Source organism: Paenibacillus psychroresistens, assembly GCF_009728935.1.
Taxonomy (GTDB): Bacteria; Bacillota; Bacilli; order Paenibacillales; family NBRC-103111; genus Paenibacillus_AC; species Paenibacillus_AC psychroresistens.
Genome location: NZ_CP034235.1, coordinates 6,618,601 through 6,676,271, shown reverse-complemented (window position 1 = coordinate 6,676,271; position 57,671 = coordinate 6,618,601). Strand labels below are relative to the sequence as shown.

Annotated in this window: 39 protein-coding genes (1 of these 39 running past the window's edge); 33 read left to right on the top strand and 6 right to left on the bottom strand. The window is 39.1% G+C overall.

From position 1 onward, the window contains the following. Positions 1 to 800 precede the first annotated feature (800 nt). From EHS13_RS30110 to EHS13_RS30095, 4 genes are all read left to right on the top strand, one after another. Entirely contained in the window at positions 801 to 1,979 is a 1,179-nt protein-coding gene (locus EHS13_RS30110) for a copper amine oxidase N-terminal domain-containing protein (RefSeq protein ID WP_155703916.1), read from the top strand. After that, positions 1,976 to 8,413 (top strand): glycine rich domain-containing protein, encoded by a 6,438-nt coding sequence (locus EHS13_RS30105; RefSeq protein WP_155703915.1) that lies wholly within the window; start codon positions 1,976 to 1,978, stop codon positions 8,411 to 8,413. Before EHS13_RS30110 ends, EHS13_RS30105 begins: the two co-directional genes overlap by 4 nt. A gap of 208 nt (positions 8,414 to 8,621) precedes the next feature. After that, positions 8,622 to 11,126 (top strand): C40 family peptidase, encoded by a 2,505-nt coding sequence (locus EHS13_RS30100; protein ID WP_155703914.1) that lies wholly within the window; start codon positions 8,622 to 8,624, stop codon positions 11,124 to 11,126. Positions 11,127 to 11,165: 39 nt separating this feature from the next. Beyond that, positions 11,166 to 12,113, top strand: a complete 948-nt coding sequence (locus EHS13_RS30095; protein WP_155703913.1) for a TcaA NTF2-like domain-containing protein — start codon at positions 11,166 to 11,168, stop codon at positions 12,111 to 12,113. A 456-nt stretch (positions 12,114 to 12,569) separates the two neighbouring features. On the opposite strand, the gene tnpC is transcribed toward EHS13_RS30095, so the two are convergent. The 3 genes from tnpC to tnpA all read right to left on the bottom strand — a co-directional run bounded on the left by tnpC (position 12,570) and on the right by tnpA (position 14,904). Further along, positions 12,570 to 14,153 (bottom strand): IS66 family transposase, encoded by a 1,584-nt coding sequence (gene tnpC, locus EHS13_RS30090; RefSeq protein ID WP_155703912.1) that lies wholly within the window; start codon positions 14,151 to 14,153, stop codon positions 12,570 to 12,572. A 77-nt stretch (positions 14,154 to 14,230) separates the two neighbouring features. After that, complete coding sequence (gene tnpB, locus EHS13_RS30085; protein ID WP_155698875.1) at positions 14,231 to 14,584, bottom strand: IS66 family insertion sequence element accessory protein TnpB; 354 nt, start codon at positions 14,582 to 14,584, stop codon at positions 14,231 to 14,233. Continuing rightward, positions 14,578 to 14,904, bottom strand: coding sequence for an IS66 family insertion sequence element accessory protein TnpA (tnpA, locus tag EHS13_RS30080; RefSeq protein ID WP_155698876.1), 327 nt, complete (start codon positions 14,902 to 14,904; stop codon positions 14,578 to 14,580). The genes tnpB and tnpA overlap by 7 nt, the downstream gene beginning before the upstream one ends. A 130-nt stretch (positions 14,905 to 15,034) precedes the next feature. Between tnpA and EHS13_RS30075 the strand changes: the two genes are divergently transcribed. From EHS13_RS30075 to EHS13_RS29980, 20 genes are all read left to right on the top strand, one after another. Continuing rightward, positions 15,035 to 16,201, top strand: coding sequence for a stalk domain-containing protein (locus tag EHS13_RS30075; protein WP_162463321.1), 1,167 nt, complete (start codon positions 15,035 to 15,037; stop codon positions 16,199 to 16,201). Positions 16,202 to 16,584: 383 nt separating this feature from the next. Then, positions 16,585 to 18,546, top strand: a complete 1,962-nt coding sequence (locus EHS13_RS30070; protein ID WP_155703910.1) for a hypothetical protein — start codon at positions 16,585 to 16,587, stop codon at positions 18,544 to 18,546. A 38-nt stretch (positions 18,547 to 18,584) separates the two neighbouring features. Next, positions 18,585 to 18,950 carry a hypothetical protein gene (locus tag EHS13_RS30065; protein WP_155703909.1) on the top strand — a complete coding sequence of 122 codons (366 nt, stop codon included), beginning with the start codon at positions 18,585 to 18,587 and terminating at the stop codon, positions 18,948 to 18,950. Then, complete coding sequence (locus tag EHS13_RS30060; protein WP_155703908.1) at positions 18,943 to 19,521, top strand: hypothetical protein; 579 nt, start codon at positions 18,943 to 18,945, stop codon at positions 19,519 to 19,521. The genes EHS13_RS30065 and EHS13_RS30060 overlap by 8 nt, the downstream gene beginning before the upstream one ends. A gap of 220 nt (positions 19,522 to 19,741) precedes the next feature. Continuing rightward, positions 19,742 to 20,806, top strand: coding sequence for an SAF domain-containing protein (locus tag EHS13_RS30055; protein ID WP_162463320.1), 1,065 nt, complete (start codon positions 19,742 to 19,744; stop codon positions 20,804 to 20,806). Beyond that, entirely contained in the window at positions 20,806 to 21,378 is a 573-nt protein-coding gene (locus EHS13_RS30050) for a hypothetical protein (RefSeq protein ID WP_155703906.1), read from the top strand. The genes EHS13_RS30055 and EHS13_RS30050 overlap by 1 nt, the downstream gene beginning before the upstream one ends. Beyond that, positions 21,375 to 22,163 carry a CpaE/TadZ family protein gene (locus tag EHS13_RS30045; RefSeq protein ID WP_155703905.1) on the top strand — a complete coding sequence of 263 codons (789 nt, stop codon included), beginning with the start codon at positions 21,375 to 21,377 and terminating at the stop codon, positions 22,161 to 22,163. Before EHS13_RS30050 ends, EHS13_RS30045 begins: the two co-directional genes overlap by 4 nt. Before the next feature lie 51 nt (positions 22,164 to 22,214). Beyond that, entirely contained in the window at positions 22,215 to 24,044 is a 1,830-nt protein-coding gene (locus EHS13_RS30040) for a hypothetical protein (protein WP_155703904.1), read from the top strand. 18 nt (positions 24,045 to 24,062) lie between these two features. Next, positions 24,063 to 26,057 carry a hypothetical protein gene (locus EHS13_RS30035; RefSeq protein ID WP_155703903.1) on the top strand — a complete coding sequence of 665 codons (1,995 nt, stop codon included), beginning with the start codon at positions 24,063 to 24,065 and terminating at the stop codon, positions 26,055 to 26,057. 180 nt (positions 26,058 to 26,237) lie between these two features. Then, on the top strand, positions 26,238 to 26,804 hold the full coding sequence (locus EHS13_RS30030) for a hypothetical protein (protein WP_155703902.1): 567 nt from the start codon (positions 26,238 to 26,240) through the stop codon (positions 26,802 to 26,804). Between the two features lie 56 nt (positions 26,805 to 26,860). Next, complete coding sequence (locus tag EHS13_RS30025; RefSeq protein ID WP_155703901.1) at positions 26,861 to 27,442, top strand: hypothetical protein; 582 nt, start codon at positions 26,861 to 26,863, stop codon at positions 27,440 to 27,442. Positions 27,443 to 27,516: 74 nt separating this feature from the next. Further along, positions 27,517 to 27,948 (top strand): hypothetical protein, encoded by a 432-nt coding sequence (locus tag EHS13_RS30020; protein WP_155703900.1) that lies wholly within the window; start codon positions 27,517 to 27,519, stop codon positions 27,946 to 27,948. A 1-nt stretch (position 27,949) separates the two neighbouring features. After that, entirely contained in the window at positions 27,950 to 28,324 is a 375-nt protein-coding gene (locus EHS13_RS30015) for a hypothetical protein (protein ID WP_155703899.1), read from the top strand. 2 nt (positions 28,325 to 28,326) lie between these two features. Then, positions 28,327 to 28,785, top strand: coding sequence for a hypothetical protein (locus EHS13_RS30010; protein WP_155703898.1), 459 nt, complete (start codon positions 28,327 to 28,329; stop codon positions 28,783 to 28,785). A gap of 33 nt (positions 28,786 to 28,818) precedes the next feature. Further along, complete coding sequence (locus tag EHS13_RS30005; protein WP_155703897.1) at positions 28,819 to 29,106, top strand: hypothetical protein; 288 nt, start codon at positions 28,819 to 28,821, stop codon at positions 29,104 to 29,106. A gap of 16 nt (positions 29,107 to 29,122) precedes the next feature. Continuing rightward, positions 29,123 to 29,572: a hypothetical protein gene (locus EHS13_RS30000; RefSeq protein WP_155703896.1), complete on the top strand. Its 450-nt coding sequence runs from the start codon at positions 29,123 to 29,125 to the stop codon at positions 29,570 to 29,572. A 7-nt stretch (positions 29,573 to 29,579) separates the two neighbouring features. Beyond that, positions 29,580 to 30,575, top strand: a complete 996-nt coding sequence (locus EHS13_RS29995; RefSeq protein WP_155703895.1) for a hypothetical protein — start codon at positions 29,580 to 29,582, stop codon at positions 30,573 to 30,575. A gap of 342 nt (positions 30,576 to 30,917) precedes the next feature. Continuing rightward, positions 30,918 to 32,252 carry an ABC transporter substrate-binding protein gene (locus EHS13_RS29990; RefSeq protein ID WP_155703894.1) on the top strand — a complete coding sequence of 445 codons (1,335 nt, stop codon included), beginning with the start codon at positions 30,918 to 30,920 and terminating at the stop codon, positions 32,250 to 32,252. Positions 32,253 to 32,341: 89 nt separating this feature from the next. After that, positions 32,342 to 33,283, top strand: coding sequence for a carbohydrate ABC transporter permease (locus EHS13_RS29985; protein ID WP_227013598.1), 942 nt, complete (start codon positions 32,342 to 32,344; stop codon positions 33,281 to 33,283). An 11-nt stretch (positions 33,284 to 33,294) separates the two neighbouring features. Then, positions 33,295 to 34,134 carry a carbohydrate ABC transporter permease gene (locus EHS13_RS29980; RefSeq protein WP_227013597.1) on the top strand — a complete coding sequence of 280 codons (840 nt, stop codon included), beginning with the start codon at positions 33,295 to 33,297 and terminating at the stop codon, positions 34,132 to 34,134. 68 nt (positions 34,135 to 34,202) lie between these two features. Here the strand turns inward: EHS13_RS29980 and EHS13_RS29975 are convergent, their stop codons facing one another. Then, positions 34,203 to 35,213, bottom strand: coding sequence for a LacI family DNA-binding transcriptional regulator (locus tag EHS13_RS29975; RefSeq protein ID WP_162463319.1), 1,011 nt, complete (start codon positions 35,211 to 35,213; stop codon positions 34,203 to 34,205). 244 nt (positions 35,214 to 35,457) lie between these two features. Here EHS13_RS29975 and EHS13_RS29970 point away from each other — a divergent pair, with 244 nt between their 5' ends. The 5 genes from EHS13_RS29970 to EHS13_RS29950 all read left to right on the top strand — a co-directional run bounded on the left by EHS13_RS29970 (position 35,458) and on the right by EHS13_RS29950 (position 49,674). After that, positions 35,458 to 37,011, top strand: a complete 1,554-nt coding sequence (locus tag EHS13_RS29970) for a glycoside hydrolase family 31 protein (RefSeq protein ID WP_155703892.1) — start codon at positions 35,458 to 35,460, stop codon at positions 37,009 to 37,011. Between the two features lie 425 nt (positions 37,012 to 37,436). Continuing rightward, positions 37,437 to 44,978, top strand: a complete 7,542-nt coding sequence (locus EHS13_RS29965) for an Ig-like domain-containing protein (protein ID WP_155703891.1) — start codon at positions 37,437 to 37,439, stop codon at positions 44,976 to 44,978. A gap of 329 nt (positions 44,979 to 45,307) precedes the next feature. Beyond that, on the top strand, positions 45,308 to 47,755 hold the full coding sequence (locus tag EHS13_RS29960) for a DUF4832 domain-containing protein (RefSeq protein WP_155703890.1): 2,448 nt from the start codon (positions 45,308 to 45,310) through the stop codon (positions 47,753 to 47,755). Between the two features lie 83 nt (positions 47,756 to 47,838). Beyond that, a complete protein-coding gene (locus tag EHS13_RS29955; protein ID WP_155703889.1) occupies positions 47,839 to 49,134 on the top strand; it encodes a Gfo/Idh/MocA family protein in 1,296 nt (431 codons plus the stop codon). A 339-nt stretch (positions 49,135 to 49,473) separates the two neighbouring features. After that, positions 49,474 to 49,674, top strand: a complete 201-nt coding sequence (locus EHS13_RS29950; RefSeq protein ID WP_155703888.1) for a hypothetical protein — start codon at positions 49,474 to 49,476, stop codon at positions 49,672 to 49,674. Positions 49,675 to 49,832: 158 nt separating this feature from the next. Here the strand turns inward: EHS13_RS29950 and EHS13_RS29945 are convergent, their stop codons facing one another. Next, the gene (locus EHS13_RS29945; protein WP_155703887.1) at positions 49,833 to 51,473 is read right to left on the bottom strand and encodes a response regulator; all 1,641 of its coding nucleotides are present in this window, start codon (positions 51,471 to 51,473) and stop codon (positions 49,833 to 49,835) included. Positions 51,474 to 51,475: 2 nt separating this feature from the next. Then, on the bottom strand, positions 51,476 to 53,131 hold the full coding sequence (locus EHS13_RS29940; protein WP_155703886.1) for a sensor histidine kinase: 1,656 nt from the start codon (positions 53,129 to 53,131) through the stop codon (positions 51,476 to 51,478). A 358-nt stretch (positions 53,132 to 53,489) separates the two neighbouring features. Here EHS13_RS29940 and EHS13_RS29935 point away from each other — a divergent pair, with 358 nt between their 5' ends. From EHS13_RS29935 to EHS13_RS29920, 4 genes are all read left to right on the top strand, one after another. Beyond that, positions 53,490 to 54,845, top strand: a complete 1,356-nt coding sequence (locus EHS13_RS29935) for an ABC transporter substrate-binding protein (protein ID WP_155703885.1) — start codon at positions 53,490 to 53,492, stop codon at positions 54,843 to 54,845. Positions 54,846 to 54,936: 91 nt separating this feature from the next. After that, positions 54,937 to 55,821 (top strand): carbohydrate ABC transporter permease, encoded by an 885-nt coding sequence (locus EHS13_RS29930; protein ID WP_155703884.1) that lies wholly within the window; start codon positions 54,937 to 54,939, stop codon positions 55,819 to 55,821. After that, complete coding sequence (locus EHS13_RS29925) at positions 55,818 to 56,669, top strand: carbohydrate ABC transporter permease (protein ID WP_155703883.1); 852 nt, start codon at positions 55,818 to 55,820, stop codon at positions 56,667 to 56,669. The genes EHS13_RS29930 and EHS13_RS29925 overlap by 4 nt, the downstream gene beginning before the upstream one ends. Positions 56,670 to 56,814: 145 nt before the next feature. Beyond that, positions 56,815 to 57,671: the start of a helix-turn-helix domain-containing protein gene (locus EHS13_RS29920; protein ID WP_155703882.1), read on the top strand. It continues 1,423 nt past the right edge of the window; only the first 857 of its 2,280 coding nucleotides appear in the window; it begins with the start codon at positions 56,815 to 56,817; its stop codon lies beyond the right edge, outside the window.

The window sequence follows — 57,671 nt, the reverse complement described above, 5'->3', positions numbered from 1 at the left end:
TATTGAGCAAATTGTAATAGATATCGAACGATTTAAAGAAAAAAGTGTAGATATCTAAGAGTGTATAACTAGGGGCTACCCAGTGCCGAATGAATCTATTATTCAACCAATAACAGACTCAACCCATGTATTACCATTACAAAGATTTCTTAATTTCGCTTGTACGTATAGTAATGCTTGAAAAGTATAACTTGAATGACGCTAAAGCGTTACATGAAACAGGTCAATTATGGTCAGATACCACCATAATTAACCTGTTTTTTGTTATCTTCTTTTCTCACATCTTTTTAAAATGGAACGCAACTAGATGCGAAGGCTACTATATTATCAGGACTTATCTGACTATAACATCTCCCACTGAAATTTAGTCGGGGCGGCTTTTTTACATGTGATATCGAAAATTCACCTTTAACTTCTAAATTGCTTGGCTTATCTATGGTGTTTGCAATATTAGGCCTTGGGGACTATTTACGTTTGTTGACAAAAGTGAAAAGTAATATTTTGGTGAATTATATCGCTTTATGGAGTATACTGATGTAAAATTGTGGATTCCAAATAAAAGAGTAGTTTCTAAATATGGTAACTAACGGGAGGTGTTTATGAGCGAGGATTCCATGCTAAGGTTATTCAAAAACTTAACGGCCATCAAGAACAGGTTTGTCAGTTGGAATTTGCTGAAAACCTCTTCATTATATAATGATGATTTATGAAGCTAGGGAACATTGGGAAAATACCGGGGCTACCGAATGAACAGGTAGTGTCAACCAAATTGCAATAACTACAGAGGAGAAGTGAAACATATGTTAAAGAAAACAATAGCAACAGCAGTGGTATTAGCAGTGATTTCATCAACAACATCATTAGCGGCTACTGAATTACCAGCACCTATAAAAGGTCAGATGATGATTCCAGTCATCGTAAATGGTCTTAAAGTTTTATTCCCAGATACGGAACCCTTTATTGATGACAATGGAAGAACGATGGTTCCTGTGCGCTTCGTATCAGAGAAGCTAGGAGGAGAAGTTAAATGGGATGCAGCATCTAAAGTCGTTACAATAACTTACAAATCAAAAGTTATTACTATGCCACTTAATTCGAATGAAGTGTCTATTGATGGAGCGCCTATTACTCTTGATACGTCAGCCGTATTAACAGAAGGACGTACTATGGTGCCTTTACGTTTTGTAAGCGAAGCGATGGAAGCTACAGTCGTATGGGACGAGCCGGCTCATGCTGTGCAGGTGAATGACGCAGCTTTTACTGCTAAAGCTGAAGCTGGAGAAGTGAAGCTTGATCCTTGGGGGCGACAGTTGGCTACTAATTCAGATCCAGCTATAGCGAAGGATTGGAAGACATTGACCGATCTTCCTGATATGGCTTATGAAACTATAGTTGAAACTGTTGGTTTAGCAGATAGAAATAATAAAAAATATTTCGATGTCAATAGAAATAATATCTTTACTTCTAGAGAAAGTTTGGATAGATGGTCTAATATGATACGTCAATATTATGTAACCGTACTAAATGTAGATTATAGAACAATAAATGAAAAAACGTTCCATGACGCTATTACACCACTGATTCTAGACATTAATTACTCTGACAATCTAGTATACTATGTAAACTTAGCCATTATTGACTATGTTAAATTTGTTAAAAATAACCATATTATTACAAGGGGTTATGCTGATCCAGAACCTTATCTCACGAGGCAGGAGAATTCGTTACCAATAATAAGAACTCATTTTAAATTCGAGATTATTCAATCGGATGATCGGACACAGTCCATATTAGACTCTTACCATGTATCAGATAAATCAGATAAAATAGAATTTAAGAGAAATACATGGTATACCGGATATTCGGATGTAAAGCTTATAACTACTGCTGGGAATTATCAAGAAGAGCATATGTTTATTAACGTTAATCTAGAGAATATGTTTTTGACGGATCAATATAAATATGAGGTGTTGAAGTGAGAAAACATTTAAGTCGTTTATTAATAGTGCTAATTCTCATCTCTATGTGCTATCCCTATGCTGGCGATATAAATGTAGCTTCAGGAGATGAAATAATTGTAGATGACAGTGTAAAGGATCTATTTAAAGTAAGTAATGATACGGGTGATTGGACGAGTAAAGTAAAAAGTAAGGAGGGATCTGGAGTAGTATATAGAACAGTATCTTGGATAGTAAGAAGAGAGGCTAAGAGCTGTGATAGGTCTAAGGATAGTACACCAAGGACTCAGACATCCGGAGAGTGTACGGCTTTAAAAGTAGCACCTGATGAAAGTAAAGATGATTATGTGGAATTTAAAATGTGTAAAACTGGAGAATCGGTACCTACTGCAACACCTAAACCGACAGATACTATAGACGACATAACAGGTTGTGATGGTAATCAGAAGGAAATTAAAAGAGAAAAAGGAAATGACGGAGCGTGGTACGTTACTAATGAATTTACAATAAAGGCTGATAGAGCCAGTTCTAAGATTGAAAGAACTAAAAATCTTAAAAATATTAAGGAAGGCGCGCGTGTATATTTATCTGCTATTTTCCAAGTTGTAGACAAGCCAAATTCTTATCGGACTACAAGGTATTACACTTTACAAGCAATAAGAGATGCAGTAGGAGGATTACCCAATGGTTTCTCTAAGCAAGCCAGAATAGATTTGCGAGATTATTACGATAGACCCGTAACCTTTTATTCTGAGAAAACCATAACTTTAACTCCAAGCTTTAAACTGGAAGTAGAGTACAGACATATAGGTGACGGGGCTATATTAGCCAGTCCGTCTCCAAAGCAGATACCAGATGCAAATACCTTTTACAATCCAGCATTAATAACCATGAAAATGAAAAGCGATTTAATAAAGCCGACCTTAGACTACGGAGGCAAGCATTATGTATTAGCTTGTTCATACCAATATCAAAATATAGACAAACCAAAAGCTCCTGAAGCATACGACTGCAAAAATCTACCTGGGGATTACCCTAACTTCTTGCGCGATAAGAATACGATTGAACGTAATCCGCCAATGGCACTAGGTGGAGAAGTGGTAACGCTTATCTATAAAGATCCAGGCTGTGACTGCATTGCCTCCCCAAGAATAGATGATCAACCCAATATCAACGGTGAGATATTTCAGTCTAAGATTGGTAAGTCCGTTTCAATATCTCCAAACTTTACCGACTCTGCTCCACAATTAGATGATTGGAAGGACTATCTAGGAGGATATACTGATTTTCGGATTAAGATTACTCCTACTAGAGCAGATATACCTGGAGGCAATAACACAGGAGCTGTACCGATATGGAAGCCGACTAAATATACTGCTGGGCAATGGGTAGCTACAACAAAAGCTGAAATATTAGCGTGGATGGGTGGAGCTACTGGGCCACTCTATACAGATGATCTATCTAATTATCCTATTCCAGCTCCAGGTAAGGTCGGATTCAAGTATGGTATAAAAGTAGAGCTAGAGAGCTCTAAAGCTGGATTACCTACTGCCATTAAGACATGCTTCGACAATAATGGAAGTGCAGGAGGCTCTACGTTAATACCTATAAATTTCTTTAGAAAAGATCCTTCCACTATTACTTATACATCTACGCCTTCTTATTGGTCAGAGATTAAAGATACCAGTCCAGGTAATGAGACATTCGAGGCGATGGCTGGAATACCTAGTACTAGAAGCCTTTACTTTGCATCTGGTGGATCGGAATATATAGTAGATGTTGAGCTGAAGTATACTCCAGGGGTTACTTCTACTAGAAAATACCAGTCCATATTCCCGGCAATTGAAAGTGAGTTTATAGATGGAGATAAAGCTAAAGACTACACAGTACCCACTGCACCGGGAGCTAATGGTGGAAGCAATTATACTATAAATGCACATAACGGAGGAACGGTATACGCAACATGGACAGGTACTACCTCTATGAAAACCTCGCGGACTTGGAGTGATCATCAAGCTAATGGAGCAGATAGCTGGGATGATAAGGCTTACGATGATGCAAAGAAGCAAGCAGATGATTATGTGACTGCTCTTAACAAGCATACTATCTCTCATAAAGCTGCTAGTGATAGTGTAGATAGAACATTCAAGAACTGGGGCGCTTCGATAACGGCTAACAGTAATACTCATCCAGAAAGTACTGTAAGCATTGGGCACAAAGAAGAGGCTGAAGTAAAAGGTTCGTGTGGAACAGCCCCTCCTGCTATAGATCCTAACAATTGCATTATCAAGAATAAGATCGATTATCAGGCTACAACGGGTAGCTCTGCTACTAATGGTCAATACACAATAACGGTCACAGGGCATATACCGGCTCAAGTAATAGACGGTCCTTCGAGCGTCTATACTATGCCTGCAGTTCAAGATACATGGACTCAGACTGTAAAATATGATTATATGAAAATAAAGATGGCAAAAGTATGGAAGCTAGATCAAGCCTCTGTTACCGGTATGACGGAGATAACAGGGCAGAAGGAGTTTAAAGCTACAGTAGTTGCAGGAGATCCGAATATATTCCAAAACATAGCCGCAACGGATACGAGCCAAGCTGGTAGATTGCGCTACTCAAGAGATACTATTCAGCACGATTCGGTTGTTTATAATGAGACAGGTAGGACTAACAAAGATGATGGACATGGGTGTAATGATTACGGAACTTGTGCTCCAGGTCAAATGAACGCTAGTTGGGCTAAAGGAATTAGATACACCAACACTTCATATTCTAATGTAGAAGACTATGAAGTTATTCATTCTTCCTCTACGGATAAGACAACAACGGAGTATGCTCAATTCAAAGCTAGAAGAGAAGCTCTAGGCAATGTGACAGTAGTATCGGACATGCTTATATTGCAGACTTCTTCCGGAGATCAGAGTATTATGTACTTCCAAAAACCGTCTGCAACTAAAGAGGCGCAGCAAAACTATCCTGATGTTAATTCTACTGAAGCAGAAATGTGGGATACGAATATCAAGTCTTTTGCAAACCAATCAAAAGATGCTATTAACATTGGCTCCTATAATGGAAGGTATTATGATACATCAAATAAGTATAGCAAAAGAACTTATTCCGATGTAGCTACCATATTTGATACAATGCCCGCTGGACTTAATAGACCAGCGAGAGTCGGTTCAGCAATGCTTCTGGACAAGACATCAATAGATATGATAGACACCCTGCCTAATGGAGAATACAATACAGGAACTTCTAAGGTATTCTACAAGAATGTTCTTGACTATGATTTAGACGGGACTGGTATAGATAGATATCCGATTACCCAGAATAGTAATTTCGATGATGCTGTAGGAGTAGAGTTTGCTTCCAGTTATTCACCCTCGCATTCTAAAGTGAATAATATTGTCATACACGATCCAGTTTCTTCCGAGAAAGCAATGGTCATGTCACTTGACGATAGTTTCGATCAGAGAACAGCAGCATCCGCAAATCTAGGTGGGAATGTAATTGCGGATGTAGTTGAATATGAGAAAGTGTTAAATCCAGCATGGAGACCTAATCTATTGGCAAACGGGGATGCAGAATCCATAGGGAGCAATGGAGCTATTAATGGCTGGAGCACTTGGACGGCTACTCCGGGAAGTAAGGTCACATTTACCAAGCGACAAGGAGATGAATGGGTTCAATCAGGGTTGACAACCTTTGAGATTAATACAGACCCAAGAACGTCAGGTGTAGATTATTCAGGCTCTTATTACAAGTCTGTAACTGCAATCCCTAATACGCATTACACCTTTACGGGACTGTTAAGCTGCCATAGATGTGAAGGTTTTTTTAGGGTAGAGGATATGGATGCTGGAGGTAATGTAATTACAACTCATGATAGCTCTCTATCGGTCAATACGGGAACATTTGTGTCAAAAACAGTAACTATAACCACAGCCAGCAACGCAGTTAAGATCAGAGTGCAAATGGTGAAGAGTATTAGTTCAGGAACGGCGAGTGGTAGAGATTACTTGTTTGCAGATAATTTAGTTCTTAACAATACAGGATCAGCTTCCCAAATGCCAGACCCAAGCTATAGTACGGTCAGTATTCCTAATCCAAACAACGTAGCTCCGGTGAATTATAGCCATACAGGATCTGCTCAAACTTTTACAGCACTTGTTGATGGGAAATATACGTTAGAAGTGTGGGGAGCTCAGGGAGGGGGATCTTATGGTGGTCAAGGTGGATACAGTAAAGGAGATTTGAATTTAGCCCAAGGTGAGGTGCTGCATATTTACGTGGGGGGTAAAGGATCTGTAGGATCAACGGGCGTGTATTCTACTGCTACAGGAGGCTGGAACGGTGGAGGCGATTCTTATGGTGACCTTAATGCGAGTAGTGGCGGTGGCGGTACCGATATTAGGAAGGGCGGGACTAGCCTAGCTTCGAGGATTATCGTGGCAGGTGGAGGAGGAGGTCAAGCGGATAACGACTCTGCACACATGGGTGGTAAGGGCGGAGGTCTAACCGGTGGGAATGGATATACAAATGATATGGGAGCACAAGGTGGAACTCAGACTATTGGTGGAAGCATTAATGGAGCTTTAGGAATAGGCGGGGACGGTGATTCCGTAATTGATTCTCCAGATAATGGTGGAGGCGGTGGAGGCTATTATGGTGGAGGCGGAGGTAAAGCAGATGAGGGTTCAGGCGGCGGTGGTTCTGGATATATTGGTGGATTATCTAATGCTTCAACAACAATAGGAGGCAGGGGGGGGGATGGCTATGCGACCATCTCAATGTCGAATATAGATATCGAGCAATTAAGCGATCCTGGATTATTAGGAATACCTGCTGAGGCTTATTCATTAGTAAAGAAAACCACACTAGCAAATGCTCCTGTTATTATAGGAGGGACATCATTTACTCCAGGTAATTTTGTCAATCTAGATCATGAGTTCGATGTTTATTTTCCCAATAAAGGTGACTTTGCGGGGACAAATGAATACGGAATTGCAAGTACAACGGATTCTCGAGGTAAAGGCTTTATAGATGATATGGACACCACGAAATGGACAAAGTCTAAACTTATTAAATTCGAGTTCGATGTTATTCTAAACCAAGTTATGTACAGAGCAGACACGTGGATAGACTTGCCTATTTCTAGTCCTAATGACAAGTATACTTTCTATGTGCCATTATCTAATTCAGAGCGAAAAAGCTCAGTAGTAGAGTTTAAATCTATAGCGATTAATGGAGAAGAAGATAATGATAATCCAACTAATAAAGCTAGATACAATGAACCTAGACCTCATGCAGCTAGACATAGTTCACTAATGAGAAAGTCAATTGATGTTGTAGGGAAGATAGGCAACTTTGTTATTCAAGACACTGGGGATTATAGATTTTCTAATCTATTCAAAACACCAGTTGCACCTACTACGTGGTTTGTAGATAATGTGATCAAGAAAGTAGATCCTGATAATCAGAATGAAATTATGGGCGATCTAATTAATATTAGAGGCGAATTAGCTACTCCTGCTAATCATTATTTGGACACCTATGGATTTGTACCCGATTATAATAGTGAGCCTATACCATTGCCATTATCTCCAGAAAAGAATAATATACCAGTTTTACGAAATCAGCCTATGCGAATTGGTTATAATATTCTAGCTAGTATCCAGACTATTGGAAACTATTATGACAGCTTGCAAATTATCCCATATTATTACACCTTGGATACAGTAAGCAAAGTAATTACTCCAGTAGATGTATATATGACTAATAAAGGAGATCAAGTTCCTATTAATAAGAATGGGGTAGTTGTCCCTGGGTGGGATCCCACTAAAATATTCCAGAATATATTCGCCATAAATTGGGAGATTGAAGCAAGTAGGCGAAGTGTTACTCCAGCGGAAATGGATAATACGGATGGAGCAACTATGGCTGCTAGTCTTAACACTCCAGAAGTCGCTGGGGGTAAAACAGATTCTCCGTACGGAGGGTATTATCCTTATGGAACAGCTCAAATTCTCTACCCTACGGGTAGAAATAGAACGTATATTGGAAGCTCTACTACTAATAGAAATACGGGAGCTTTTGATGCCAATCCAAATGGAACTGTGCCTTATGAATCTTATGCCCAACAAGCTCAACGCTGGCAATTCACTTTAGGGTTACCCTCATCAGCAACTTGGGTAAAAGCAGGTTTACCTTATACTCAAAAAAATGTAGATGATATGAAGAGTAATACTTTGGTTCTAGTAATGGCAGTAGATATAAAGGCAGCGGGAGATACTTATGCACTTCAATACACGGTTCCGGGAGGCAACAAACCTGTGAATATAAATGGTACTTCTGTTCCTACTACTTCTATAGCACAGTCGGTAATAGCAGTTTACTCTACGATGAAGTCTTCTGCAGATGATTTGCATGTTTCTGGAACACACTGATGATTTATAAGATTAGCTAACAGCTTGCCAAAGCAAGCGTTGAATAGTCCCCATCCTAGTAACTAGGTGGGGGCTATTTACGTTCGCTGACATAATTGAAAAGTAATATTTTGGTGAATTATATCGCTTTATGGAGTATACTGATGTAAAATTGTGGATTCCAAATAAAAGAGTAGTTTCTAAATATGGTAACTAACGGGAGGCATTTATGAGCACGAACAAAGCTGTATTCCAAGAAGAATCGATGCAAAGGTTATTGAATGGCTTAACGGACATAACCGATGATGCCAATTATCTACGTAATGGAATGAACGGATTTGCAAATCAGCTGGATGGTCAATTATTAGCTCAAATCTCGGGACAAACCTCAGCTGCGCAAGCACTGATTAGTCAATTAACGACCCGCGCGGAAGACATGGCTGGTTTTATTAAATTTGCAATCGGACAATTACAGGAAGCAGAGCTAAAGAATAAGGCTGCTGTTACCGCATTAACGAAAGTATCTGTAAAAGAGGGCTTTTGGGATAAATTAGTGCATGGAGCAGGGGCAAAGCTAGGTGCAGTGGAGAAAAAAATCGCTTCGGGATTACATAATATCGCAACAACTCTGACAGATACGAATCCCATATGGCTTATTTTAGCGCCTATACCGACCCTGCTGGTTGCTGTAGCAAAATCGTTTAAAGTGAAAATAAAGGACAGCACTTTTGAAGCTCGTCTAGGAACGTTGAAGGAAGATAATCAGGTTAAATATTTATTAAAATTAACGGCGAATGGAACCGAAGGTGAACAGAAATGGGCAATGGGCCAAATTGAACAAATTATAAAAGCCCTGGATGAAATTGGTCGCTGCCAAGCGGCACATGCCATGTATACCAAGTTTGGAAACGGGCCCTACAAGGACAGAGCTCATCAGGAAGCAATTAAAGTAAGAGTGAAGCTCGCAAAGTTAAATGTGGCGAGTGTTTATTATGAGGAAGGTAATGATTTCTCTGCTCGTTATAAAGGTTCCCCTTTGTTGGCTTGTCATTACAACCCGATGAAAAGCGATTTATCTGAACTCCCTGCTGATAATCAATTGCGTTATTTGATTGCGACAAGCATATTAAAGGACGGGAAGGGAAACTGGGCTAAAGGCCAGATTGGGCAGATTGAAGCCCTTTATGCCATCATTGGGAATGCCCAAAAAGCACTGCATTTTATCGGGGATAAAAGCGGTAAAGCTAAAGAAGAGAGCAAGATTACAGAAGCACGGAATAAGTTGGTTAAGGATTTTCATCTCGATGCTAAATTTATTGATGGGGTTGATTTTACTAAATATGATATTGATCCAGTTATTAATACGCCTCAAGGAGGATCGGATAATGTAGGTAATGCATCTTACTGGAGGGATAAGGTTGTTGAATTAGCAAAATTATGGGAAGGTAAAATTCCATATTGCCTCGATGGAAAAATAACTACTCAAGTATTAGATTTACATAATCCTCCGCCATATATGGATTGCTCTGACTTTACATCATCACTTTATAAAACTTTGTTTGGAATTGATATTGGATCAAATACTAGAATACAAGTTACTAGAGGAATAGAAACAGAATACAATGATTTAAAACCAGGAGATTTAATTCTTTTTGATTGGAAAACCAATGGAGAAGGGATTGATCATGTAGGGATTTATATTGGAAATGGAAAGTTTATTCATGAAACGGGTACTAATAGTAACCCTAATCATCTATCTGACATCAAACAAAATATTGTAATAAACAATCTTGAAGATAATTGGGGAAAAGGTTATGGGAAAATAAAGAGCAATATTAGTTCTATTCGAAGAATTATCCAAGATGACGCTACCATCATAAATATACAAAAAGATGGAAAGAAACCTCTACCTTTAGGTTATCAAAATCCAACTGACCATACTGAAAAGGATATAGAAAGTACTGTTGGAGCACCGTCAAAGGGCTCAACTAAAGGTGATGATAGTAAGCTTGGAAGCTTATCTGCAAAATATGAGTCAAATGGGAAACCAGGCTCAATTTCAAGTGGAAGCGGGGACATAGGTGGAGCTTCTTACGGTGCCTACCAATTCGCTAGTGCCTCTGGGGTTCCTCATACGTTTACTCTTTGGTTAAAAGGCATAAATGATGAATTCTATGATAGTCTATCAAATGCTTATAAAAAAGATGGTAACAAGTATGGAGAAAGCTTTAATGCAGAATGGAAAGCCATTGCAAATGAAGACAGTTCTCTGTTTATGCAGCTGCAGCATGACTACACAAAACAAGCTTACTATGACGTTGTAGCAAAAAAAGTACTTAAGGATACAGGAGTTGATTTTAATAAGAAAAGTGAGGCTTTAAAAAATGTCTTATGGTCAAGGGCAGTTCAACACGGAGTTGGTGGAGCGCCTGTTGTTATTGAGAATGCATTTAGTACTTTAGATATGTTATCTGCGACAGATGAGCAAATTATTAGAGCCATATATGCAGAAAGTGGAAAAGTGGTGAATAACGGAAAAAAAGCCATAATTGAAAAAAATGGTGTCTCGGTGAAACAGAATATGGATAAAGCTATAGATTATGCAAAAGAACAGGGTATTTATGGTAAATACCTTGGGTACTTTAGTGGGAACTCGACAGAAGTTCAAATTAGTGTATGGAAAAGATTAAATATAGACGAGTTAAACGATGCATTGAAATCGTTAAAAAATTAGTCGTTTATTAATTCAGGTTAGAATGTGAGGGATGATTAAATGAAGTTTTATCTAATACTATTAGCTTTAATGTTTATACTAACATCATGTAGTAATAATGATCCAGCAAATAACGAAAAGCCAAGTCCTTCAGTTGTTAATGGATCATCTAAGAATGAAATTGCAACTAATGCGCCTTTAGATATTGACAAATTAGGCGGGGCAAAGGCAGATGATTTTTTTATTAGTGAGCTTGTTGCAAACTATGAGAATTTATTAATACAGGCTATAAATAACAATGAGTTTACAGCAATAGAGAATCTTTTAATAGTAAATAGTCCTTTATATAATTCACAGAAAAAGCTGGTAAAAGATTTATATGCTAAAAGGGTGCAAGAGAAAATGGTTGATTTTTCAATAGAAAAAATAGAAAGCTTAGAAAAAGAAGGGACATACAACGTATATGTTAATGAAAGAATTGCAATCAAGTATCCGGATAAACAAGATTTTGAAACGAAAGAGTTTAATTGGATATATAAGGTAGTCGAAAGTGATGGGAAGCTCGGATTAAGTGATATAGAAAAATGGGTTAGAGAGACAACTCCAATAGAAATCGGAAATGGACCAATTATCTACAAAAATGAAAAAATAGGCTTTAAAATTAATATTCCGAAATCTTGGAAGGATAAATATGAAGTTAAAGAAACAGATGATACAGCAATCATTTATTATCAGCCAATTAATAAGAATATAGAAAAAGCGATATTGTTTGAAATCGATATTTGGGGAACTGAAGCTGAATGGAATGATTGGTGGAATAACGGAGGTGAATCACAAGCGGTTCCATTTAGAAAATTAGGCATCGTTAAAGGTCATATAGTTACTTCAACTGGACCTTCAGAAGCAATATATCAAGGAAGAGCTGAAGCCAAGGAAGATTCTGAACAATATGATAAATTATTGTTAGATATAAAAAATATTTTAGATTCTTTTAGAGTTCTGAAATAAAATAACGATAGCTTCAGGTTGTCAAACTGAAAATGAAACAAAAATTGATTTTACTGCAGCCTCCACACAAGTCAAAGAGGATAACTCCCTAGTTTCTTCATCAAAACCTAATTTAGATATAATTGAAACTGTTTTCGTACTAGACAATCACCAATTGAGTTTGCAAATATGCTAGCAGAAAATGGGGATGTAGATTATATATATAAAACACATGATGTTGAGGATAATATATTAGAGGATGAATATTATACCATGCTAGATGAGTTTAAAAATTCAATATTAAAAACATTTAAATTTATCAATTTATAGGAAGATCTTTATAGGGCAAAGTGGAATAGAAGAGAGAAGAGAGTCCCTGAATTCAAGAGTTGGAGGGTTACAAAATATATAAAAATCAGTCTATTTTATAGTAAGCGTAAAACAGCCCCCACCTTGCACAAGTACAAAGGACGGGGACTAAGTGGTTTTCTTATTGAATACACGACAGGTCAGAGGCAAAGTCTGTGACCAGGGCAATAGCATATCTAAAGCTTTCGTGTCTTTTGGGTCTTCTAAATTGGGGAGTTTCTCAAATAGATAAGTCAGGTAGATCATTGGATTTAATCCATTCTCTTTAGCCGTTTCGATCATACTATAGATCATGGCACTTGCCTTTGCACCGCGAGGCGTATTGCTGAACATCCAGTTTTTTCGACCGATGACAAAGGGCTTAATCGAGCGTTCGCTTCGGTTGTTATCGATCTCTAAGCGACCTTCATTCATGAAAGTCTCGAGCTTCTCCCATTGGTTTTGGCAATAAATAATTGCCTCCCCGAGTTTACTCTTGGGTAAAACGCGAGATCGCTGTGTACGAAGCCATGCTGAAAAAGCATCCAGAATCGGGCGACTACGCGCCATTCGAATGGTTGTACGCTCTTCAGGTGTAGAATCCTTAATCTCTCGCTCAATAGCGAAGAGACGGTTGCAGAAATCTAAACCTTCACTGGCAGTTACAGGAGTGGATCGTTTAGGATCCGGTAATGCCTGCAGGGCCTCATCAAATTTGCGACGGGCGTGAGCCCAGCAACCGACTAAGGTCACATTCATTATCTTGTGGTATCCCGAGTAACCGTCAACATGCAGGTAACCTTTGAAACCCGTTAAAAACTTGCGCGGGTGTTCCCCTGCTCGTGTTGGCTGGTACTCATAGATAATGATTGGCGGACCTTCGCGCCCGGTACGATAAAGCCAAAGATAAGACTGGCTCTCTGCAGATCGACCTGGTTCTCGCAGCACCTGCAAGGTCGTCTCATCTGCATGTAGAATGTCCTTTTGAAGCAGATGCTCGTGCATGCGTTCAACCAGCAATCGCAACCAAGTATCTGCACCATGGATCATCCAATTGGCTAACGTCTGACGGGACAAGGCTACGCCAAGTCGTGCAAACTGCTGCTCCTGACGGTAAAGGGGCATGCTTTCTACATATTTTTGGCTCATGATGTAAGCCATCATCGAGGAAGAGACTAGGCTTCCCGGATAAACCGGACGTGGCATTGGTGCTGTAACCACAGGTGTCGTGGTCGCCTCGACCTCACAGCGACGGCAAGCATAAACGAAACGCACATGCTTCACGAGCTTAACTTCAGCAGGAATAAGCTTCAGTTCTTGGCGCGTTTCAGTGCTCATTTCATGCAACTTTCCACCGCAGCATGAACAAGTTTGTTCTTCTTCGGACAAGCGGTACTCGATCGTCTCTACAGGTAAATTCTCAACCATGGCCTCTCGTTGTCCGCTTTGTTTCTTGCGGCTGTAGGTAACGGATTCCAACGTTGGTTCTTCTGCAGCGGGATTGGCATCCGACTCGGCTTCGTTAAAGAGATCCAATTGATCCGGATGCGTTCGTTCACTTGATGCACCGAATTGTTTCTTCTGGCTGAGACGGAATTGCTCCTCGAACCAAGCCAGCTTCGCAGACAGTTCGGCGTTTTGTTTGGCCAGTTTTATATTTTGTTGTTGTAACTCTTCTATTGTAGGGTGGGACGTATCCGTTGTGGTTTCCATATCTAACTTTTTCGACCTAGCTCACCGTTTTCCTTTCAACAATTTTGTCAAAATCTCGAACTTCCTGTTCCTTGAAGTTAGATCACGGTGCGTTCGGTAACGGAAGGATGCGCTTGCTGTTGCTCAAGTGAAAGTCCATCCAAAAGCCAGCGCAATTCACGGTAACCGACGACTAAAGGAGTTGTATTCGAAGAAGGCCAACGAAATGTACCGCGTTCCAGCCGACGATAATAGAGCCAAAAGCCATTGTGATCCCAATGCAAAATTTTGAGTTTGTCTCGATTGCGATTACAGAATACGAAGAGGCTGGATGAGAAGGGATCCAACTCAAAGCCTTCTTTAACCAGCACGGTGAGTCCATCAATCGATTTGCGCAGATCTGTATTGCCGCAAGCGAGGTAAACACGTTCGATGCTCGAAGCATTTAGCATGAAGTTAATGTGCGTACAAGGTCACGAAGTAGATTGGCGTTAAAGTCTGCTGGAACCTCAATACTTGCAGAGCCAACTCGAACAACGAGGTTGCCCGTTATATCTACTTTTTGTTTGTTGCTAGCGAGAGTAACCGGCAGCCATTGCGTGGAAGAAGATGAGGAGCTTGGACGTACGGAAATATTCATTTTCTTGAGCCAGTACTTCAATTGATGCATACTTTGCGTATGCGTTTTGCACCATGCTGACATTGTAAGTCCACTGGATTTAAAGTCTGCTATTCTTGTTATCCAATCCTGAGTTCGTTGATTGCTATCCATAAGAGAACCTCCTTCATTAAATCTGAGGAAGATTATCTCATAGAAAAATTCATATTTTTAGGTGGGGAGTATTTTACGCTTACATTTTATAAATAACTTAAATAAAACAAACTTAGGAGAAATGAGAATTATGTTTAAGAGAACAATAGCAACAGTAATTACATCAGCACTTATACTAATATCTGGAGTAGTATCTCCTTCCGTATTTGCAGCAAAAGAATTACCAGCGTCAGTAAAAGGTCAAATCATGATTGCTGTTATTGTTAATGGCCAGAAGGTATTATTCCCAGATACTGAACCGTATTTGGACGCTAACAGCAGAACTCTAGTTCCTGTACGTTTTGTATCAGAAAGCCTAGGAGCAGAAGTAAAATGGGATGATAAAACTCGTACAGTTACTCTTAACTACAAAGGAAAGAAAATCGTTATGCCACTTAACTCTAAAGATGTATCGATTGATGGTACTAATATTACTTTAGATACCGCAGCTGTAATGACAGACGGTCGTACAATGGTTCCTTTACGCTTTGCATCGGAAGCAATGGATGCTGATGTTAAATGGGATGGAGATTCTCATTACGTAAAAGTTAGTGATAAAGCATTTCAGGCTAAAGTAGATTCAGGAGAAATCAAACTTGATCCTTGGGGTAGAATGTTAGCTCCAACGCCCCCTGCTGTAATTTCCAAAAATTGGAATGTCTTATCCGATATTCCATCTTATGTATATACGATTTCTACCCCTAAGGGAGGTAGTGGTATAAGCAATAAAAAGTTATTCGAAGAGGATTGGAAGGGATTAGATAAATCTATTTTTTCAGTAACTGAAAATCAGATTAGAGATTACTATCTTGCTGCCCTGAATGTAGATTATAGAACTATCGATGAAAACACATTTGTGAAGGCTATAGTAAAAGAAATGACTTTTCAGAATGATGATTCTAGCATTACAGAAGCTGCAATGAGATCCTATGTTAAATTCGTTAAAAAGAATCACATAGTAATTATCGGGTACGCCGATCCAGAGATGTATTTAACAAGGTATGAATCAGCAAAGGTCGTAGTTAGAACTCACTTTAAATTCAAAGTAGTTTCTTCAGATAATGTTACTGAGGCTCTATTAGATAGTTACGATCCATCGATCACGTCAGAAACATTTAAGGTAGATCTAGGTAAATGGTACGATGGTTATGCTGATGTACTATTTCATAGAACAGTAACTGACGGTCATGATTACTCAGGTATAGCCTATAATGAAAATATGTTTGTTACAGGTGCATATAAATACTCAGAACTATAAGAGAAAGAGAGCCATAAACAGTGAAAAAGATTATTCTGCCTACTAGATCAATAGTATACTGCTTGAGAGCACTAGTTAAAAAGTAATATTTTGGTGAAATTTATCATTTTATACAGTATACTTATGTTAAATTATGGATTACAAATAAAAGAGTAATTTCATAAGATGGAAATGAACGGGAGTTGTCCTTAGTCCGAACAACCTGCATTGCGAAATTAGAATATGTCATACTATTCATTATTTGCATATAAATTCTTTTATTTTGTCGAATTAACTTATATACCAGATGATTACAATGTGTTATTGTAAATGTATCTGATGGATTAATTTCCCACTAACAGATCTAGGAGCATACAAAAAAGATAAAAAGGGGGAAGCTTGGTATGATTTATGGAGCTTCATTGGGTCCATATGTTAAGAAAGCATTGCTGGATAAAGGCTTTCAAACAAATGTAAATAAGATTATCGAGAATCTTCCGTTAGATCCAGAGATTAGCAACATGGACGCTATCGTGCTAAGCCCTAAAGATATGAATGGGATATTGGGACGTATGCTGGAAGCAGCAATCCAAAAAAAACATGCATCCGTAAAAGTGTTATTTTTCTATCAAAAAGAAAAAGAAGCTGCATTAATTGACGGAGATGTTAAAAAAATAAAAATTGTAAAAGTAACTATAGAAGCCATAGGGGAGGGAATTAGCGAATTTTTTCAATTGAATCTAATTGGCGGAGATACAAGAGTATTCGAATCAAGTGACAATCGTATACATAATAATTCAGAGAGCTTGGTTGATGAACGGGATAATAGCGGTGATGAATTAATCTCGATACCTATTTTGGCATTAAAGATCGAGGAAGACATTCAAGCTGAACTTGCAATTACTGTATCGCCCGAAGAGATTCTAATAGATAAAAAGCCTATCGAGCAAAGAGTGATGGAAATGGGGCAATTTGCAGATTTCGCTTTTTTTAAACAATCCTTGGAAAAGGATGAAATCTTCAAAGATCTCATGCAAGAGAGTACACAGTACTCGGGCTTAGTAAACTTACTGGAAGTAATGGATATCAGAATAGCCCATATCTTTAAGGACACATCCTTGACCGCTGAATTAAAATTTGAAGAAATTAAACAAATTGGTATAGATCGCTCTGCCTATCAAGGACTATTAAGCCACATTGTTGCAGAGAAAGTCATTTCCATTATGGTCGCAATCGTTAAATCTGCAGAAGCAACAGTAGACGCTCGTATAGACAATGTTAGAAAAGCATTAGATACCATTACAACAGTGAAATTGGTGTACGAAGACCAAGGAAAGCTGCAAGCATTAATAGAGTCAAGATTAAGTATTCAGATGGATCTTATGGAGCTTTCTAAAGAAATTATTGAAGTATATAAAGCTATGGACGAAAGTGTAAATGATCTGTTAGGTAATCTAGATGAAGATCTTCCGTCTAAGAATATTTATATCAACGAGATCATGAAACCACTTAAACCTTTATTTTCCTCACATAATGTCGCTGCAATAACCAGTAAATTAATTGGTGACCTGCAGAAGAATAGAATATCTCTCTCCATTATGGAGGATAAGGTCAAGAGTCTTGTGAATCTTGTTTTTAAGTTATGTGAAGAAGATGCAACTATTATTGAGTATCAACAAAAATTAATTAATCTGCTGCAGGCTCAACGAGTAGAGGATGTAGTAATTGTAGATAGTGTTATCAAAAATTCACTCCGCATTTTCGTGGGAGCATCAGATACTGGAAGAACGGCTACTTCAGTTACTTGGTCAGGAGTCCTATCGCGTAGACAGAATACTCTATTGCTTGATCTTACAAAAGATTCAAAGCTTGGACAATATGGATTGATACCTCTAAGCTTGGATGATTTTATGAAGGAACGAATAGAACGGCCTTTTCTATGCTTAGAAGGAAATCTCGATAATAATTTAGAAAAAATAGATGAAGTGGTGGCAGAATTAAAAACACGCCTGAATTATTATGCGCATATAAATGTCATTCTAGATGCGAGCCAAATTGATCTCTTGAATCAGCTGGCGCCTTCTGCATTGTCTGTACATTTTATTACGGATTGTACTCCTAGAGGGACAAGGCTGTTAAAACGCGCTGTAGAAGCATTTACGGAAGAGAATATCGCTATAAAAGTAATTCTAATCGATCCACCTGTTGAACCGATTCGCTTACTTTCCGATTTAAGTATAGATCCGCTTATTGCCAAATTAATTATTATCCCTCGATTGCAGTATATTCGGGTATGTTCGCTGACTAATGCCAAACCTTATGAAAGTAAAGAAATTGTTGAGATATTCGAGGAAGCCTTCAGATAATAGAATTTCATTGAATGAAAAGGATAGGATAGTGGAATATGATCAAGACATATGCGTGGACTCTGTTTTTCGTTATCCTTTTAGCCGGAGTTTATGTGTGGAATCATTCAAATACAGGCTTAGATCCGGTTATAAAAAGTATTATTAAAAACTATCAAGGTATAGATGGAAGGATTCAAGATGATTCAATGGGTTCATTAGGTTTGAAAACCATAGATGATATTGGATTCAGAAAAAAAGAATCTATTTTAGAGGTATGGTACGGGAAGCAAATATTTAAAGCAAATATTAAGAATAAAGAGGTAATGGAAGCATTAATAAAGTTAGATTTAACAGTCGCTTTCGACCCTTTAGGAAATGTACTTCTAATGTACAAAGGGGAAGTGGTGAAGGAATATGAATAAACGAATAATGCTAGCTATTCTGCTGATATTATTTGCAACGGTCATTATCTATTTGCTGCCATCTAAAGCCTCGGAGAACGAACCAGTCCTTAAGGGTATTGTTATAAAAGAAGTAGAAGCAAAGGGGGAGCATTATATAAAATACGTTTTGGGTGATACCGTTTATTTGGAAGATATGAATACCCAAATAAGCACACCTTTAAGTAAAGCAACTGGCAAGGTAAACCCAAGGTTATTAAGGATGACTGGACATGCTGTTACTTCGTACACCAACATCTTCGATACTAACTTGATAGATCCTGTAAGCTTGAAGAATGGTATAGAGCATTCTATCCCATACACGTATAACTCAGCAATGGATAAGAGTTTTAACTATTTGGAGACTTTGGTTTCGGACGGATGGAAAATAGTCGGAGATTATAGTGATAATACTTATATTGATTATTACATAAAGAAAAATAATATTGTTTCCAGAGTAATCATTCTGGAAGATAGTATGAAAGTATTTTATGGAATTAAAAGCGAACTGCCGGATCCTATGAATTATATCAAAGATTTTAAGGGTGAATAATAGTTCATCCTTCTATCCTTATGTGAAAAAAATGTAGAATTGTAAAAATATCATAAATTTACTTATTCGCCATATTTCGACAACATTTTACAAAATTTCATGTTATACTGCGTAAATCATTTAAATTTCAATTATTACCAAAAATTAGCTTTTAATATGAGCCAAATGTACTGTGTGAATTGTTATTAAAGATTGTAATACATAAATGGGAGATGTTTACGTGAATATAGAATGGAACTTTAAGACCATTGCATTAATTGTTCTAGCTGCATTAGTACTGGTGGGTACGAATGTTGGTCAGTATTTTGTACTATGGGGACCCAAGCAGAAGGCAATAACAGTGAAGTACGATAATGAGGTAGCTGTTCTACAAGCAACAATTGACAAAGTGGGACCTTTGGTGGGGATATGGACAATTAAGGATGGAATAGAAGGAATCTCTCCTGGTAAGAAAGTTGAAGAGTCTGATCTGACCGTTAAAGAAATTCCAGAATCTTTTATAACTCAAAGCTTTATTCTAGATCCTGAGTCGATAATTGGAAAGTATTATAGAGTCGGTATATCAGCTGGAACACCTTTAAGCAACGATTTGGTTATGGTTGATCCAATGGATGACACTACAAGAGAGTTTGACGTTGTTTCAAGTGTAATGCCTATTGGATTGAAAATTGGAGATTATGTAGATTATAGAATTGTTTATCCTTTAGGGGAGGATTTTATAGTTCTGCCGCATAAAAGAGTAGAAGCCATTAATGATAAAACGATAAAAATAAAATTAAAAGAAGATGAAATTCATTACTATCAAGCATCCTTAATTGATTATTTCTTGCAATCAGATGAAGGGGCTACCTTGTATTTAAGCAAATACGTGGAGCCAGGGATCCAGAAAGCGGCAATTCCTTATTACGCAGTACCCAAGAATATATTGGCTATAATGATTGCTGATCCTAATATAATCAAGAAGGTAAATGCTGCAATAAATGGTACCACTAGAACAATTATAGATTCAGGTGTTTCCAACGTTTCTCCGGAAGATGGAGCCGTTATTGCAGCTGGTCGTGATGAAATTGCGGGTAAAATAGATGGCGGGTCAAGCCAACTAAAGAGCGAGGAGCAGGCTAATAAAGATGCTATAGCTAAAGAAAATGCTGCATTGCCAGTGCCAACTCCAGTACCAACACAAGCGCCACCAGCTTCATCGGAACCATTGAACAAATCAACGGATAAGATTGAAACCTTACCTACGCCTCCAACCTTAAATATTGGGAAAGGTGTTGTCGAATAATGTTGATTGGAGTCTATGGTTTTACTGATAAACGTCCTGTCATATATGCACTACTGAAGCTATTGCAAGCTACTGGGGATGTAGCGCTATTCAGTAATAATCGTCATTATAAGAGATTATTGGAGAATGGTGAATCACAAGGGCATATGGCAAACATACTGATTTCCGTATCTGATGCTTCTCCAGATGAGATATTTGAACAAGTGGGATATACCGTTGATGACTTTGAACATATTATTTTTGATATGCAGGATACCATTCCTGACAACTTATCATTAGTTTTTTATGTAAAGAGCTTTAGCCCAAATGAGGATGAGCAGTCATTTTTAGAGATTCTGGGTGCTTATACAACAATTAAAATGACTTATGACGGTAAGCGGGAGAAAGAGGCTATTAATGTTCTACCTATATCTCAGCTCTGGAGAAGTATTGAGGAAATAGAAACGTACCATATATTATCTCCAATGCCTTCAGTTAATTTGAATAAAGGTTTAGCTGCAATGTTAGCTCCTAAATTGAATATTAAATTAAAAACAGCAATGACTATTCTAACTAGGAGATGGAATAAATGAGAATATCCATTATCTCTCCTGACCGTAGACAAGGCGGTACAACGATCAGTGTGCTTCTTGCATTAGCATTAGCTCAAACACAGAATTTGACTACTTGCTTAACTTATACAGGGAATAATAACAACTCAATTGAAAGCTTTCTTGGACTGAAGCAAATGGAAGACAAGACAAGAAGCCTCACTCAGGTAATTAAATTATTAGAAGCACATGCAATATCAGGTGATGAGATCTTGGATTATTGTACTCAGATTCCAGGAGTACCTAACCTGCAAATTATGGACACAGCATCAGACACCATTTCGGATGCGGATAATACCAAGCTTTTAAAATTTGTAATTGAGAATTTAAACCATCAAATCGTGATTACAGATATAGCTACGGAAATATATGACGAGGTCACTAAATCTGTTTTGGACAATTCCGATCTGATCATCATGGTTCTTACTCAATCAAGAGATGTAGCGAATAAACTCAAGTATTGGGAATCGGCTGAAGTCATGAGTTATTTGAACAAAAAAGGCTTGGTTTTTATCTTTAACCAATATGATCCTTATGTTGAAGCATTCAGGGACACGACGAAAAGAATGAATATCAGGCATAGACGTTGTGCAAAAATCAGCTATAACGCATTTATTAAACGTACAAGTAATATGGGTAAATTGCAGACTATTCTACCCTTTATTATGGATAAGGATCCGCGTGTTATCGAATTGCATAACGATTTAAAGGAATGTCTTATGATCGTGTTAGCGAATCTGGGAAGGAAAATGATTTGGCCTCAGTAATAGAAAACGAATAATAGGCATAAAGGGAATAGCTGATGGGGGGAAGCAGATTTGAGCTTGAATACAATACTTATACTCATAACCTTCATAAGTATAGCGATAATAGTTGTGCTGCTTTATTTAAAGTCCAAAAGAGAAAGGCCTGACATTGAACAAGCTGACAAACTAACTATAGATAGATTATTGGATATTGTGAAATATAGCTTGGCTGATCTAGTAAAGGATGAGAATCTCTCCGGATTAGCGGATGAAGAATTTGAGTCCATGTACAAAAGAAAAGCGCGAATTCAGGATGCCATGCGGAATTGTGTTTATGGTATAGATTCAGCCAAGCTAATCGTACAAGATCTGATCCGAAGCATTGTCGCTGATTTATTAAAAACGGAGAAGGATATTCTAGATGTTTATGATTTTAAAGCGAGCAATCTGGATTCGCGAATTCAATTTGAAATATTAATGTATTACTACAAAAAGTCATTTGGTAAAGATGCGTTAGCTGAATTGATAAATGAGTATAAATTAGCTAGGGATCGCTATGAAATTGAAGACAAATCCCAAGCTTCTTATCTTGTTTTAGATGAAGATATAGATGTCATTTATAAAGAGAAAAATTATGAGCTGACATATCCTGTAATGTTGGATTTATTATCTATTATGATTTTTCAAAGATATAAAGGCTTTGGAGTTATTGATACACTTCGTGAGATGAATATCAATGGATTCAACTGTGGAACCTCGGGCTCGATATTAAGTGCTTTACTCAATAAAGATAAGAAAATTATGAAAGCACCAAGATCAGTTTGGTTATATTATAACGGCAAATACATCCACCTTAGATTTCTAACGTTTAATTCAGAAGAGGAATTAAGACGGGTTGTGCAGCTGTTGTGCCGCTATAACAATCCAGGTCCATTAACAGAGAAACGTGGGTTTCTGGTTAATACGATGTACGACAAATCTAGAGTGCTAGCGATGAGACCGCCGGCATCCGAATATTGGGCTGTATTTGTAAGAAAGTTTACGTTGAGCGATTCCTCTCTACCTGCACTTATAGATAAGCCTTATGTTAATAAAGCATACTTGGCAATTAATATGGTGATGTATCTCATGATGGGTCAAATTACGTGTGGATTTACTGGGCGTCAAGGTGCAGGCAAGACTGTTATGATGACCGCTGCTGTTAAATACATTGATCCAAGATATACGATACGTGTACTGGAAATGGCACCGGAAATGTATTTGCGAGAGCTATATCCAGAGAGAAATATATTGTCTGTTCAGGAAACCGAATATGTTTCAGCAGCAGAGCTGCAGGATGCATTGAAGAAATCAGATGCGGCAGTTTCGATTGTAGGCGAGGTTGCTACTGATCCTATTGCGGCTCGAATGATCCAAATGGGGCAGGTTGCTTCCATATTTACTATCTTCTCACATCATGCTAATGTGGCTGAGCAATTGGTCTATGCCATCCGTAACTCACTAGTAAATGCCGGCGGGTTTTCAGGGAATATGATTACCGCGGAACAACAGGTTATTGATGTAATTCGAGTGGATATCCATCTTAACTATACGACTAGTGGTCGCAGGTATATAGAACGTATATCTGAAATTGTCAGGCTGGATGTCAGCGTGCCCTACCCTGAATATGATATGAAGAACCCGCTTCACTCTATGAATGAGATTACCAAGGAATACTATACTCGTCAGACAGATCGCAAGACTTTTACAACTAGAGATATATTAAGGTATAACCTCGAAACGGATACCTATGAAACCATGGAATGGTTTACCGCAGATTTGACTCAGAAAATGCTCGATGTAATGCCGTTGGATAAAGTAAAAGATTTCAAAAAATTTATTCTGGATAATTGGAACTTGTAAGAAATGGGGTGAATAATAGTGATTTTCTTAATTATAGCGATCATTCTTACAGCTTGCTTTGGCGTTACCATGGTTGTTATGTCAGATCGTAAGAAAGCAGCCTCCAGAAAAGGCGCTTACAATAAGAAGAAGGGCATAATATCTTTATCCACATATCTCAGGCTAAGTAAGTTCTTAGATGAATTCTTCTTAACACGAGGTGGTTACAGAAAGGTCAGGACTAGAGTAGCTGAACTATCCGTTTATACAAGTCAGGAAATCCAAGTATATGCAGTAAGGGTTTATGCGATCGCCACTTTTTCTTCTGTGGGATTGGTAATACTAGGCGCACTCATATTTAAAGATTTGTTCTCGACATTACTAGTCTTGATGTATGCCATTATTATGAATACTGTTCTGGTTAGTAAGCAAATTGATAGTGTGCATTTCAAGCTGCTTAAGCAATTATCCATGGCGCTGTCTTCCTTAAGGCAGAATTACTTAAGATTAAACTCTATTCCTGAAGCAGTTGCGGAGTCGGATACAGGCTCAGAAATTCATCGAGCCTTTGAAGACATCTACTTTATTCTGACAGATATTGACGGGAAGAAGCGTTTGGATGAATTTTATGCGACTACACCCTTCAAGCTGTTATGCACATTAGCCGGTGTATGTTACATATTGAATAATTCAGGTGATACCAAGCTGCGAGATGGCTCTTCAAATTTTCTACAGGCAATGGGCATGATGGCAGACGAAGTGAATTTGGAGATCAGGCGGATCTCTCTACAAAAAGCGAGATTTGGTATGCTGGAATATTTGCCAGTAGCCCCCTTACTTGCCATTGGAGTTATCGAAGGTTTTTTTACATCGATTATCCCAGGTACATCCGTCATTTATAGCGGTGCGATTGGTTACATCTCGCGAACAGTAATTTTATTAGCATCCATTGTTGGGTATATCGTGATCGTGAAGGTGAATAGTGCAGTATCTGTTAAAAAGGATGATAGAAATGCTTTAATAATACGGCTGCTTAAGCGTAAGTGGTTCTCCGATATAGTGAAAGATATGATGCCCAAGAAACAATTTAAAAAAGCCAAAAAACAACGGATTATCAAAGGTGCGCTCAGCATGACCGATTTACGGCATATGTATGCCACCAAAATAATGTTCTCTTTATTGGCTTTCTGTATAACGATTACTTGTTTTTTCTTTGCTGTTAATTTAGGCAAGCAATTTGTATACAAGAATGTTAAAGAAGTGTCATTGGTTGGAGGAGAGAAGCTAACTGCCAAGGATGTAAAGATCAGAACAGAGATGGACAAGCTATATCTATCCATGCCAACTCTACCATCAGCCAATGAAACCAAAGAGTATGTTAAAGCTAAGCTTCCTAAATTGCCTGCATTTGACCAGGATGCCCAAATCAAGAGATTGCAAGAGAAATACACTAGCTATCATAATGCCTCCTTTAAATGGTGGATGATCGTAATAGCCTTCTTGGTAAGCATGGGTGCTACCAAGATTCCAGAAATAATGTTAAGAGGAAGAGCGTGGCTGTTAAAAACGGAAAGTGAAGAAGATGTGCTGCAGCTGCAGACCATTATTGCGATATTGATGAATACATCTACAGATACACTGGATACTTTATTCTGGCTAGAGCGGCAAAGCAGAGTACATAAGAATGCGATATTGGATGCTTATCACGAGTATCCGTCTAATCCAGAATTAGCGCTTAATCGCTTAAAGGCTAAAGCTGTCCTTCCGGGATTTAAACGACTAGTGGACAAGCTTATTCTAACGATACATCAAATAACTCTAGCAGAGGCCTTTAGTGATTTAGTTACAGAAAGAGATCATGTTATGCGGATAAGAGAGATCTCACAGAATACGACACTCAACAAGAAAAGATCGATGGTTAGTCCGTTAGCAATGGCGCCGCTTGTTCTGACAGCGATTCTATATATCCTTCTACCTCTTGGTATTCTAGGGTTCAAAGAATTTATGGCAGCTTTAGCTAATGTACAGCATTAAAGCAAGACATATAAAATACGGCTTGAAGGGGGTGAGATGATTGAAGTATTCCATGGATGCCTACTTCCATGCTATTAGTTTTAATCATCGTAGGAGTATGTATCTATTAATTTGAACGTAGTAGGAGATGAATTTTGATTAACCTGCAGTAAAAAATAGAATAAAAGGAGTGAGTAATCAATGGAAGGCGAATTAGGATCAGGAGCCAGAATAGCAATTGCACTAATCGTAATAGGAGTTATTATCTCAGTAATCTTCGTAATACTAGGTTTTACAAGAGGAACAACCAATCAAGGGATCACAACGGTTCAGAACTCCATGGACTCCATGTCTTTAGCTCAATTTGATGATTTTGATCAAAAAATTCAATCGGGCACGCAAGTAACCTCGGCTATTAAATTATTCGAAGGTAGGCCTGTAGCGACTGTTGTAAGAACAAAAGCTCAGATGACAAAAGCTATTGATACTGGGTTTAATTATGGAGCAGAGCTAGTGGGCACAGATCCTGTAGGAACCACAAGTCCACTTGTTCTCCCTTATATAACTGATGCGCTGACTAAAGTTTCTGGTAATTCTTGGTACGTTAACGATTTGTCAGGAGCTGGTCAAATTAAATATAACATGAATTATATTCCAACTACTAAATCAGGAACGGATACATTCATTCGTCCTACAGCTAAATTTTTAGCTGAACTTATCAAAGATAATACAGGGACAATTGTAGGGATTTGTTTCACACAACAATAAAAGTATTAATATCTTCATGAGCTAATACTAAAATACAAATTAGGAGTGAGTAATCAATGGAAGGTGAATTAGGATCAGGAGCCAGAATTGCGATCGCATTGATCGTAATTGGAGTTATTATTTCGGTGATATTCGTAATTTTGGGGTTTACAAGAGGAACTACCAATCAAGGAATCACAACTGTACAGAACTCTATGGATTCGATGTCATTGGCTCAATTTGATGATTTTGATCAAAAGATTCAATCGGGTACGCAAGTTACCTCAGCAATTAAATTGTTTGAAGGTAGACCTGTTGCTACTGTTGTGAGAACGAAAGCTCAAATGCTAACAACTTCTGGTACTGGTAAGGGTACTACTGGTCACAATTATGGAGCACAGCTTGTAGGCACAGACCAAGGAACAGTAACACCTGCAGTTGCGGCAACCTTTATAACTGCCGAGATGGCTAAAGGTGCTGGGAATTCTTGGTTTACAGTGGATTTATTGGGCTCAGGTCAAATTACTTATAATATGATTTATATACCGACTACTAAATCAGGTACTGCAACTTTTATACGTCCAACTGCCAAATTCTTAGCTGAATTAATCAAAGACACCACTGGAACTATTGTAGGTATTTGCTTCACACAGCAATAAACTTCCTGTTGTTAAGCTTCATGAATTTTTCTATCATTCATGAAGCTTATAGAGTAGGAAAGGGAGGGTGCTAGATGAATGAATGGCCAGCAGCCATTTGGGCTGGAATAAGTGCAATGACTGCAGCTCTGGTCTTAAGCTTTATCGTAGTCCTCGGACATCTGGCAAGTGATAGTGCCCGTATCCAACAGGATGATGATAATGCAGTAGCCATTGTCAAGGAGTTGCGCAAATATAGCCAGTTTAATGAAACAACTGGTTTACATGCGCAGGATGTTATCTCTGCAATTGCAGAGGCCAGGGGGACACCTGAAATATGGGTGGATACAGACATTGGTGTGAGTACAACCTTCAACACCAACTGGAAGTGGGTATCTTCAACACCCCCTGCAAAGTTTGGGACAGCCTATTTAACCTCGATATTTCCTATTACAGCTATATATGATGGACATTTGACTAAGGATGCCAACGGTGCAATTACTCAAATAGAATTTAGGAGGCAGTAAATTGGATAATGAGGTCAGTAATAGTGTCCATATCACTATAAGTCTTATAGTAATGAGTGTAATCATTGGTATGCTAGCCTTATTTACTGTAATGAGTCAGAGCTTCGGGAGGCAAGCAACAGCTTCTATTGTAGATACACAAGCGGAGACCTATGCTACTGAATTGATTAATACAGCCAATTATGGCGCTGTTCCAGCCGCTTCTGTATATGTAATGCTGCAGAAAAATGCCAGTGCGATTCACTCTTTTTCAGGCTCGATAAATACAATTCCAATTACGAAAGTGGATGATTTAACTCGGTTCTTCCATATAAAGGTGCGACTTACTTTGACAAAAATAAGTGATATGTACGATGTAGTGATAAAGGAGGAATAGCGATGAATGAAGCCGATGACGCCTTCGATATCATTTCATTGATTATGGTATTAGCGATTTTTGTTCCTATTATGGTTTATTGTGCTATCCCCTATTTCCAAGGCGATGTAGGTGGATTTGGTGTGCAAATAGAGAAAGCGGCTTTGGGAAAAGAAAGTGAGATAGTGCCAACCCCAAGACCCATTACTACTAATGATGTCATGCTTATGTTAGTCGTTGCCGATAAGAATGCCCGGGCGCCCCAAAAGATTAGAATAAGTCTTTCTGGTCCATCAGGCATCCATACAGAAATCCCTTTAGATGCTGAGTTTTTTAGCAACAGAGCTTTGAAGCTGCAGGATGCAAAATTAGTCATGCCAACAACGGTACCGATTTACTTGCAATTATATTCCGGTCCTTCCATTTCATCGGATATGTCAGATCTATCAGGAATGAGATTTTGGGATGTAAAACCACAGTGAACTGGGAAAATAATTTATAGAATGAGGAAATATATGAATATTTTTGGATTGCTTATTCCTTCTTTTAGAAAAGGGACTTATGTTGTTGTTAAAGAGGCTACCTGTATCCGTGGAAAAGAGGCAGAGTTATTGTTTCAGCATTTGGATCCAGCTAATAAATATGCAAGAAACTTATACGGGTTTCCAAAACGCGGTTCAAAAGGGATCATTGTTGCTTTAATAAAGTATAAAAATACATTGGGGAGCACTTCTATTTACTATGGAGTTCTGATTAAAGAAACCCTTTATGCATTTGAGGAAAAGGATTTAGTAAGGGCATAAGGAGGGGCAGCTTGTCATGACAGATATATTCAATAAGATACTGGGTGTATTATTGGCATTTACACTTTTGGCTGGAGGCCCTCTTGTCATCAATACGATGGGCAAGGATTTAACGATGAATCGAAGTGTATTAAATGAGATGACTAATCTGATTAATAAAGTGAGTGATGATGCGAGGCTCTCTCCCATTGATCTATCGGACTTCTATTTGGGTGTTTCTTCTTATGGGATTACTATGGATGCTACTGTAAGAAGATATGTGAAAACCGTTAATCCAGACGGAAGTGGCGGAACCTATACGTCTTATGTGCTTACTGATGACGTTAGTAAATGGAATGAAGGAGATATCATTAAAGTTACAGTAAAAGCCATAGACTACACGGCAGCACAAAGAATACAGTATAGACTGCTGCACCTAAGCCCCCCTAAATTCGATCAGACATTAGCCGGAATGGTGAGGAAGTAGGTAAAGTATGAGTAGAAGCTTTGGTATAGTCAATATTGTAGTTATCCTTTTCATAGCTGCTTTACTTACGGGGTACATGAATTATATACATAAAGAAAATGACGAAATTGAAAGATTAAAGCTATCTTATGCCATTGATTATTCCACTGATGCTGGAGCCGCAGCAATGCTGGAAACCGGAAGTCTGGATATGGACTATACCAAGAATAAATCATTCACAGTTGATCCACAGCTTGCCTTGGATACATTCTTGGATGTCTTCTGTTTCAATTATGATATGCAGCCGACCGCAGAGAATAAAGCATTAATTAAAGATTATATCCCAGTCGCCACTGTTGCCACTTTCGACGGATTTTATTTAGCGTCCCAACAACAGGTGAAGAATGGCGGAGGCAATTATCCGGATGATACCAATATTAATGCAGTCCCTAAAGATGTTGGCTGGGATTTAATATTCGGGATGAAGATGCCTTATACCTATAATTTCGGAAGCACTAGTTATGCTTTGAATATGGGACTGGATTATTCTTTAGCCTTAACTGGGAGCAGTTTAACCAAAGAATTCGGCTTGCCACCAACAGCTGCAGGAACTATGTCACTAACGGAAGCGAAAGCAACCATAAATACGATTATATCTAATGATATGGCGTACAGTATTGATAAAACAAACGAATTGAATCCGAATTGGAAGAATTCATTCTATATACCGAGCCAGCTAACCACATTTAGTGGGGTTAATCCAATTGAAGGACCAAGCTTCATAGTGCTAGTTCAAGGGCTGAATATAACGACTTCTCGGCCTATTAGTGGTTTCAGTCTATCAGGTTCAAAGATTGATGCAGTAAGAATGATTGCTGGGTATACTCGTGGGGGAATAAAGTATTATTCATATGTGGATAAAAACCCTTCTGGATTCGCGGGATTAACAATTGAGGACCTCTTTACTACGGAGAAAGCAGCAGCTTTAAAGGGATACTATTTTGATACGGAATTTATGCAGTAGTTAGCTTTAGTAGTGCTTTGTTTGATTGAAAAGCATAGCGAATGCCCTATTCAGGAAAAAAGCAATCCTTCAGCTCGATGGGGTTGCTTTTTTGTTAGGCAGAATAAGTAACTACTTGACTTGCTTGTCTCAAATCTAGTTAAACGCGTATCTGTATCTCTGAGCATGACACTATCTCTGTAGAGTTATTTAGTGACATATCACTGACAAACGACAAAATTAGGAAAAAGTATTGACACTTTGGTGCAGGCTTATTACAATGTAAAAGTAAGTAAAAAAATTGCGCAACTATTTACTTACAACACATTCGACAGGATTGTCAAAACTGAGGGGGAAAAAAGGATGGCAAGGAAGAAAATTATTACCACTTTGTTAAGCGCTTTCTTAATTTTAACGGTTGCACTAGCTGGATGTAGCAAGAAGGATACACCAGCTGCTGAACCAACTAAGGCAGCTTCTGGAACAGCAACTGAAGCTCCAACAGCAGCGCCAGCAAGTAAAGATCCTGTAACATTAACTCTAGCAATTTGGGATACAAATCAACAAGAAGCAACAGAAGCGATCACGGCAGAATTTACAAAAGCAAATCCTAACATCACTGTAAAGGTAGAGGTTACACCGTGGGGAGATTATTGGGTAAAACGGTCTGCAGAAGCAGCGTCAGGGACTTTGCCAGATGTTTTCTGGATGCATAGCGGGCAATTTTTGAAATATGCTACAGGAAATTCAATTAAGCCAATTACTGATAAAGTAAAGGCAGGCGAGCTTGATTTAAACAATTACGTTTCAAACTTAGGCAATGTATATACAGTTAATGATGAAAACTATGCAGTACCTAAGGACTTTGATACTATCGGTCTAGCATACAACAAAGAAATGTTCCAAAAAGCTAACATTCCTTTTCCAGACGACACTTGGGATTATGCTAAATTAGCTGAAGTTGCCAAAAAATTATCTGATCCAGCAAAAGGAATTTTTGGCTTTGCTGCAAAAGCAGATACACAAACCGGCTACTGGAATGACATTATAGCATTTGGTGGATCCGTTCTTTCTCCTGATATGAAGAAGTCAGGTTATGATTCACCAGAAACAATTGAAGCATTAAAAGCTAGATATCAAATGATCGTAGATAAAGCATCACCAACTCAACAGCAAATGTCAGAAACAGATCCGCGTGAAATGTTCAAATCAGGCAAATTGGCTATGATGTTCGATGGCTCATGGCAGATCAACGATATCTACAGCAGTGAGATTATTAAAGGCAAATGGGATTGGGCACCGCTTCCAAAAGGCAAGGCAGGTCGTGGAAATATTATCAATGGTTTAGGCTACTCCATGTCAGCTAAAGGCAAACATCAGGACGAAGCTTGGTTGTTAATGAAATTCTTGGGCTCCAAAGAAGCAGCGCAAATTTTTGCTGATAAAGGAACTGCGATCCCTGCATTTAAAGATACACAAGATGCTTGGCTTAAATCCAAGCCGGAATTAAATTTGAAGGTATTCCCGGAGCAAGCACAAGAGGCTACTCCATATCCAGCAGGTTCTAAATCGTATCCAGTATGGTTTGAAAAAGAAGCAGCTATTATGACTCCTGCATTTGGCGGTAGAAAACTGATTGAAGATGCAGCTAAAGAAGTTGCAAAGATGATGAACGACGCTATAGCTGCAGAGAAATAATCCATTTTTCAATCAAAATTAAACCTAATGTAATTGGCTCTTAGATTTATGAGAGCCAATTACATTTTAAACTGCTGCAAGGAGTGTTTATGATGAGTCTTGCCAACATCGAGACAGACGACCCAATTAAACCTATATTTAACCGTAAGCAAAGGAAGATATCGAAGTTCAGAGATCACTACTTGCCTGCCTATATTCTAGTCATACCGACCGTACTTTTGGTTGCTTTTTTTTATGTGCTCCCAACCTTGATGTCTTTATTTTATGGGTTTGTAGAATCTGAAAACTTTGGGTTGAAGAATAAGTGGGTTGGTTTGAAAAACTATGAGCGATTATTTCATGATAAAGAATTTTGGGCTAATTTAGGCAATACCTTTCAATACGTTATTTTGTTTGTTCCGCTGGTATTGATCATTGCCACGTTTCTTGCCTTATTGCTAAATCAAAAAATTAAAGGAATATCCGTATTCCGGACGATTTACTTTCTTCCGCAAATTACACTTCCTGCTGCGACAGCGTTGGTTTGGGTTGTTTTGCTTAACAGGGATTATGGGTTGCTTAATAAAATGCTTGGAACTGATATTGGTTGGCTGTCTGATCCCAAGGTGGTCATGTTTTCTTTGGTGCTTACAGCTGTTTGGGGCAGTATTGGCTTGAAAATGGTTATTATTCTCGCTGGCTTACAGGGCATATCTGTAACTCTATACGAAGCTGGACTGCTTGAAGGCGCTACTGGCTTTAAAAAGTTCCGCTACATTACTTTACCTTTGCTTACACCTACTTTATTTTTTGTTGGTATTATCTCAGTCATTGAAGGCACGCAGGTTTTTGAAGGTATTTATTTCTTACTTGGTCGAAATAGCGTTGTTCTAGAGGATGTTCGTTCCATTGTTTTTTCTTATTTTATTACGACTTATCGCCAGAATGAACCGAATTATGGGGCAGCAATAATTAATATTCTCTTAATCATTAACTTGCTATTAACAGCCCTCCAATTTCGTTTGTCGAAAAAATGGGTATTTTATGAATAGGAGGCGATTTTTTGAGTACACGTGCTAAATCCGCGGAACGAACGAATTATCTGGCTCAACTAGTACTTGTAATCGTGGCCATTTTTATGCTCATTCCTTTTCTTTGGATGATCCTTTATATATTTAAAACGGTGACGGAAACAACACAAATTCCTTTTAAGTTTTTGCCTGCTCATTGGAATAATTGGCACCACAATGTTTCTAATGCCTGGAATAAATTACACATTGGCAGATTATATTACAATACGATTATCTCAGCCTTTTTTCGAACAGTCGGGCCGCTTGTCTTGAGTACAATGGCCGCTTATGCGTTTGCGAGAATTAAGTTTCCTGCCAAAAACTTTCTTTTTATGATTGTCATATCCGTGATGCTGGTGCCTAATACAGTTTTTTATACAGCACAATACTTTATGCTCAATAAGATGCACTTGGTCAATACGATTACAGGACTATTCATTACAGGCTTGGTTAGCCCATTTGCCACATTCCTGCTCCGCCAATTCTTTTTAAGCTTACCTTTGGAATTAGAAGAAGCGGCTGTTCTTGATGGATGCAGCCATTACCAAATTCTTCGTTTAGTTATGCTTCCTCTGGTTACCCCGGCTTTAGCGGCAGTAACGATCATTCATATGCTATGGGCATGGAACGATTTCACTTGGCCGTTTATTATTAACAGCAGTGCTGATAAGTTGACTCTGGCTGCGGGCTTGCAGAACCTTGTAGGGCAGTTTCAAAGCGATTATCCAACTTTAATGGCAGGCGCGCTTATGACCGTTATTCCAATGATTCTTGTGTTTGTTGTTTTCCAAAAGCGCTTTATTGAAGGGGTTGCTTTTACGGGCTCCAAATGACATAGGAAAACCTTCTTTCTCTACGATTAGATCAGTCACGACCGTAGGGGAGAAGGTTATCTTGGAGTCTATATTTTTTTGCATGAGCTTCTTTCAATTAGCTCTGTTTTTAAACTAATATGAACCATTTCAATGTATTTATTATTAATTAAGTCAATAAGCAGCTTTACAATTAATTGATTAATATCATATCGGAATCGTCTGACAGTTGTTAGAGGTGGAATCATGAATTCCGATAATTTGAGATCATCAAAGCCTACAATTGAAATATTATCAGGTATCTTTAGATTAAGCTCGGAAATGGCTTTCATCGCTCCGAATGCAATAATATCGTCAAAACAGAATAGAGCGGTTACCCTTGGTTTTTCATTTAGGAGCGTTTTAGCTGATTCATATCCGTGTGCAAGACTAAAAGAACCATGAAGGATTTGTGTCTCTGAAATCTGCAAATCTAATTGTTGAAATGCATCCATACTGCCCTGCATTCGATTGATATTTACTAAATGATCTACAGGTCCTGCAATAATACCGATATTTCTATGGCCCAGATTATATAAATAGTGGATAACACTTTTGGCGCCATCGTAATTGTTGTAATCAATGTAATTCCAGTTCTTCTCTATGTTTCTTCCGTTTGTTACAACATAAGGAATGTTATTGGCAATTAGTTCATCGACTAGCTCATCGTTTGTGAACGGGGCGAAAATAATCGCTGCGTCAATTGAATTCTCTTGGATCATTGTGTAAGACATCGAGGAACGATCTATTTTACCCGTATTGGTAGTCAACACTAGCGTATGGCCCAAGCTTTCGAACTCTTCTTTGAGGTTGTTCAAATCAACGGAAGAAGCAGGATCATCATCTATAAAATCGTTCTGGTTGGGAATAAATATCCCAATTGTGTAAGATATGTTGTTGAGTTTTTGAAGCGCCGTGCTTGGTGTATATAGATATTCTTTAACTATATCAAGAACTTTTTGTTTAGTTATTTCGCTGAAGTTACCTTTATTGTTTAAAATTCTTGAGACAGTAGTAACGGAAACGTTGGCAATTTCAGCGATTTCTTTTAATTTAATCATTGGTTTTTCTATATCCTTTCCCAATAAAAGTGTATTTTTAAAATATATGCGCAACTTATTGCATTTTATATTTATTTTATTCTTTTTTGTAAATTGTGTCAACGAACGGAAGAATCTCATGATTTATATGAAAAAAATTATATATTGACAGGCTCTGAAAATAGGAATAAGCTACTGAGATAAAATAGTTGCGCAATTAATTTACTTACTATCAAGAGGATATTTTTATTGAGGAGAATCTGACATGGCTACCGAAAAAAAGATTAAACTATTAGCGGATGAATATTGGTGGGGAGGGGTCGTGAACGATGGTTCCTTTATGCCTTATGGAAATACGGACTATTCGCGTGATTTGCGGGACATGGATGAGAATCAGGCGTCTCCATTGCTCTTATCTAGCAAAGGAAGATTTATATGGAGTGAGCAGCCTTATACCTTTACTTTCAATCAAGATGAACTAGCCATTAATGATGCAGACGGTTCTATTATATTCGGGCAAGAACATCAGAATCTGGCTACAGCCTTTAAACACGTCTCTCAAACTTACTTTCCGCCTTCTGGAACCTTTCCCGATCCACTAGCTTTTTTGGCGCCTCAGTACAATACATGGGTAGAGATGTTCTACGAGCCTACACAGGAAAAAGTAATTCAATATGCAGAATCAATTCTTGAGAATGGATTTCCTCCAGGCGTACTTATTCTAGATGATAATTGGATGATTGACTATGGCAACTGGGAATTTAATAAAGCCCGGTTTCCTAACCCCAAGGAAATGATTCGCATCCTGCATGAGCTTGGATTTAAAGTTATGCTTTGGGTATGTCCTTATGTAAGCCCAGATAGTCCTATGTATCGATCGCTTAGTAAAAAAGGCTATTTGCTGCAAACGGAGAATGGCGAGTCTGTAATACGTCAATGGTGGAATGGTTATAGTGCAATGATTGATTATTCAATGGAGGCAGCTGTTGAATGGTTTCACGAACAATTGGACTATCTTGTTAGCAGCTATGGAATTGACGGGTTTAAATTTGATGCTGGAGAGCCAATGATTTCAGAAGCAAGCGATGCAACTAAGCACTTATGGAGAAATCCTTTTGCAAATAACGATGATTGTGAGGCTTATGCCAAGCTTGGAACCAAATATTTGCTTAGCGAATATCGCATGTGCTGGAAGCTAGGCGGGCAATCTCTGATTCAGCGTCAGCGAGATAAAGCCCATCAATGGGGAAGTAAAGGTTTGATCGATATTATTCCAAATGGCATCTTGCAGGGTTTAATGGGCTATCCCTATAATTGTCCGGATATGATAGGCGGGGGATTGGATGGAGACTTTAATTCGGCAGATTTTATATTGGATAAGGAGTTATTTGTCAGGTATGCGCAATGCTCAGCCTTGTTTCCGATGATGCAATTCTCATTAGGTCCGTGGCGGGTATTGGATGGAGAGTATTTAGAATATTGCAAAGATATGATGGAGCTTAGAAAAGAGTTAGGGCATATCATTCTGGAATTAGCCGTAGAGTCCTCTAAAACGGGTGCTCCTATTATGCGGCATCTGGATTATGTTTTTCCAAATGCGGGCTTCGAGCTTATAAACGATCAATTTATGCTAGGCGATCATATTCTTGTGGCACCTGTGCTTGTTAAAGGGCAAACAAGGAGATATGTTCATTTCCCAGTTGGTACTTGGCTCGGTGATGATGGCTCAATTGTACAAGGGCCAACCTTTGAAGAAGTGGATGCCCCAATTTCAAGGCTTCCTTGGTATCGAGAAGCTGGATTTTCTATTCATACTTAACGGACTTCAGTCGTTATATTTGTCGGAATAACGCATCTGTGTTCCTTTAGCATTACTAATAGTCCCTAAGTTGCTCTAATCCACTCTTATTTGTTAATCGACATTCTCTAAAAACGAGTAGCTGAAGTTATGTGGCTTGCTCGTTTTTTTTTTAATAAATTAGTGTTATTGAGGACTAAAAAATGATTGACACACGGTTACCAAAAAGCATATAGTAATGATGAAATAAATTGCGCAACAATTTTACTAAGTTTAGATTGGAGTGAATGCCATTCGGACAAGAGATTATTCATCGATTATGGATCAACTTGATAGCGCTCTCATTATTGATTAGTAATGCTATCAAATCAATTTTAGCAGAAGCTTTTACAACATACATATAAAGGGTCAAGTGTCGTAGGTAATATAATTAAGGGGGAATTTAATTGGAAAAGTTTGTTTTTCATTACGCAAGGAATAAGTTTATTAAGATTCTTACAGTCGTTAGTTTAATAGCTTCACTTTATATGAATATCGTATCCGTTGCTTCCGCAGCATCTGTAGGTGTACCAGTGCTGCCCTTTCCTAGTCCAACAATAGATGCGTCATTAAATGTGCATGAATTGACGCATGCTCCTAGTCCTTTAGACAATCCACTTAAGGGTTTTGCGCCATTCTATCCTTGGCCAACCCAATCTTTTCCACATAGTATAGAATGGGTTTATGTACCACTTAAAGCAGTAATGAACGGTGCCAACTCATTTACCTTTGACACAGGATTAGAAGCGCAATTAAATGAAATCGCAGCAAGAGGGAAGCATGCAGCGGTGAGAATTTATCTTGAATATCCTGGAAAGGAAAGTGCAATTCCGGACTTTATTGCTGCTAGCGGAGTAGCAATGCGCAATAATGCTTCTTTTAGTCAGCTTGAACCGAACTATGACGATCCGAAAATGGTGACATATCTTAAAAATTTTATAGCGGCATTTGGAACCGAATACGATGGTGATCCAAGAATCGGCTTCATTCATATGGGACTCGTCGGGTTATGGGGCGAATGGCATACTTGGCCGTATGATGACGATACAAGCGATGGGCTGCCGAATTATATGCCCAGTAATGCTACAGTAGAATCATTAATCAGTGCTTATGATACTGCGTTTAATCAAACAAAGCTGGAAATTCGATATCCAAAGCTGCACAATGCAGTGAATTATAACATTGGTTATCATGACGATTCGTTCGGCTATAAAGAAGGAAACCCACTTCAAAGTGTTACTCAACCTGAAAGCATGGGTGGATCGTATTATTCATTCATGACCCATATGCTGAATGCTGGTGCGGAGAATAAATGGATAACTCAAAGCATCGGCGGGGAAGTCAGACCAGAAATTCAAAGTAATTTCTTTAGCGGTGGCAGCAATGTAGACAATGCAATGGATGACATTGAACTAAGTCATGCGACTTGGATGATCAACCAAGGTGGAATCAGTAACTATAGTGCCAGCAATGCGGCTGTTGCTGAAGGTGTTAGAAAAATGGGCTACGACCTTTACGTGGAAAGTGCTCACTATAACAATGTTCCTGTAGGAGCACCGCTTAAAGTTGGTGTCAGCATCCAAAATCAAGGGGTCGCACCCTTCACCTATCCATGGAAAGTAGAGCTTGGCGTAAAGGATGCATCGGGAAATATTATTAAATCATGGGATACTGCATGGGATATTACCAAGGTTCAGCCTTTGCAAATAAGAACGTACCCAGAATGGAATGTTCCGGGGAATCCGAAGTATGTCCCTTTTGGGCAGCCTTATTATTTTGATACTACAATTGCTTCACCTGATTTGGCAGATGGCTATTATTCTTTAGTTATGAAGGTAGTCAATCCTCTAGAAGCGATCTCTAGTGCTGCTAAAAAGCTAAGATTTGCAAATCTAGAGCAAAACTCAGACGGATGGTTGAATTTAGGAAATGTGCTTATTGGTGAATGTGAGGCTCCATGTGCGCCTCCAACAACACCTCCTACAACACCACCAACAACAACGCCAGCGCCAAGTAATGATTACTTATTGGAGGACTTTAGCGATGCTTCACGATTCTTGGAACACAAGAATGCTAAAAACTCATGGACAACAGCAGATTCATTTGCGACTGTAAACGTCACCGACGGGGCAATAGCATTGAAATATAACCAGAGCGGATGGTTTAACAGTGGTATCAACCCCGATGATGTCAAAGGATATTCGAAATTAACTATTCGAATGAAAGGACTCAATGGCGGAGAGGAGAACGACTTTTTAGTAAAAATTGGCGGCGTTCAAAAAACACTTGCTGCTATTAGCGGAGATACGATCACGACTAGTTATAAGGATTTTACGTTTAATATAGATGACAACGGTGTAGACCGGAGTAATATGTGGAGTATCGAGCTATTATTCAATCAAGGAAAAAGCGGTACCGTATATATAGATGATATTCGTTTTTCAAGTGGAGGATCAACACCGCCGACAACACCACCAACAACACCACCAACAACACAGCCGACAGCACCGCCAACGCCAAGTGATGATTACTTATTGGAGGATTTTAGCGATGCTTCACGATTCTTGGATCACAAGAATGCTAAAAACTCATGGACAACAGCAGAATCATTTGCGACTGTAGACGTCACTGACGGGGCAATAGCATTGAAATATAACCAGAGCGGATGGTTTAACAGTGGTATCAACCCCGATGATGTCATAGGATATTCGAAATTAACTATCCGAATGAAAGGACTCAATGGCGGAGAGGAGAACGACTTCTTAGTAAAAATTGGCGGCGTTCAAAAAACACTTGCTGCTATTAGCGGAGATACGATCACGACTAGCTATAAGGATTTTACGTTTAATATAGACGACAACGGTGTAGACCGGAGTAATATGTGGAGTATCGAGCTATTATTCAATCAAGGAAAAAGCAGTACCGTATATATAGATGAGATTCGTTTTTCTAACGCAAGTGCAGCACCACCAACAACTCCAGGTGCGGGATCGTCTGTATCATCTGTAATCGATGATTTCGAAGCTTACGCGGACGATGCCGCATTGCAGGCGGCCTGGACGGAATCTTGGACGGAACTGCCAGATGGAGATATCGGCATAGATTCAATTTCGAGAACATTGGATACGGCGAACTATTCGAATGGAACCAAGGCGCTGAAGCTATCGGTAGCTAATTCCAGTTCGACCTGGTCTAACATTCAACATCCTATTCCGGCAGAGAATAGCGATTGGTCTGGATATGATGGTGTAACCTTCTGGGTAAATAACACCACAACCAATGATACGGCAATGAATTTAAATATAGCGCTGATAACTTCCGCAGCAAATGGAGAATTTAATCTAAAAACAAACGGATCAGCTATGATTTCGACTGTAGAAGGAGGGTGGGAAACTGCCGCGTTTGCTGGAGGTTCGCTGCATCTAGGTGCCAACTATCAAGGTATGATTAGAATTCCTTGGGCTCAGTTTGCGCAGGCGACTTGGCAATGTAGTGATCCAGCAGACTGCAGTGCTGAATTGGATCCGAGCGAAGTTAATGCGTTTCAATTTGGTTATAATCCATCGCAGTATACAAACAATATTATAAGTATAGATGAGCTTGGACTTTGGAGAGCGGAGAAGAAGTTGGACGATTTTGAGTCATATGCTGATAATGCGGCATTGCAAGCAGAATGGAGAGAAACTTGGGCTTTGCCGATATCAGGTCCAGTTATGAGAGCATTGGGTACATCGAATGGCTTGAATGGAAGCAATGCGCTGAAGCTCACGACAGTTAACCCCGATGCGACATGGATTAACATTCAACATACAATTCCGGCAGAGAATCGCGATTGGTCTGGATATGATGGTGTAACCTTCTGGATGGATAATACCACTACCGATGATAATTTATTGAATTTAAGTGTTACACTTCTAACCGATGTGGCAAAAGGAGAGTTTAGTTTAAAAACCGCCGGCTCAGCTTTAATCACAAGTGCTGTAGGCGGTTGGCAAACTACAACGTTTAATGGAGGTTCGCTTGCGGTTGCTGCCAATTATAAAGGTATGGTCCGAATACCTTGGGATCAGTTTGTGCAAGCAGCTTGGCAATGTGATGGTAATCAAGCAACATGTACGGCTGAGCTAGATCCGAGCAAAGGCCTTGGCTTCCAAATTGGATATAATCCATCCCAGCTGGTTAATTCCGTTATTGGTATGGATGAGCTTGGATTATTTGCTAACACAGCCAGAAAGAGCGGAGGCGGAACAACTACACCACCACCGACACCGGTCCCACGCCCTCAGCCTCCAGCTTGGGCTACAGAAAATGGAACGCAAGCGTTGCAATATAAACAAGCGCCAGTCGATAATCCGTTAAAAGGATTTATCCCATTCTATGATGCTACTGAGGAAGCCTACTATAAGGAGGGGGACAATTGGCGGGATGCCCCTTCACAAATGCCCTACAGTATGGAGTTCTTCTATTTGCCGCTTAATAATATTATGAGTGGACTAGACCAATTTAACTGGGATGACATGGATCAAAGAATTGCAGATATTGCATCTAGAGGTCATCAAGCCGTATTCCGTATTTACTTGGATTACCCGAACAAAGCTTCTGGAATTCCACAATTTTTGCTGGATGGCGGACTGGAAACATATAACTATGATGCTTACTTGAATGGAGACGATGCTACTAGTGTAGCACCCAATTACAATGATCCTAAGCTGATGGCTGCATTGGAGAACTTCATTGGAGCTATGGGTGAGCGGTATGACGGAGATTCACGAGTTGGATATATCATGACTGGTTTAATTGGTTTCTGGGGAGAGTGGCACACTTATCCATATGATGGACAGACTATTCCAACGGGTTCCAGTGTACCTAATCGAAACTTGATGCCTTCAAGTGAAAACCTTAAACGTGTTCTAACCGCAATGGATACAGCATTCAACAAAACGATGCTCGTTTTAAGATATCCGATGGCAAATGCCACATTTGAGACAAAAGATTTCAATATTGGATATCATGATGATTCGTTTGCTTTTGAGACACTGCCTTTAAGTATGGGCGGGCAAAATTGGAAGTTCTGGGGTCGTGTAATTGATGCAGGTGATACTGAGTTTTGGAAAACTCAAAATATGGGCGGCGAGGTAAGACCGGAAACACAAGTGAAAATGTGGAATCATAATCCGCCTATATATAATGAACCTAGCCAACCGATTGATGGCCAGCAGGGAGAAGATTTCAACACAAGTGTGAATCTTACTCATGTTTCTTGGTTGATTAACCAAGGGGTATTCCAAGTTCCATTGGAAAGCGAGCCATTAGAGAGAGCCAAAGAGGGTTCGCGCAGTATGGGGTACGATTATTATGTTCCAGCTGCTTATTTGGACGGGGCAGATGGAGATTTGAAGGTGGCAATGGAAATCCAAAACGAAGGCGTTGCGCCATTCTACTACAACTGGAAAGTCGAGCTTGCTGCAAAATCAGGAGACAGCATCGTGAAAATATGGGAACCCCAATGGGATCTGCATGGAGTGCTGCCCAATGATAATGGGTTTAATCACAATAAGTTATTTGAATCCTTGAGTAATCCGGATTTAAGCAATGGAAACTATGAGATTTTACTTCGTTTTGTGAATCCACTAACCGAAGTTAATGCAGATGCTAATCATTTTTATTTTGCGAATGAAGAACAAGATGGAGAGGGATGGCTGAATCTCGGCAGTGTAGATGTAACGGGTGGCTCTGCACAAGCGCCGATAAGAGTTGAGAATTTAACGGTAAATACAACAAACCAAATAAGCTTGATTCTTGGTTCAAGTACTCAAATCGGTACTACACTAGCTCCCGAGAATGCGAGTAATAAAGAGATTGCATGGACTTCAGGAGACAATAAAATAGCCTATGTTTCGTCAAATGGCTTGGTTACGGGAGTCGGACAAGGTCAGACTGCAATTAAGGCCAAGACTTCTGATGGCAATATTGAAAAGGTATTTAATGTAACAGTTGCACCAATTCCAGTGCCAGTCTCAAGCATAAATGTCACAGGAGCCGGAAGCGCAATAGAAATTATCAATGGCAGCACCTTGCAGATGAGCGCAGCTGTATTGCCTGCGAATGCGAGCAACAAAGAAATAATTTGGAGTGTTGCTGCAGAAACAGGTGCGGCCACAATCAGCTTGACAGGAGTGCTAACGGCAACCTCAGTTGGTACCGTAACCGTCAAGGCAACCGCACAAGATGGATCCGGAATCGTGGGGGCAAAAGACATAACAATTACATCGGCGCCTCAAGAACCAACAAATCCAATCCTTATAACAAGCATAAATGTCACAGGAGCTGGAAGTGCTACAGAAGTAACTAGTGGTAGCACCTTACAGATGAGTGCAACTGTATTGCCTGCGAATGCAAGCCAGAAAGAGGTGGATTGGAGCGTTGCCTCGGATAACGGCATGGCCGCAATCAGCGGGACGGGGTTGCTCTTGGCAGTCAAAGTCGGTACCGTAACCGTCAAGGCAACAGCACAAGATGGATCAGGAATTCTAGGGACAAAAGTCATAACAATTACGACAGCACCAACACCAACACCAACACCAACACCAACACCAACACCGGCACCAACAGCCAAACCGACAGCTACACCAACAATTGCACCAATAGCTACACCAACAGCTTCACCAACACCAACACCAACACCAGATGCTTCCAAGGAACTCAAACTAGGTGATGATGCAGTGAAGTCAGTCCAAGGAACTGATAAAAATGGCAAGTCAGAAACAACAGTTACGATTGATGCTCAAAAACTCAATGATGCATTCGATTTACTCAAGAGCAAAGAAATTGGAGCACAAACGATTGTCATTGATGTAAAAAATTCTGGAGGTACTGCAATAATTAAACTTCCTGCTTCCGCATTTATTGATGCATTTCTTAATACACCTAACGCAAACATAAATGTACAAACGGATTTGGGTAACTATGAAATGCCTATCAAAGTTTTAGATATGGCAGCCTTAGCACAAAGTCTTGGTGTAAATGCTAAGGATATTACGATCAATGTAGTCATTGAAAAAGTAACGGGAGCTGAAGCAGAACAATTATCAACTACTATCGAAGGTGAAGGTTATACCTTACTTACACCTGCATTAGATTTCAGCATCACTGCCCAGGCAGATGGGAAAACGGTTGTAGTCAATAATTTCGGCAGTACGTATGTAGAAAGATCAATTATCCTGCTTCAATCCATCGATTCGACAAAAGCAACTGCTGTACTTTATGATCCTGAGAAGAGAACATTTAGCTTCGTCCCAGCTACTTTCAAAGTGGTTGACGGTAAGACGGAAGTTGTAATGAAACGTAACGGAAACAGTATATATACGGTAGTTTCCAACAATAAGCTGTTTTCTGATTTGGACGGTCATTGGGCAAAAGATGATATCGATCTGTTAGCTTCAAAGACGATAATCCAAGGAATATCAGAAACTAATTTTGTTCCGGATGTTTCGATTACACGCGCAGAATTTGCGGCAATTCTCGTTCGTTCTCTTGGTCTATCCCCAGTTAATACACTCACTAATTTTAGTGATATTACTAATGTGGACTGGTATGCAGGGATTGTTGCAACAGCGGTTAATGCAAAGCTACTTGAAGGCTACGCAGATGGTAGATTCAAGCCAAATGATCCAATAACTCGCGAACAAATGGCGGTTATGTTCTCCAGAGCATTGAAGTATGTTAACAAATCTGTTGATGTTAAGGATAAACAAGATCAAATTCTAGGCAATTATTCAGATAAAGGAACTATTAGCTTATGGGCAAAAGCTTCGTTAGCCGAATTGATTGAAACTAACATTATTCAAGGAAAAACAGATACAACTGTTGCACCTGTGGACTTGGCAAGCCGTGCAGAGTCTGTTGTCATGATAAAACGCTTTTTGCAATATTCACAATTCATTAACTAAATAAACAAAAGCTTGTCTAGGCTGCCGATCCTATCGGCAGCTTTCGCAGCTTTATACGCACAATTTATGTGCATAAAGATAAAAAATTTAAAATGCTAACTAACGAAATCTATAAAAAAGATTGACTAAGCTTTCATTAAATTATAAACTAAGGAAAGGAAAACAATTGCGCAAATAGTTTCCTAAATCATTTGCAAAAAATAACGGTACCGTTTTGGATTGCAATAGTTGTTAGTTTTAATTATAGGAGGTAATTATAAATTTATTTTTCTTAAATATCAAAAATGTAAGCGCAATCAAAATGGACAATAATAATCGGAGGCAAATTTATGAAAATCGGAAAAATCTTTGCACTTGTGGTTGCTTTAACGCTTGTTTTTGGAACATTGAATTATAGTAAATCTAATAATACTGTAAGTGCTGCAATCGGTAATATAACCGTCAATCCTTTAGAAACATCCGAAGCTTTCAAAAACCCGAATATGGGGTTTAGACCCTCTGTATATATTGGGAGCAACACATTCCCAGATAAAGAATATACATCTATTTATAAACAATATATAAGATATACGGATCTTGAAAACTTCGCATCGGATTCCGTCCAAAAAATCAAGGATTGGAGCAATACAGCATGGGCTGGAATTGAAGCCAGGAACATTAAAGTTGTTCCGCGTGTTGTTATCGTCTATCCAAACACCGGAGAATTTTGGGCGGATGGAATTCCAAATAATGATCCTGTAGAAAGGTGGACATCTGATACCTATAAATCACGAATGGTGGCTTTTATTGCAAAGCTGGGACAGGCTTGGGATAACGATCCTCGTGTAGCAGCCATTGAGTTAGGGTTGTTTGGGAATTGGGGAGAACAACATATATGGCCGCTTAAATTCGCCGATGGAACAGACCGTATTCCTTTAAGTTTCCAAACTGCATTCGGCAATGCTTATACAGCTGCTTTTCCCAATAAAAAAGTAATGATACGCTATCCGGATACCTTTACAAGCTATAACTTTGGTACCCAGTGGGATTCCTTTGCTCTACCGGATGACGCAACAGGCGGTAATGGTGAAATTTCAAGAGATAATTGGAGAACGCAGATTAACAGCGGAGAAGTCGCATATGATTGGGGAAATCAAGCCAATCTTGGGGGAAGCCCAGATGGAACCTTAGGCAGCACTGCCAATACCAATTATGTAATTGATTGGATTATGAATACTCATACATCCAGCTTGGGATGGATTGCTGAATATAATGCTGGAAATCCCACCGTTGAAATTGGGGCAACCGCGATGCAGAAAGTACTTGGTTATAGATATGTAATTAATCAAGCTACATTCTCCGGAAACGTTACCCCTGGGCAAACGATGAATGTCTCGCTCAGCATAGTGAATAAAGGTTCATCACCTATGTATTATAATTGGCCAGTTGAAGCCTCGCTTTTGAGGGCTGACAAGTCAGTTGCTTGGTCGGGTACTTTCAATACAAACATTACGCAGTGGTTGCCAGGTACGAATTGGAATAGTTCTTCAAGGACATACAGTAATGCCCCTGCGGTCAACACAGTATCAGGCGCGTTTACAATTCCTTCGAATCTAGCTGCCGGAACCTATACCTTAGCTGTGGCTGTACTAGACCCTGCGGGAAATAAACCAAGTGTACGATTTGCTAACACGAACTATTACAATGGTGGGAGAACGCCGCTTGGTAAGGTTGGAATCGGACAAGACCCGAGCGATCAAAACTTAGGAACGTTTAATAGCCTAAAGAGTGATAATTCCTTGTCTTACAGTCTTACTGGCGGATCAACACCAACTGCAACACCAGCACCTACTGCAACACCAACCGCGACACCAGCACCAACAGCGACGCCAACCGCAACACCAACGCCAAATTCAACATCGTATGAAGCAGAAGCGAGTGCAAATACATTGGCGGGAGCAGCAGTTATAAGTACTTGCACCACATGCTCAGGAGGAAATAAAGTTGGGTACGTTGGCAATAACAACGGGACGTTGCAATTTAATGGCGTGAATGTATCCACCGCAGGAACCTATACACTGAAAATTAACTATTTGAACGGAGATACCAGCAGGTCAGCTAGTATTAGCGTCAACGGAGGCTCTCTCGTGACGTTGAATTTCGCAAACAGCGGGGGATGGACAACAGTAGGCACTTTGCAAACAAGTGTAAGCTTGCAAGCCGGAAACAATACGATTAAGTTAAGCAATGCGACGGGGTATGCCCCTGACTTTGACCGGATTACAATAGTTGGCGGCACTGGAACACCAACACCGACACCAACTGGAACACCATCGCCAACGCCAACACCAACGCCGGGTGGAGGTTTGTATTTGGATACCTTCAACAATGCTGCATTATGGCCAGGTACCAATAGCTTAGGCAAATGGACAGGAGCAAATTCATTTTCGAATGGGGCAGGGGCAGGAGTTATTAGCAGTGGAGCATTAGCCTTGCAATATAACAATACAGGATGGTTTGGAAGTGATATAAATCAAGATATTTCAGCGTATACAACTATGATTATCCGAATAAAGGGAGCTGTTGGAGGTGAACAGACCCACATCAATGTAAATATTGGCGGTGTGACAAAAACTTTGGCTCTGTTTAGTAGTAATACGCTTACGACAAGCTATAAAGATATTGCTTTTAATTTAGTCAGCAATGGGGTTAACAGAGTAACGCCAGGCAATGTGGCTTTATCATTTTCGAATGGGTTCAGCGGTACAGTCTATATAGATGAAATTAAATTCCAATAAGTTGTTCATCGCAGGCTTCCTTCTAGTAAAACGAAGGACGCCTGCATCTTATTTTAAAAAAGCAGCAGGGGGAGATACAGAGTATGGGGAAAATCAAAGCAGCATTAATCGGCGCAGGGCAAAGGGGTATGGATGCTTATGCTTCATATGCATTGAATTGTGCGGAAGATATTGAGTTTGTTGCCGTAGCTGATATAAGTATAGAAAGAAGAGATCTATTTAAGCGAACCCACGGTGTTGTTGAGGAGAATTGTTTTGCATCTTGGGAGGAGCTTCTAGAAGGGCCAAAGCTGGCTGATGCTGTACTTATATGTACACAAGATCAGATGCATTTTGAGCCTGCGATTCGGGCTTTAGAGAAAGGGTATCATGTACTGCTGGAAAAACCGATGTCGCCAAGTCCGTTGGAATGCCTCATTATGGGCGAATATGCTGAAAAATATGAACGTGTATTTTCTATATGCCATGTGCTGCGGTTTACGGAATTCTTTACGAGTATCAAAAAATTGCTCACAGACGGTGCTATTGGCAAGCTTGTCACCATTCAGCATACAGAGAATGTGGAGCACCGGCATCAGGCTCATAGCTTCGTCAGGGGGAATTGGCGGAATTCGCAAACCTCCAGTCCGATGATTCTGGCTAAAAGCTGTCATGATATGGATATTCTGTTGTGGCTGGCCGATGCGGATTGCACAAAAGTGTCGTCATTCGGGTCACTGACTTATTTCAATAGTAAAAATGCCCCTGAAGGCGCACCGTTACACTGTTTAGACGGCTGTCCGGTTCAGGATGAATGTCCTTATTATGCACCGAAAATATATGTTGATGGGAAAGATTGGATGGCAAATGTTCTGCGCTCTACAGTTAGCAGTGATTCAGGCGATGAAGGCGTGTTACAGGCTTTGAAGGAAGGGCCATATGGCAGATGTGTATTCCATTGTGACAACAACGTAGTTGATCATCAGGTAGTAAATCTGGAATTTGCTAATGAAGTGACAGTTGCTTTTACGATGAGTGCTTTTACACATGAGGGTGGTAGATCCGTTAAGTTAATGGGGACCCGAGGCCAAATTCGTGGAGATATGGAGAAAAACGAAATCGAAGTGACCAGCTTTATTACAGGGAAGAAGGAAAAGATTCTCTTGGATGCACCTGCAGAAGGACATGGGGGCGGCGATCATGGGATCATGCGGGATTTTATCCGTCTTGTTCAAAGCGATGGGAAGGAAGTTGGGCTAACGAATGCAAGAGCTTCTGTCCAAAGTCATTTGATGGCTTTTGCTGCAGAGAAATCGCGTGTAGAAGGCCGAGTCATCTCGATCACAGAGTACATCAATGAGCTGAAAAGAACAGAAGGGTCTCTGTCCGTAGGAGATTGATGGGTATTTGTCCAAGTGAAGGGAAGAGGAGTGAACTGCCAGTTGCGGCAGCTCGCTCCTCTTCCTTTTTGCTGCTCGCGGGAGCCGTCACATTAACGAGAGACTCGAAGAATTTATTCAGGTTCCTTGTTTATTTACAAAAAAAAGATCATCTGTCATATGACAAAGTATGACAATTGCTACTGTTTGCTTCGACATTTTTCTTCTAGACTAAAACTAAGTTAGTAGGCTCAATTGATTAATGCAAAGGAGGATTAAAATAAATCATCGGCTAAATTTTGCAATCGTGCTTATTTTATCGCATTAAAACTACAATTAATGAAAGAGTGTGAGAACTATATGAAGTCCAAACGTATTCTATCCTTATTCATGGCTATATTACTTATGGCAGCGCTTGTCCCTGCTTACGCTTTTGCGGATTGGGAAAGCCAAGACAGTAAAATTACATCGGACGACAGATGCCCCATTAATTCAGTTGGGGAAATTAGAATATGGCCAAAGGTCATTATCAGCAGCCAATCCAACAATTCAATCGTTTGAAAACATGTATTCCTGGATGCTCAACAATTTTTGGGAAACAAATTTCAAAGCAACTATTGGCGGGTTTTATGAGTTTAGATATACCGTGTTCTGGGGCGAAAGCGATAGTACGCCAAAGGACCTTGTGCAAAAATGCTTCCAGTTCAATTCAGACTTGATTACTTTTCGGAGCTCTTAGTTTGTTCGAAGTTACCCAGTTTATAGACCCTTGGCGTTAAGCCGGTTATTTTCTTGAAAGTACGGAAAAAATGCTTATCGTCCTTAAAGCCAATTAAAGCGGATACTTCACTAGCTGTGTATTGTCCTGTCAGCAGAAATTCTTTGGCTTTATTGATTCGATAGTTAATAAGAAAATCTGTGAAATTCTGATTGTATACTTTTTTGAATTGCCTGCTTAGATAGGGGGAGCTAATAAATAGTTGTTTAGAGACTGATTGAAGACTAATATCTTCATTGTAATGCTTTAGCAGATAATTCATTGCTTTGGTGATTAACGTATTATTCCATGTGCGATCATGAGTAGTGATTTCTTCAAAGCATTTATCGCAGATATAGGCAATAACTTCAAGCATCTCCTGAAAGCTTGTACAATTGTTAAGCTGCTTATACAGCTTTATTTCGCTATAGAACAACTCCTCGGGGTGTAATTTCAACTGATTCATCAGCTTGAAAATAACAATTGAAATGTGGAAATTTAATTTCATGAAATCAGCAGGTTCACCTATTCTATTCTGCTCTTTCGTCTGATTATATAAGCCAGTGATTAGATGAAGGGCAGACGCTTTATCACATGCCTCCATAAACAATAATAACTGGGTTTCAATTTCATAATCGATCAGTACTTTAGGGGACAGTGATTCCTCGCGAGCTTCGATATATTTAAAAACTTGATTTCCGCCTTTACCGAGGTTAGACAAGGTTGCTTTCTTGGATTGAGCATAACTGGTATGCAGATTTGATACAGCTTGAACCTCGCAGCCGATCCCGATGGTTATGGTAAATTTCATCAGCTTACTGATTGTTCTAACAATCTCTTGGCAAGCTCCTGTTATTTGCTCTGGCAAGTTTGGATGTACAGGGGAATTAAGCAGAAAGCTAAGCGAGCCTTCAGACTCAAAAGGATGCACGTTTATGTTTAGCTTGCCGATTATTTCTTCGGTTATATTCTCGATACAGAATAGGAACAATTGAAGATCAGGATGTGTATGGAGGGCAATAAGCTGATTTAAAGAATCAATATTTACGGAAATTACGATAAAAGCTGAATAGGGAAATGTAATATCCACTCCTTTTAAACGTGAATTGAAGTCTATTTCATTGAGTTGGAGACTATCATTTTCGATCCATTCTTTAAGGATATATTTCTTGGAAAGCTCCTTATGTTTCCTGGCATTTTGCTCTGTTTCATTGAGCCAATTATTAGCTTCTTTTTCTTTATTAAACAGAAACTCGACGCGCAGTAAACAGCCTTTGAGATCCTCTATGTCAAAAGGTTTAAGAAGGTAGGATAAAGCTCCGTTTTGTATAGCAATCTGGGCATATTCAAAAGACTCATGACTGCTGATAATTATGAAAACAATCTTGGGGTAGGCATTCTTAATTTCTTTAAGCAGAGCTAATCCATCCATCCGCGGCATTCTGATATCGGCCAATATTAACTCAGGCTGAAATTCGTTGACTATTTCCAATGCATGGATCCCATCAACTGCTTGTGCGACCTGATGATTACCAATCCCTAGAATATCTTTAGCAATCGCTTCTCTCGTAAATTTTTCATCCTCGACGATCATAATCCTCATGTTTAACCCTCCAAAGTCAGTGGTAAATTAATTCTTACAATGGTTCCTTCGTTTAATTTACTCATGACATGAACACCAAATTCATTCCCATAAAACAATTTTATTCTCGAGTTGACGTTAGAAATCCCGACAAAATTTCGCGCAGGATTGTTCTTATCCAGTGAAGGAGATTCCGCCAAAAGAGCATTCAATTGATCTAGTTTCTCCTTATCCATGCCTCGCCCATTATCTTCTATATAAACACTGACCGTATTGGTGTACGATTTCAAAGAAATATGAATGTTGCGTTCTTCCGCATTGTCTTCTAGCCCATGAAGTATGGCATTTTCGACAAGTGGCTGAATCGATAATCTCAGAATCTCCGAGTGTAATATGTCCTCATCGACATCGAAGGATATTTGAATGGTTTCGCCAAAGCGTAATTTCTGCAAGGCTAGATACTTTTTAACAATTTCAATTTCTTCTTGAATGGTAACCACAAAATGTCCGTAATTTAATGAGTAACGGAAGATGTCCGAAAGATACTGGACCATTCTCGCAGCGTTATCAGCATCATTATTTTGAATGACAGCCTTAATAGTAGAGAGTGTATTATAGAGGAAATGCGGATTTATTTTGCTCTGAAGCGATTCAATTTCCGATTGCTTTTGATATAATTCCATCTCATATTTTTCCTTAATCAAGGTGGTGACATTCTCAGTCATTGTGTTGAAACCACTAGAAATTTCTGCGAATTCATCGGTTCCTTTTACAATGGTTTTGGTTGAAAAATCACCCATTTCAAATTTTTTAAATGACCTTTTTAATTTAATCAGAGGGGCTGTGATATATCTTGAAATGATATTGGATGTGACAAGCACAGATAGAACAAGAAAGATTTGCAATAAGAGAAACGACTTTGTCACCACACTGAGCTTATCAATCACTACGGATTTAGGTACAATCGTGATCACTTTGAAGCCTAAGCGAGAGGAATTGCTAACAATTAAATGGGATTGATCATTTTCAAATACGACTTGTTTTTTATCGGCAGTTAGCTGCTTATGGATATCACTGACTAATTCGGTTAAAGAACCTGTCATTTTCTGGCTGGTATAAAGTAGTTTATCATCGTTGTTTAAGATGATCACAGTTTCATCAGGATCGACTTTCCCATCTGTAACGATACCGCCGAATTTAATCAATTCTTGGGTAAAAATCGAAATTCCGATCGGAGTATTGCCTGAATTGTAATCCGATAACAAGCGGTAAACGGCAATGACATCATTGTTTTTGGGAGTTATGCTATTGTTCTTGAAATAAGTATTGAGGTCAATTATGGCTGTTACGGGAGCACCATTTTGTTTAATGATTTCGTCTAAGGGCAGCTTGGGAATCTTGCTGCTTCCTTTAATGATATAACCGTCTAAGTTGACATAGTTCATAATATCGCCATTCAGCTGAGCAAGTCCAATCCCGTTATAACGATCATTGTTGTAGAGAATACTTGTGAAAAATTGATTCAAGCGATTGGCAGTAAGGGAATAGTTCTCATCTATACTATCTTTTGTGTAGTGAATGTAATCCTTCATATCCGTGATATTATAAACAATGGCTTCGGTTTGCTTCTGCAGGCTGAGAATATTCGTATCAATACTGTCCGAAATTTGGATATTCAACTTTTTCTTCAGATCAAAATAATTGGATTCCAATAAATTCTTCGAGTATATCCACGAAAAGGTTGTTAAACCAATGGCAGGAATAGAGGTGGCTACAATGAGCAGGAGAAATATTTTGATGAAAATCTTTTTTCTAATGAATGCAATTATAAGTTTAATAACCTTCTCCTCCTACTAATTGAAGTCTATCAAACTATGGTACTCCATTTCGGTAAATCCTTAAAGGCTCTGAAACGAACAGAACATAATAAAGCACTAAATAGCAAAAGTGTTAACTATCCGCTTTTGTTGGATCAAAGCTATAATACATTTATCAGGTGCACACTGAACAATTACTCACTAGGGGGAAATACCAACCATGTTCAAATCCAAATATTCACTCGTTGCATTACTTCTCGCTTTTACACTAATCCTGCTAACGGGATGCGGCAGTGCAAAGACTCCTGAAGCCACTGGCTCAGCAGCAAGCTCGGCACCTGCCAAAGAAACAGCAGCACCAGAAACTGCAGCACCAGAAGCAACCGCGAATGCAAATGAGGAAGCCTTTGAAATCAGCGTAGCTCATTGGATGCTTAATAAAGACAATGCCAATGCTGGCGAATATATGAAGCAGGTTGAATTGAAATACAAGGCTACTTATCCGAATGCGAAAATTGTTTGGAACCCGATTCAAGGGGAAAAGTATCACGAATTGTTGAAAGCACAGCTTGCTACGAAAAGCGCTCCAGATGTCTTTTTTCATCAAAACGCCTTAGTTGCTTTTGCTAAAGCAGGTTTCCTGGCTGATCTTTCCGACCAAGCATGGGCTTCGCACATTCTGCCAAGCGCTTTAGGCGAAGTTAAATACGGAGGCAAAGTATATGGTGTTCCGGTGGATGTTTCAGGCTGGGGAGTATTCTACAATAAAAAGGTATTTGCGGATCTTGGACTTACAGCACCAAAGACCTTCCAGGAATTCTTGGATTTAAGTGAGAAAATCAAAGCCGCAGGCATTACCCCTGTAACTTCAGGATATAAAGATGGATGGCCGATTGCAGGCTCATGGTTTTCATTAATCAATTTCGTGTTCGGTGCCGATCCTGATATTGCTAAGCATTTATTCGATGGTACAAAAAAAATCAATGGCCCTGAGTTTAAATCGATGTTTGCGGCTTATGAAGCTATGGTTAAAAAAGGCGTTATCTCCAAGAGTATCTTGAGCACAACGTATGACCTAGCTGTTCAACAGGTTGCCGAAGGCAAAGCGGCTATGCATTTTAACGGCCCATGGGTAAACAGCTTTGTTGCCGATAAATATAAAGTGGATCTGGGCTTCTTTACAATACCGGACGATAAGGGAACGAACTTTGTTACTTCTGCAACCAATGCTACGGTGTCCTTAAATGCGAATTACCCTAACAAGGAGCGTGGACAAGACATGATTAATGCATTGATTGATCCTGCCATTCTTGCACCGTTTCTAGAGAACAGTGCTTTCAGTGGTCTAGATACTTTTATTGTTAAACATAAGACAACCGGAGGGCAAGAATATTCCGAGGCTATCGGCAAGCAAGAAGGTAAAATGCAGCCGTCGATTTGGCTACCGCCTTCCGTAACGGAGCTTTTAAATCAAATGACTACTAAAATCTCTTCAGGAAAAAGTGTTTCAGATGATGATCTCGATGCAGCAGATAAAGCGTATCAACGTGATAAGGGTTTATTGAATATTGAATAATTAGAAATGATTTATGATTTAGCAAAACGCTGTGAAGCAAGCTGGCCTCACAGCGTTTTTTAATAAATAATGCAATCTGGTTAGGCGGTTAATGATGAAAAAAAATCAAATCGATTATCTCTATCGAATCTTATTTATTACTCCTGTTGCCATTCTATTAGCGATTTTTGTCTTATATCCATTTTTATCTAGTATTTATTATTCTCTTACCGATTGGAATGGAATCTCAAAGCCGAATTTTATTGGTTTAAAAAATTATAAAGACTTGTTCGAGGATACTATATTCATTCAATCCTTAAAGAATATCTTCATGCTCACATTTGCGGGGATATTGATTATGAACCCTCTGTCCTTAATTTTGGCTATGTTATTATGCTCCAAGGTCATTAAGGGACGTACCTTGCTGCGAACTATCTTTTATATTCCTACTATTATCAGTTTAGTTGTTATTTCGAACATATGGGTAATCATTCTTGCCTACGACGGTATTCTGAATAATTTATTGCTTTGGTTAAATTTAGAAGGGCTGACAACAGATTGGCTCGGAGACTATGATAAGACCATTTGGGTTCTGCTGTTCATTATTATTTGGCAAGGTATGGGGAATTCAATCGTTTTTTATATGGCTGGTTTGGGCAGTATTCCTGCCGAATTAAACGAAGCTGGAGATCTGGATGGAGTTACCCTCTGGACCAAATTTCGTCATATCACCGTTCCTTTGCTTATGCCTACGGTAACGATCGTCTCTTTTTTCCAAATATCAGGTATGCTCAAGCTGTTTGATCTGCCATTTATTATGACTAAAGGTGGACCGGGTAACGCAACCCTAACTCCAACCATGCTGATCTATAATCAAGCTTTTCAATTTAACGCTGCTGGATATGCAACTACAACTGGGGTTGTGCTGATGTTCATCATTATTATCATTTCCTTTGTTCAGCTCAAGCTGACAAGATCTAGAGAGGTGGAATATTGAAAAGCTTAAAGCAATCAAAACTGTCGACGAGTATTTACACACTATTGATGTATATATTAGCTTTATTCTTTATCTATCCATTTTTCGTCTTGTTCGTTTCCACCTTTAAGGAAGAGAAGTATATCTTTGATCCGAGCTATATCCCTAACTTTCTTGATTTTAGCAATTATCGCTTGGTATTTTCTTCTCCCACCTTTTTTACTGCTTTGCTTAATACCGTTCTTATCTGTGTGGTTACACTTTTTATTCTGATTATTGTTTCTTCTATGGCAGGGTATGTGGTTAGCAGATCCAATGAATTCTTGTTTAAAAGCATGTATTATATTTTTGTATTTGCTTTGATTATTCCTACACAGGCTAATATGGTAGTGTTGTTTAGGCTTGGAACAACCCTCCATATAATTAATACAATCCCTTATCTTATTCTGCTCTATGTGGCTGGCAATGTTTCCTACACATCTTTAATTTATGCAGGGTTTACCAAGTCGATCCCGAGACAGCTGGAAGAGGCGGCTTCGATAGATGGGTGCAGCAGACTAAAAACATTTATTCTAATTATTTTCCCCTTATTGCTGCCGGCAACCGCAACTGTAGTCGTTGTTGAGGTATTCTGGTATTGGAATGATTTGCAGGGGCCGTTAATTTTCTTGAATAATGGCAAGGTGCATACATTAATGCTTGAAATCTACAACTTCCGCAGCTTTATCGGGAGTACGTCTTACACCACAACAGCGTGGGGGCCAGTATCTACAATTTGTTTAATTGCCACAATTCCTGTTCTGATCTTTTTCATGTTTACCCAAAAATATCTATTAAATGCTTTAACGGTTGGGGCAATCAAGGGTTGAGTAAAGTAAATCTCCGTTTATTATAAACGGAGATTTTTCTATATTACGTTATAAGATATCCGTTTATTTACTATAAAAGGCTGCATAATTGGGATAAGATTAAGATGGGCAACCTCACGCCTAGAAAAAAACGGGGGGCTTTCTTATGAGTTCAAAAAATGGGTGGAAACGGCATGGATTTATTAAATTGCTTACCATACTTCTGGCAATTACGATCTTACCGGTAATTGTATCCAGCTTTTTCTCGTATCAATATTCGATTAACAATGCGAAGAGGCAAGCAGAAAATTATAGCAAGCAGCTGTTAAATCAAACCTTAAGCACCCATGATGTCATGTTTCAACAGATGCAAGCTTTTATTTTTGAGCTTCTGCTGAATTATAACAACTATAGTGAAATTATTAGACAAGCGCCTCATACAACCAAAATTTTTGAGCTTTATGATTCACTGGGCAGGAAGAAGCTCGCGAACGAAAACTGGCTTAAAAATTTTTATTTGGTTGATACCTCCTCTCAAAAGCTATTTTCCTCAGAAATGGGCTCGATCTATAATTTTGAAGATTTTACTGACCCATACTTGTTAAAGATGTTTGAAAATCAAGGCAATAGTCTGATCATCAACGGGTTTTTCAAACGAACCAGCAGCAACGGCCAAGAGAACCTCAGTTACATCATTCGCTCTTCGGCAACCAGCGGACATTCCGGCTACATCGTAATTGATATTGATCTGAGTAAAATAACCTATGCCAAAGATAGCGGGAACGATAAATACGGCTATCTGTTTGTAACGAACCGGAAGGATGAGATGTTAACCAACGAAAGGGCTGATATCTTTCAGAAAATTATTTCCGGTAATAAAGCGGGGAAATATTTTGATATCGTAGCCGAATCTAAACTCTCCGGATTGAAGTACCACTATGTCATTCCCAAACAATTGATTACCGAAAATAATCGTATTTTACTTTGGAGCGTGCTTATCCTTTGCTTGGCATTCAGCATTTC

Bases quoted from the DNA above. Each gene is read 5' to 3' on its own strand.
- EHS13_RS30025 (WP_155703901.1), top strand. From the start codon at position 26,861: ATGGAAGGTGAATTAGGATCAGGAGCCAGAATTGCGATCGCATTGATC.
- EHS13_RS29945 (WP_155703887.1), bottom strand. From the start codon at position 51,473: ATGAGGATTATGATCGTCGAGGATGAAAAATTTACGAGAGAAGCGATT.
- EHS13_RS30005 (WP_155703897.1), top strand. From the start codon at position 28,819: ATGAATATTTTTGGATTGCTTATTCCTTCTTTTAGAAAAGGGACTTAT.
- tnpC (WP_155703912.1), bottom strand. From the start codon at position 14,153: ATGGAAACCACAACGGATACGTCCCACCCTACAATAGAAGAGTTACAA.
- EHS13_RS29935 (WP_155703885.1), top strand. From the start codon at position 53,490: ATGTTCAAATCCAAATATTCACTCGTTGCATTACTTCTCGCTTTTACA.
- EHS13_RS30110 (WP_155703916.1), top strand. From the start codon at position 801: ATGTTAAAGAAAACAATAGCAACAGCAGTGGTATTAGCAGTGATTTCA.
- EHS13_RS30100 (WP_155703914.1), top strand. From the start codon at position 8,622: ATGAGCACGAACAAAGCTGTATTCCAAGAAGAATCGATGCAAAGGTTA.
- EHS13_RS29990 (WP_155703894.1), top strand. From the start codon at position 30,918: ATGGCAAGGAAGAAAATTATTACCACTTTGTTAAGCGCTTTCTTAATT.
- EHS13_RS29960 (WP_155703890.1), top strand. From the start codon at position 45,308: ATGAAAATCGGAAAAATCTTTGCACTTGTGGTTGCTTTAACGCTTGTT.
- EHS13_RS29955 (WP_155703889.1), top strand. From the start codon at position 47,839: ATGGGGAAAATCAAAGCAGCATTAATCGGCGCAGGGCAAAGGGGTATG.
- EHS13_RS29950 (WP_155703888.1), top strand. From the start codon at position 49,474: ATGAAGTCCAAACGTATTCTATCCTTATTCATGGCTATATTACTTATG.
- EHS13_RS29930 (WP_155703884.1), top strand. From the start codon at position 54,937: ATGATGAAAAAAAATCAAATCGATTATCTCTATCGAATCTTATTTATT.
- EHS13_RS30070 (WP_155703910.1), top strand. From the start codon at position 16,585: ATGATTTATGGAGCTTCATTGGGTCCATATGTTAAGAAAGCATTGCTG.
- EHS13_RS30000 (WP_155703896.1), top strand. From the start codon at position 29,123: ATGACAGATATATTCAATAAGATACTGGGTGTATTATTGGCATTTACA.
- EHS13_RS30060 (WP_155703908.1), top strand. From the start codon at position 18,943: ATGAATAAACGAATAATGCTAGCTATTCTGCTGATATTATTTGCAACG.
- EHS13_RS30030 (WP_155703902.1), top strand. From the start codon at position 26,238: ATGGAAGGCGAATTAGGATCAGGAGCCAGAATAGCAATTGCACTAATC.
- EHS13_RS29970 (WP_155703892.1), top strand. From the start codon at position 35,458: ATGGCTACCGAAAAAAAGATTAAACTATTAGCGGATGAATATTGGTGG.
- EHS13_RS29995 (WP_155703895.1), top strand. From the start codon at position 29,580: ATGAGTAGAAGCTTTGGTATAGTCAATATTGTAGTTATCCTTTTCATA.
- tnpB (WP_155698875.1), bottom strand. From the start codon at position 14,584: ATGCTAAATGCTTCGAGCATCGAACGTGTTTACCTCGCTTGCGGCAAT.
- EHS13_RS30095 (WP_155703913.1), top strand. From the start codon at position 11,166: ATGAAGTTTTATCTAATACTATTAGCTTTAATGTTTATACTAACATCA.
- EHS13_RS30065 (WP_155703909.1), top strand. From the start codon at position 18,585: ATGATCAAGACATATGCGTGGACTCTGTTTTTCGTTATCCTTTTAGCC.
- EHS13_RS30020 (WP_155703900.1), top strand. From the start codon at position 27,517: ATGAATGAATGGCCAGCAGCCATTTGGGCTGGAATAAGTGCAATGACT.
- EHS13_RS30050 (WP_155703906.1), top strand. From the start codon at position 20,806: ATGTTGATTGGAGTCTATGGTTTTACTGATAAACGTCCTGTCATATAT.
- EHS13_RS29985 (WP_227013598.1), top strand. From the start codon at position 32,342: ATGATGAGTCTTGCCAACATCGAGACAGACGACCCAATTAAACCTATA.
- EHS13_RS29975 (WP_162463319.1), bottom strand. From the start codon at position 35,213: ATGATTAAATTAAAAGAAATCGCTGAAATTGCCAACGTTTCCGTTACT.
- tnpA (WP_155698876.1), bottom strand. From the start codon at position 14,904: ATGGATAGCAATCAACGAACTCAGGATTGGATAACAAGAATAGCAGAC.
- EHS13_RS30045 (WP_155703905.1), top strand. From the start codon at position 21,375: ATGAGAATATCCATTATCTCTCCTGACCGTAGACAAGGCGGTACAACG.
- EHS13_RS30010 (WP_155703898.1), top strand. From the start codon at position 28,327: ATGAATGAAGCCGATGACGCCTTCGATATCATTTCATTGATTATGGTA.
- EHS13_RS30075 (WP_162463321.1), top strand. From the start codon at position 15,035: ATGTTTAAGAGAACAATAGCAACAGTAATTACATCAGCACTTATACTA.